We start from the raw sequence: 56347 nt of genomic DNA, 5'->3' as shown, positions 1-56347 counted from the left end.
GTCGCAACGTACATGGACATTCTTATAAACTTGGCGTCACAGTTATTGGCGAACCTATTACAGACCGCGAACATGTAAAATTGGGGATGGTGATCGATTTTGGGGATCTAAAAAAGATCGTAAAATCTGAGATCGTAGACCAGTTTGATCACGCGACCGTATTTAACAAAAACACACCACACTTAGAGCTGGCAAAAGAGTTGAAATCCCGTGGTCATCATGTGATCCTGGTCGACTACCAGCCTACCAGTGAAAATATGGTAATAGATTTTGCAGCCAAAATTTCTAAACATTTACCTGAACATATCAAGCTTCACTCTTTGAAATTGCAGGAAACTGAAACTTCGTTCGCAGAGTGGTATGCCAGTGATAATAGTTAGGGCGCAACCCTTCGGGTCGGGCTATACGCTACAAGTCCCGTGAAAAACGGGAGCTTTTCGCTGCTATCCCTTGCGCAAAGCCTGAATTATGCCTTTTTTAATTCTCCAATTTGCAAAGCTTGATCATAATTGGCACTTACAGATTTTTTTAGACCAAGGATCTTAGCGCCGTCTACCCTTTGTAGTGTTACCACGCTTTCACCTTTTTTGTTCTTCGAAATTTTCACCACCTCAACCAGGGTGTTTTTAACCGACTTGTAATTTGCCACTCCACCTTTCTTCACAACGAAGTTAAGCTTTGGCATATTCAAGGCTGTGTACGTGGTATTCTCCGGGGACTGGATTAGAAGACAATCACCAATTTCCGGATTATTGTCAATATTTGTGGCATTTACCTGGTAACTCATTAAACCACAAATCATTAAAAAAGCGATAGAAAATAGTTTCGTAAATTTCATATTAGCAATATTTATGGATTTAATCTCTAAATTAATAATTTCTGAGCTTCTGGCGATGCGTTTTTAGAATGCTTTAAGTCTTCTATTAAAAAAGAAGTTTCAGTAGAATTTCTATCTTCGCCATAAGTTGTAAACCATGAAAGTTTCCCCAGGAAAAAAAATATATTTCGCCAGTGATAATCATCTGGGCGCACCTACTCATGAAGAAAGCAGGCCTCGAGAAGCCAGGTTTGTAAAATGGCTAGAAGAGATCAAAGAAGATGCAGAGGCAATTTTCCTTCTGGGAGACCTCTTTGATTTCTGGTTTGAATATAAACACGTGGTTCCAAAAGGCTTTGTTCGAACATTAGGTAAACTGGCCGAAATTAGAGATTCAGGGATCCCCATCTATTTTTTTGTAGGAAATCATGATCTATGGATGCAGGATTATTTTCAGAAGGAATTAAATATTCCAGTCTATCATAAACCCAAGGAGTTCGAATTCTCAGGAAAGAAATTCCTCGTGGGTCATGGAGATGGATTAGGCCCCGGAGATCATGGCTACAAAAGAATGAAAAAGGTCTTTACCAATCCGCTTTCCAAATGGTTTTACCGTTGGCTGCATCCTGATCTTGGAGTTCCCTTAGCGCAGTATTTTTCAGTAAAGAATAAAGCGATCTCAGGAGAAGAAGACATGAAGTTCTTAGGTGAGGAAAAAGAATGGCTTATACAATACTGCAGGCGTAAACTGGAGCAAAAAGACTACGATTACTTTCTTTTTGGTCACAGGCATTTACCTATGGAGATCGATCTAGACGGTAAGGCTACTTATATTAATACCGGTGATTGGATCAACCATTACACATTTGCGCAGTTCGACGGTAAGGATCTTAAACTGGAAAAGTTGGTTTTCTAAATACTTTCTCGTATATCCTTCAGTCTAAGCTGAATCGTGGTATAACCATTCCAGGTATTTTCATCGAGACTAAAAACAGCGTCGAACTTTTTCCCCTGTTCTATCAAATTCAGTTTTTCGCCCAGGTTAAAGCCAATTACATCAAATTTTACGTTTGAGCCTTCCTGTTTTACCTGGCATTTCAGGTGAGTTTTATCTGCACCAACACATTTTCCGAAGCCAGTATCGGTTAAATTCCGGGTAAGGAAAACCGGCGACATATTCCCTGGACCAAAAGGAGCGAATTGTTTCAGGATCCGGTAGAATTTTGGCGTAATATCTTTCAGATCTAATTCGGTATCTATGGCAATTTCAGGAGTAAGAAGCTGCCTGTCGATCGTTTGTGAAACTACCTCTTCAAACTTTCTTTTGAAATTATCATATTCGGCTTCCAGCAGTGTCAACCCCGCTGCATACTTATGCCCACCAAATTGCTCGATATGTTCACTACAGGCTTCCAGGGCTTCGTACACATCAAAACCTTTTACAGATCTTGCAGACGCTGCAAGACGTTCCCCGCTCTTTGTAAAAACAAGCGTTGGGCGATACCAGGTTTCGGTTAACCTGGAAGCTACAATCCCAATCACACCTTTGTGCCACTGTTCATCATAGACTACGGTGGTTAGTCGATTTTCTTCTTGAAGATCCAGAATTTGCTGTTTCGCTTCTTCCGTAATACTTTTATCTGTACTTCTCCGATCTGTGTTATAGGTCTCTATTTCTTCCGCATAAGTTGCAGAGATAGCTTCATCTTCTTCCGTAAGCAGATTTACCGCATGCAAACCATGTTTCATTCTACCCGCAGCATTAATCCTTGGAGCTACGATAAAAACAACATCTGTAATACTTACATTTTTACGTTCGCCAAGCAAACTCTGAATCCCTTTTCGGGGTGCAACATTGATCACATGCAAACCATGATAAGCGAGAATCCTGTTTTCGCCAGTGATGGGAACAATATCTGCTCCAATGGCCGTAGCTACCAGATCGAGGTAGGGAAGTAAAGTCTCTTTAGGTTCATTGTTCTTAATAGTGATCGCCTGGATTAGTTTGAAACCAACACCGCAGCCGCATAGTTCGTCATAAGGATAATTACAATCACTCCTTTTTGGATCAAGTACCGCTACAGCTTCTGGAATTTCATTGCCTGGACGGTGATGATCACAGATCACAAAATCAATTCCTTTTTTTCTGGCATAAGCCACTTTATCGATCGCTTTGATTCCGCAGTCTAAGGCAATAATGAGACTCACGTCATTATCTTCAGCATAATCTATTCCCTGGTAGGATACACCATAACCTTCAGCATACCTGTCTGGAATATAAGTGGTCACATTGGGATATCTGAATTTCAGAAAAGAAGACATTAGCGCGACACTGGTAGTTCCATCTACATCATAATCTCCATAGACCATGATATTTTCTCCAGCTTCCATCGCCTGTTCTATCCTGGCTACTGCCCTGTCCATGTCCTTCATCAGGAAAGGATCGTGTAAACCATCTAACTGAGGTCTGAAAAATTTCTTTGCTTCTTCAAAGGTGGTAATTCCCCGCTGAACCAGTAATTTCGAAACTGCCAGTCCGGTTCCAAGCTTTTCGGCAAGAGCCTGTGCTGTGATAGGATCGGGTTTTGGCTTCAGGGTCCAGCGCGTCTTCATAGTCGTTCAAATTTCAGCCGAAAGTAATAAAATTCTACTTCTAATCTAAGCGACTTATTCCCCTATTATCACCCTTATCTTTTGCTGAAGTGCAGGAACTATAGCCGACTCGAATTCCGGGTTTTTCATTCTCCAGAATCGGTTTACCGGGGAAGGATGCGGTAAAGGCCAGTACTCTGGAAGGTATTGCTCGTACTCATGAACTTTAACCGTTAGATTATTTTCCTTTCCGAGGTAATAATTGGAAGCATAAGCACCAATAAGGATCTTCAACTTCACGTTTTTTAAATATTGAAGAACCTCCTCATGCCATAATGGAGCGCATTCTTTCCTTGGTGGTAGATCGCCGGTTTTTGCTTTTCCGGGATAGCAGAAACCCATGGGCAGAATAGCGAAATTGTCGTGATCGTAAAAAGTATTTTCATCAACTCCCAGCCATTCTCTTAGCTTCTTACCACTTTGATCGTTCCAGGCTACCCCAGATTCGTGCACCACTCTTCCCGGCGCCTGACTAATAAGAATGATTTTAGAATTTGATGTTGCTTCAATGATGGGTCTTGGCCCAAGTGGCAAATGTTCCTTGCAAACTTTGCAATCTCGTATGATGGATAATAATTCTTCCAAGATCAGGCTTTTCCTGCAACTATTACTACCAACTCTCCTTTTGGCGGATTTGCGGTATAATGTTCTTGAACTTCAGGTATACTTCCACGAACGGTTTCTTCATGCATTTTGGTGATCTCACGGGAGACAGAAACACGACGATCGTCGCCAAAATATTCCTGAAAGTGGCCTAATGTCTTAAGTAGTTTATGCGGTGATTCGTAAAAAATCATCGTGCGGGTTTCTTCAGCAAGAATTTTGAGTCTCGTTTGTCTACCTTTTTTCACCGGAAGAAATCCTTCAAATACAAATTTGTCATTTGGAAGCCCGCTATTGACCAGTGCCGGAACAAAGGCCGTAGCCCCGGGAAGGCAATCTACTTCAATACCAGCTTCTACGCAGGCCCGGGTTAATAAGAATCCAGGGTCTGAAATTGCAGGAGTTCCCGCATCACTAATAAGTGCGATAGTCTCGCCGGCTTTAATTCGTGAGACAATATGATCTACTGTCTTATGCTCATTATGCATGTGGTGACTCTGCATGGGAGTTTGAACTTCCAGGTGCTTCAGTAGTTTACCACTATTTCGGGTATCTTCAGCCAGAATAAGATCAACTTCCTTGAGAATACGGATCGCTCTCAATGTGATATCCTCGAGATTCCCAATTGGCGTGGGAACCAGGTATAATTTACCCATAAACGTTTATTTCCCGAACTTGTTCTGTATATGAGCTCTAAAACGCTCTTCGTATGCTTCTTTACCCTGCCAGTTATTATAATCTGGCTTTACAACCAGGTCTATAAATTTTGAAGCTTCTTCCAGGCTGGTAAAGGTATTTAGCTGAGATAGTACACGGTTATAATCTGCAGTATCTCCACCAAAAAGATGTTTTATGTAGGCAAGACGCTCGTTAAGGCCAATATTGATTCCTTTTTTCAGTCGGTCATTTAAGGACCTGGGTTTATCATTGGCTGGAACATGCTTTACCGGTTCAAAATCTGGCAAATTATCATAATCCACACCTATATTTCTGAAATCTTTCTTCTCCTCAACCTGTTGTGAATAGGGTGCCGAATTGGATACTTCTGGCGCATCGTTGATATGATTCATAAAAAGATCTACAGACTGACTTTCAGGCGGCATTTGCGCTACAATATCCTTGATCTTTTCAGTATTAGGTTCGGTAATCGCGTCTGAATCTTCATTGAATTCAGTGCCATCTGGATAAAATTCATCGTATGCAGATAATTGTGCTGGAGGCTCAGGCAGATCTTTCACCTTAGGTTTAGGAGTAGCCTCTTCTTCCTGTTTTATCGCTTCTGTTTGCTGAGGAACTTCTTCGGAAAGATGTTTTTCAGTAAAAGCAAGAACAGTCAGTTTTTCATAGAGACGTAAAGCATTTTCCTTCAGCTCCATCGTGTTGAAATTCCCTTTATTCTGAAGGATTTTTTCCGCGATCTCCGCCAGATCAGCCTCAATTTTCTTTTTCATCGGTTTAATTTTATATGTTTTCTATCGGTCAGAAGCAATTTGCAAATAATGATATTTATAGGTAGGCAAATTAGGTTACTACTCATTTCATAACTTTCAAGATTCGCCCCGTCTCCGGGTTGTATTTTTAATAAATTTGTTCCACCTTTATACGAAAGAGGTATTTCCCGTTTCGATTTGAAAAATACAAAATGTTTCTCGAAAATACAGTAAATCACGAAGAGCAATTTGGGTGGATTGAAGTTATTTGCGGGTCAATGTTTTCCGGAAAAACGGAAGAATTGATACGCCGACTCAAACGCGCAAAATTTGCAAAACAGAATGTTGAGATCTTCAAACCTGCGATTGATGTTAGGTATGACGAGGAAATGGTCGTATCTCATGATTCCAATGAAATAAGATCTACTCCTGTACCTTCCGCTTCCAATATCCGGTTACTTGCAGATGGTTGTGACGTAGTTGGGATCGATGAAGCACAATTCTTTGATGATGAGATCGTAACGGTTTGTAATGATCTTGCCAACCAGGGAATTAGAGTGATCGTGGCCGGCCTGGATATGGATTTTAAAGGAAATCCTTTTGGACCTATGCCTAATTTAATGGCCACTGCAGAGTACGTTACGAAAGTGCATGCTGTTTGTACCAGAACTGGAAATCTTGCCCAGTTCAGCTATCGTAAAGCTATTAATGATGACCTGGTTTTTCTAGGCGAAAATGAAGAATATGAACCATTAAGTCGTGCTGCTTACTACAAGGCTATGCTGCGGGAGCGAGTGAAAAAGCTTGATGTGAATGTCGAAGAATTGAATGCTAAAAAAACCGAAGAAAATGCCTGAAGCCAAAGAGACGGTTCTTGAGATTGATCTTGGAGCACTGGCACATAATTACAGATATTTAAGAGCAAAGATCGATGATGGAGTAAAGTTCTTGTCTGTAGTAAAAGCTTTTGCCTATGGGAACGATTCAGTTGTCATTGCCAGAAAACTGGAAGAACTTGGCACCGATTATTTTGCGGTTGCCTATGTGGAAGAAGGAATTCATCTTCGTAAAAACGGGATCACCAAACCTATTCTGGTATTACACCCACAATTCACACATTTCGAAGATATTATCGAGCATTGTCTCGAGCCTAATTTATACAGCGAAAAAATTCTACGTTCTTTTATAGAGACTGCTGAAGCTAAAAATCAAAAGAATTACCCTGTTCATATTAAGCTGAATACCGGTTTGAACAGGCTTGGTTTTGATCATCCAGAGATTGGAACTATCAAGGAAATCATTGGTAGTACTTCCAGCCTGAAGATCGCTTCTGTTTTTTCCCATCTCGCGGCAAGTGAGGACTGGAAAGAACGTGAATTCACGGTAGGACAGATCGACCTTTTCAGGAAAATGACCTGGGAATTGATTGCCGACCTGGACTATGAACCAATACTCCATATTTGCAATACTTCTGGCGTGATTAATTACCCGAAATCGGCTTTTAGTATGGTGCGCAGCGGGATAGGATTATATGGTTATGGAAATGATAAAAATATTGATCCTGAACTAAGACCAATTTCTACGCTTAAAACGATCATTTCCCAGATTAGAAGTCTGGACAAAGGTGATACGGTAGGCTACAACCGCGCGTTCAAAGTGGAGAAACCTACTCGCATCGCAACACTGCCTTTGGGTCATGCTGATGGGATCAACAGGATCTACGGAAAAGGAAAGGCCGGAGTCTTTATAAATGGTGAATATGCTCCTATCGCTGGTAATGTATGCATGGATATTATCATGGTAGATGTGACCAATATTTCATGTGAAGAAGGTGATGAAGTAATCGTTTTTGGAGGACCTCAGCATCCAGTGAAATTTGCTGAAGCTGGAGGCACTATTTCTTATGAATTGATCACCGGAATACAACGCAGAGTTACACGAATTGTAATACCCGAATAACAAATCTTAAAAATTTAAGAAAATTTTATACATTTGGAAATCAACTAACAACTATAATTCATGAGTTTTTTTTTAGATTTTAAAGCATTCCTACTTAAGAAGGATATCGTAGCACTGGCTACTGCAGTAATTATTGGAGCTGCTTTTAACAAAGTTATTTCTTCTGTTGTTGCAGATATTTTCATGCCCATCATTGGATTACTCACCGGTGGAGCAGATCTAACCCAGCAATTTATTTCTCTGGATGGTGTAGAATACGAAAGTCTCGAAGCTGCGATTGAAGCTGAAGCTGCAATTCTTACCTACGGTAATTTGATACAGGCAATTATTTACTTTATTATCGTTGGTCTGTTTATATTTATATTCCTGAGAGCTTACGAAAAGACAAAGAAGAAAGAAGAAGCTGCAGCTCCTGCTGGACCATCAAAGGAAGAAGTTTTACTTACTGAGATTCGTGACGAACTAAGAAAGAAGAATATTTAAGACGTACGCTTACCGCTACATTACTCATTCTCAAACTAAACCCCTGGCGAAAACCAGGGGTCTTTTTTTAACAAGAATCTGAAATTGGTTCAATTTTTTATAATTCCTGAAATTTTTGATAGTGAAGCATTCATAATAATTTCCAAGCGATAACTTTGCAATTCACTTTTTAAAGTAAGTAAATTATGAAAGTAGCTGTAGTTGGAGCAACCGGGATGGTAGGAAGCGTAATGCTTAAAGTACTGGAAGAACGTAATTTTCCACTTACCGAACTTATTCCTGTAGCTTCTGAAAGATCTGTAGGTAAGAAATTAGCCTATAATGGTAAAGATTTCGAAGTAGTAAGCCTTGAAACCGCAGTTTCCATGAAACCGGAAGTAGCCATATTCTCAGCTGGTGGAGACACTTCATTAGAATGGGCTCCAAAATTTGCTTCCGCAGGAACAACCGTGATAGATAATTCTTCAGCATGGAGAATGAATCCAAAGCACAAACTTATCATTCCCGAGATCAATGCTAACCTGCTTTCAGAAGAAGATAAGATCATTGCGAATCCTAACTGTTCTACAATACAGTTATTAATGGCCTTAAAACCATTGCATGATGCTTATACTATCAAGCGAGTGGTTGTTTCAACCTACCAGTCCATCACTGGAACTGGCGTGAAAGCTGTGCAACAGCTGGAGAACGAGTATGCAGGCAAAAAAGAAGAAATGGCTTATCCTTATCCAATTCATAAAAATGCGTTGCCACATTGCGACGTATTCCAGGAAAATGGATACACCAAAGAGGAAATGAAGTTAACGAACGAAACCAAGAAAATTCTCGGTGATGATTCAGTAAACGTGACAGCAACCGCGATTAGAATTCCGGTAGTTGGTGGACATTCAGAATCGGTGAATATCGAGTTTCATAAAGATTTTGAGGAAGCAGATGTTCGAAAGATCCTGAGTGATTTTCCAGGAATCACCGTTCAGGATAACCCGGAATTGAATACTTATCCTATGCCCATTTATGCGGAAGGAAAAGATGATGTTTTTGTAGGTAGAATTCGAAGGGATCATTCCCAGCCAAATACATTAAATATGTGGATCGTTGCTGACAACCTCCGTAAAGGTGCAGCGACAAATGCAGTGCAGATCGCAGAATATTTACTAGAGCAGAAACTACTCTAATCCACAATTTTAAAATTTTACTTAAAAGCCTGAAACTCTACAGATTCAGGCTTTTTTATTCTTATTTTAGGTGTCTAAACTAAGAATTTATGAAGAAAATCTATTCAGGCATTATTGGGCTGGGGTTAGTTGCCGGCTCACTAAGTGCCCAAAGTCAAAACCAAAGCAAATTGAACTATCCTGAAACCAAGAAAGTTGATACAGTAACCGATTATTTTGGAACCGAGGTTAAAGATCCATATCGCTGGCTGGAGGATGATCGTAGCGAGGAAACCGAGAACTGGGTAAAAAGACAGAACGAGGTAACTTTCGATTACCTTGAGAATATTCCGTACAGAAATAAACTGAAGGAACGTCTTACCAAATTATGGGATTATGAAAAACTGAGCGCTCCTTTTACTGAAGGTGGAAAGATCTATTTCTTTAAAAACGACGGACTTCAGAATCAAAGTGTTCTTTATCGCCGTGAATCAGAAGAAGCTGAAGCAAAAGTATTTTTAGATCCGAATAAATTCAGTGAAGATGGTACTACCTCACTTGCAGCAATGAGTTTTTCCGAAGATGGAAAAAAGCTAGCCTATGCTATTTCTGAAGGTGGAAGCGACTGGAGAAAAATCATTTTAATGAATGCTGATGATAAGAAGATTCTTGGCGATACGATCAAGGATGTAAAGTTCAGCGGAGTTTCATGGAAAGGCAATGAAGGTTTTTACTACTCTAGCTTTGATAAGCCTGATGGAAGTGAACTTTCAGCGAAGACAGATCAGCATAAATTATATTACCATAAACTGGGAACGCCACAAAGTGACGACCAGATCATCTTTGGAAATTCTGAAGCACAAAAACGCCGTTATGTAGGAGGAAGTGTTACTGAAGATAACCGTTACCTGATCATTTCAGCACGTAATTCAACTTCTGGAGGGGAACTCTATATAATGGACCTTCAGAAGGAATCTCCGGAACTGGTTACAATTTTAGATAATCAGGATACCGATTCTTATGTGATCGAAAATGAAGGTAGCAAATTATTTATCGTGACCAATCTTGACGCGCCAAATAAGAAGATCGTGACCGTTGACGCCAGCGATCCAAGTCCCGAGAACTGGGAAGATTTTATCCCGGAAACCGAGCATGTTCTGAGTCCTTCAACCGGTGGTGGTTATTTCTTTACAGAGTATATGGTAGATGCCATTTCAAAAGTGAAGCAATACGATTATGACGGGAAACTTGTGCGTGAAGTAGAACTTCCAGGCGTAGGTTCTGCCGGAGGTTTTGGAGCAAAGAAAGACAAAGATGTGCTTTACTATAGCTTCACGAATTACGTGACTCCGGGTACTATTTATAAATATGATATTGAAAATGGGACTTCTCAAGTTTACAATAAACCAAACATAGATTTTGATCCGGAACAGTTTACCAGCGAACAGGTATTCTATGAATCAAAGGATGGTACAAAGATCCCAATGATCATTACCTACAAGAAGGGAACTCAGCTTAACGGAAAGAATCCAACGATCCTTTATGGTTATGGAGGATTTGATGTGAGCCTGACTCCAGGTTTTAGCACTGCGATGAGCGTGTGGCTGGAGCAAGGTGGTGTTTATGCTGTTCCTAACCTTCGAGGTGGTGGTGAATATGGAAAAGCATGGCATGATGCAGGTACAAAGCTTAAAAAGCAGAATGTATTCGATGATTTCATTGCTGCTGCAGAATACCTGATCGACAATGATTATACTTCCAGCGATTATCTTGCTGTAAGAGGTGGTTCTAACGGTGGATTGCTGGTAGGTGCAACTATGACTCAGCGACCTGATCTTATGAAAGTAGCATTGCCTGCTGTTGGAGTAATGGACATGTTAAGATATCATACCTTTACTGCGGGTGCAGGTTGGGCGTATGATTATGGTACTTCGGAAGATAACAAAGAAATGTTCCAGTATCTTTATAACTATTCTCCAGTGCATAGCGTTGAAGCAGGTACTGAATATCCTGCGACGCTGGTTACAACTGGAGATCATGACGACCGTGTAGTACCTGCACATTCTTTTAAATTTGCTGCTGAACTACAGGATAAGCAAGAAGGAACTAATCCTACGCTTATTAGAATTGAGACCAATGCCGGTCATGGTGCCGGAAAACCAACCAGTAAGATTATTGAAGAATATGCAGATATCTTCGGTTTCACTTTATATAACATGGGTTTTGAAGCACTTCCAAATGAACTGAAAGAGATTACTAAAGATTAATATTGTTGATCATCTGGATCACAAAAAAAGCGCGGCTCTTTAGCCGTGCTTTTTTATTTTATGTCAGGAAGCTTTAGTTTACCTTTTTTAATTCTCCAGACTCCTCGTCTACCAGAAAACCTTTTTCAGCTTTATGTAGGATCTCTTCATCATCATCTGAGTAAGCTTCCAGCAATTCATACTCACCAAGTGCTTCGTCTAAACGTCTTATTTTCTCTTCATCGTTACAAGCCTTGCCTTCAATAGTATAATTACCATTTTTATAAGTTGTTCTTGTTCCAAGTACCTGAACAGGAAGAATTTGTTCAAGGTATTTCGTATAGACTTCGAATCCTCCGGTGACCACAAACACTTTAATGCCCTGCTCATCGAATTTCTGAATATCTTCCAGCATTTTTTCTCTGAAGAATTCCGGGTATTCCAGGTTCCAGAATTGCTTTGCATACTTGTTCACCGTTTCAGGATCCAGGTTTTTGAGATAATCGTAAAAGTTCTCTTTGAAATCAGTTTTGCTCACAAGCCGCATGTTTCCCAGCATTTTTAACCATCCAAGCTGGGCAAGTCTTATCAACTTATACCCATTTTTATAACATACGAATTTGAAAAATTCATCTTTGGAAGATTTTTGATATAAGGTCTTATTAAGATCGTAAACGACTATTTTTTGCATTCGATGATTCTATTCTAATTTATGTTCTTTAGCTTTAAAATAAGTTACGTAAATAGCCTTTTACGGAAACTTATATTATGATAATTTCAACAAGAATTTAACCTATGCTTCAGCTTAAGAACGTCTCCTTCGCCTACGATACTGAGCCTGTATTGAAGAATATCAATATGAATATTAAACCGGCTGAGAACATTTCGATCATTGGTGAAAGTGGCTGTGGTAAAAGCACCTTGCTAAAACTCATCTACGGACTCTTACATACAGAAGGAAAGATCATTTGGAAGGACAAAGAGCTTCTAGGTCCTAATTTCAACCTGGTTCCCGGGGAAGATTTTATTAAATATCTCGCCCAGGATTTCGATTTGATGTTACCGCTAAGCGCTGCTGATAATGTGGGGAAATATCTGAGTAATTTTTATCCTGTCAAGAAAACACGCCGAATCAAAGAATTGCTGGAGGTTGTAGAAATGACCGATCTTGCTGATAAAAAAGCGAAATTATTAAGTGGCGGGCAGCAGCAAAGAATCGCTTTGGCTCGTGCATTGGCGAAGGAACCAGAAATTCTGTTACTCGATGAACCTTTTAGCCATATAGATCACTTCAGAAAAAATAAGTTGAGAAGAAAGCTTTTTGCTTACCTGAAGGAGCAGAATATTACCTGTATCATTGCCACACACGATAGTACCGATGCGCTGGCTTTTGCCGATAGGACTTTTGTTCTCAAAAACTCAAGGATCTATGCTCAGGGAACTCCCCGGGAGTTATATGAACATCCGCAAAATCATTATGTCGCCCGCCTGTTTGGAGACGTAAATCATATTCCCATAAAGTTGCTGAAAATAGATCATGACAGTAATGACAAAGTAGTGGTCTATCCTCATGAATTAAAGATCACACAATCTGGTACCGAAGCTACAGTAAGGAAATCATATTTTAAAGGAGAGGTATTCCTGGTTGAAGTTTCAGCAGGAAATAGAACTATACTAATAGATCACCATGAAGAATTAATAGCTGGCGAAAAGATTTGTTTTAAAGTGAAGGATGGGGTGTTGGAAGGCCGAATTAAATAATCTTTTTAATAAGCACCTCCTGCTGATTAAAAGTATAGCTGTCATTCTCAGTTTTTCCAAGCATGGCGGTAGCAACTGGAGCTTTGCTACCTATCGCATAGAATTTTGTATCCTCAACAATTAATTCTCCCGCTGGAATAGAAATGAAATAATTTGCATTTTCAGTAAAAATGATACTACCGGCTTTTACGATGTTAGAGTCGGTCTGTACATTAATCCGCTTTATAACAGACTGCATTTGTTCATACTGCTGTAATTGATTGCTGAGTTTATTCCATTCAATGTTGATCATTTCTCGGCCCGTCTCAAACTTGTCTCCGGCACTACTCTTGGATTCATTCTCAAGATCCTGTTTTAATCCCTGCATCGCATTATGCAAAGCGGTTGTTTTTTGCTGAATAAAATCCTCACATTTATCTAGCAATTCTTGTTTAAGCATTTCCATTTAGTCTAAGCTGAGTTTACCAAGATTTTGCATCTGTCTTACGATCCAGTTCTTTCTGTTTGCGATAAAAGAAGACGCCGGACTTGCGCGATATACCCTTGGATTTGGTAAAACAGCAGCAATGGCCGCAGCTTCATACGCACCGAGGTTTACCGCATCCTTACCAAACCAATGTAATGATGCAGCTTGCGCGCCATAGACTCCTTTACCCATTTCAATACTATTCAGATAGACTTCCAGAATTCGTTCTTTGCCCCATATAATTTCGATCAAGAAAGTAAAATATGCTTCCAGACCTTTCCGAAACCAGGTTCTTCCCGGGTACAGGAAAACGTTTTTCGCGGTTTGTTGTGAAATTGTGCTTGCTCCGCGAATCTTTCTTCCATTGCGATTATCTTCCATAGCTTCCTTGATCGCTTTAAAATCGAAGCCACTATGAGAAGGGAAATTCTGGTCTTCGCTTGCGATAACTGCTTTTTGGAGATGGCCTGAAATTTCATTTATTGCTACCCAATCGTGCTGAATATCTTCCTCTGGATTTTCAAAGTAACGTATCACCATTAAAGGCGTGAAAGGAACTGGCACCCATTTGTAGATCACAACGATAGCAATACTAAACAGGAACAGTCCAAGAAGTATCTTAAAGATGAAACTAAAAAATTTTCTAATCATGAATTCAATGTTATTTCGGCCAGGTCTCTACCAACCAGGCTACCAATTGCGACCCCCATTCCGCCAAGGCGAACTCCACAGCTTACATTTCTGGAAAGTGACTTCATTATTGGTGGCCTTGAGGATCCAATCCCCATGATCCCACTCCACCTTCTGTCTATTTCGAACTTGGTCTCAGGCAAGATACAGGTTTTCAATAAGTGCTCAAGTTTGTTCTGGACAAGACTGGTTGTGCCCATTTGTTCAGTCTCTTCAGCTTCGTAATCCAGGTTACGACCACCGCCAATAAGGACACGATTTCCAATATTTCGAAAATAGTAATAGCCTCTGTCCAGATGAAAAGTGCCTTTAAGATTTAAATTCTTGATAGGTTTGGTGATCAACACCTGTGCACGGGCAGGTTTCACATCTTCAAGTCCAAGGCTGGATGCAAACCCATTGGTGGCGATCAATAATTTTTTAGCTGAAATTTGAAACTTATCTGTTTCGATCCGGACGGAATGTTCTTCATCGAAAAATGAATTTACTTTGATACCGCTGAGCACCTGTATATTTTCAGAAGATACTTTCTTCAAAAGTGTCTGCATCATCTTACCGGTGTCAATCTGGCCCTCAAACTGATTAACAATAAGTCTCGGCATGATATTACTAAAGCCAAAGGAATTGGAAGTTTCTCTGAAAACGGACTCTCCAAAGACCGGTTTCAGAATTTTATTAATTCCTGGAATAGCCCCCACACTGCGCTGGTACAATTCTTCATCTGATCTGGTAAAAAGCTCGTATCCTCCATTCTGCTGAAAATCGATCTGTGGGTCACCCAGATTCTTACGAAGTAATGAGAGTCCGTTACGACGTTTTTCTACTAGTTCAACCACTTCGTCTTCAGATAAAGTTTTGAGATCATCAAGGATTTCAGATATACTTCCGAAGCAGGCAAACCCGGCGTTTTTGGTGCTAGCTCCTTCTGGAAGTAGCCCTTTCTCGAGAATGAGAATTTTGGCCGCTGGTCTTGATCTTCTTAGCTGCAAAGCACAGTTTAAACCCGTGATACCACTGCCTATAATACAATAGTCGACATTATTGATCCAGGATTCGTGTTCCCAGAAGGAAAGATTCATGTTCGTTTTCAGTTTCAGGGCAAATTACAAAAAGTAGCGCATAAAAAACCCCGGAAGTTCCGGGGTTAGTTTTTTATTCTTCCAGAGGTTTCATTTTAAAATCCTCCATGAATTTAGTAGTATAATTACCTTCTATATAATCTGGATGATCCATCAACTGGCGGTGGAATGGAATCGTGGTTTTCACACCTTCGATCACAAACTCGTCCAGCGCACGCTTCATTTTATTGATCGCTTCCTCTCTTGTTTGAGCGGTCGTGATCAATTTCGCGATCATAGAATCATAATTTGGAGGGATCACGTAACCACTATAAACGTGGGTATCGATACGAACTCCATGACCTCCCGGTGCGTGAAGATTGGTGATCTTCCCCGGTGATGGTCTAAAGTTATGATACGGGTCTTCTGCATTGATTCTACACTCGATAGAATGCAACTGCGGAGTATAATTTTTACCTGAAATTGGCACTCCAGAAGCTACAAGGATCTGCTCACGAATAAGATCGTAATCGATCACCTGCTCTGTAATTGGGTGCTCAACCTGGATACGCGTATTCATTTCCATAAAATAGAAATTTCTATGCTTATCTACCAGGAATTCAACAGTACCCGCACCTTCATATTTGATATATTCAGCAGCTTTTACCGCAGCATCACCCATTTTCTTACGTAGCGTATCTGTCATGAATGGTGACGGAGTTTCTTCAGTAAGTTTCTGATGACGTCGTTGAACGGAACAATCTCTTTCAGAAAGATGACAGGCTTTACCGCTACTGTCTCCTACGATCTGGATCTCAATATGGCGTGGCTCCTCAATAAGCTTTTCCATATACATTCCATCATTACCAAATGATGCTGCTGCTTCTTTACGGGCAGATTCCCACGCTGGTTCCAGCTCTTCCTCTTTCCAGATAGCTCGCATCCCTTTACCTCCACCTCCGGCAGTTGCCTTCAGCATCACAGGATAGCCAATTTCCTTAGCTAATTTTTTACATTCTTTAAAATCCTCGATAATACCTTCAGATCCAGGAACACAAGGAACACCAGCCGCTCTCATTGTAGCTTTTGCTGTTGCTTTATCTCCCATTTTGCTGATCATCTCCGGTGAAGCTCCAATGAATTTGATATCATGTTCTTCACAGATCTTTGAAAATTTAGCATTTTCAGAAAGAAAACCGTAGCCCGGGTGGATCGCATCAGCATTGGTGATCTCTGCCGCAGCGATGATATTAGAAATCTTTAGATAGGAAAGGTTACTTGGTGCTGGTCCAATACAAACCGCTTCATCTGCAAATCTAACGTGTAGACTTTCAGCATCTGCAGTAGAGTAAACTGCTACCGTTTTTATTCCCATTTCCTTACAGGTACGAATCACACGAAGTGCGATTTCTCCCCTGTTTGCAATCAATATTTTTTTAAACATACCTAGTTGCTTTTAAAGTTCTGAAGCCCATAAATGGGCTTTCAGGTGTTAAAATGGGCAGTAATTTATGACGGATCTACCAGGTAAAGTGGCTGATCGAATTCTACAGGAGATGAATCATCTACCAGTACTTTTACGATCTTTCCAGATACTTCACTTTCGATCTCGTTGAAAAGTTTCATTGCTTCAATGATACAAAGCACATCACCTTCTTTAACAGAGTCTCCAACCTCTACAAAAGTTGGCTTGTCTGGAGATGGCTTTCTGTAGAATGTCCCGATTATAGGAGATTTTACAGTGATATATTTAGAATCATCATCTGCAGTTTTCTTGTCTTCAGCGGCTGGAGCAGCTTCCTGAGGAGCAGCCTGTTGAGCCGGAGCCTGCTGTTGAGCTGGCATTTGCTGAAGTTGTTGTCCTCCCATAGGAACCTGTTGTACTATGGTAGTTTCCTTATCGTCTGAACCTGTTTTAATTGTGATCTTTACATCACCTGTTTCAAGTTTAACCTCACTTGCGCCAGATTTAGCCACAAATTTAATCAGATTCTGAATTTCCTTTAAATCCATAATATTGGTGTTGGTTTTTATGAGTTATAAGCCCATTTAAGGTAAGTAGCTCCCCAAGTGAAGCCACCTCCGAAAGAGGCAAATATTAAATTATCTCCTTTTTTAAATTGTTTTTCGTAATCACTGAGTAACAAAGGTAATGTAGCAGCAGTTGTATTTCCATACCTCTCTATATTCATTAATACCTTGCTCTCATCTGTAAGGTTCATTCTCTTGGCAGTCGCATCTACTATACGCTTGTTGGCCTGATGTGCCACCAGCCAATCTACATCTTTATTTGTAAGATTGTTTTTCTCCATAATCTGCGCACTTACTTCTGCCATGTTTGAAACCGCAAACTTAAATACAGTCTTTCCATCCTGCTGGACGTAATGAAGTTTTTTAGCAACAGTTTCTTCAGAAGGTGGTAATAGAGATCCGCCCGCAGCGATCTTGAGGGAATTACGTCCTATAGAATCACATCTAAGTAATTCATCCTGTAATCCAAGACCTTCAAAATTAGGTTCCATTAGCACAGCTCCGGCTCCATCACCAAAGATAATACAGGTTGTTCTATCTGTATAATCAAGTATAGAGGACATCTTATCTGCACCAATGACCAGAACTTTCTTATATCTTCCAGATTCTATATAGGCCGCTCCCGTAGACATTCCATAAAGGAAACTAGAGCATGCCGCCTGCAGATCGTAGCCAAAAGCATTAACGGCACCAATCTCAGAAGCCACATGAACGGCTGTTGCCGCTACTGGCATATCTGGAGATACTGTCCCTAAAATGATTAAGTCTATTTCTGCCGGGTCAAGATTTGTCTTATTGATCAAATCTTTAGCTGCCTCTACGGCTAGGTAAGAAGTTCCCTTAGAGGGATCTTTGAGTATTCGTCTTTCTTTAATTCCTGTCCTGCTGAGGATCCACTCATCTGTGGTATCCACCAATTCTTCCAACATTTTGTTGGTCAAAATATCTTCAGGTACATAAGCACCTACAGCCGTAATCGCTGCTGTGATTTTGCTCATAAATTTGGATTTAATTCACCCTTCATCGGCAGGAAATATAATATCTTCATTCTTAGAAAATTACTAAATATTAATCAAACCGGCGTGCAAATTAAGGTCTTTTTGGGACTTAATCAACTAAAAACAAAAAACTCCCACAACGTGAGAGTTTCCTGTAATTCTTAAAGCTCTAAGACTTTACTAAGCCTCTACTTCTTCTGTGTTATCGATTAAGATCTGACCACGGTAGTAAAGTTTACCTTCGTGCCAGTGAGCTCTGTGATACAAGTGTGCTTCACCCGTTACAGCGTCTACAGCAACTTTTGGAGCTGAAGCTTTATAATGTGTTCTTCTCTTATCTCTTCTGGTTTTCGAGATTTTTCTCTTTGGATGTGCCATGGCTTCCTATTAATTATTCGTTTAATAAATTTTTTAATTTGTCCCAGCGAGGATCTATATCATCCTCATTTCTCTTTTTCTGACTTTTCAAACTGTGTTCTTCCAACTTATCAAGTACATCAGATTCTAATGTGCCGTCTTCAACACCCGGATGAATTCTTTTTGCAGGTACACCAAGTACCACCAGCTCATAAATATATTGCTGAATATTTACCTCATATTCTCCATGGGGAATAATAAGTAGATCTTCATCTTCATTGTTGAATTCATCGCCAAACTTGATCACCAGAAAAAGTGTGTTCTCTATTGGTTGATCGTAAGGCTCGTTGGTAAGATCACAATTAACATTCACTGTTCCCCCTGCGTTGAAAGTAAGCTCCATCATGGTGCTTTTCTTCTCAAACAGCAGGTCGATCTTTACATCTGCACTGTTGAATTCCTCGTACTCAAAATGTTCAAAGAACCTGTTATCTAACTCATACTCAAACTGGTGCTTCCCAAGCTTTAATCCCTTGAATGGGATCGTAAACTCCGCTAAATTCCTCATCTCTCCTCAGTTTTGAGTGCCTCACGTTTCCGTTAAGGCGGGTGCAAAGATATAAAAATTAATGAATTATGCTCTTTTTATAAACAAATTTTTGTTTATATCTTCCTGCCTTGTTTCTTTAACGGATTTTCTGTGAGCACCTTATATTCTTCACGAGCTTTATAGATCTCGATCCCTTTGAATACAGCCTCTTTAAAAGAATTAATATTTGCCTCGTTCTTCCCTGCGATATCAAAACCAGTTCCATGATCTGGGGAAGTTCTAACCTTTTTCAATCCTGCGGTAAAGTTCACACCTCTTCCAAAGGATAACGTTTTAAAAGGGATCAAACCCTGGTCATGATAAGAAGCCACCACGGCATCAAAATTCTTATAATTTTTTGAGCCGAAGAAACTATCTGCGGAATAAGGACCAAATACCAACTGTCCCTTATCTCTCAGTTTATGAATCGTAGGCTTCAAAGTTTCCTCGTCTTCTTTCCCGATGACACCATTATCACCGCTATGAGGATTAATTCCCAGCACAGCGATCTTAGGCTTCTGAACCCTGAAATCCTGTTTTAAGGTCTTACTGATGGTATTGATCTTTGATTCTATGAGTTCCGGAGTTATGACGGAAGCAATATCTTTCAACGCAACATGATCTGTAAGTAAACCAACCTTCAGATTATCTGTGATCATGAACATTAAGCTTTCACCTCCAAGTTCCCTGGCTAAATAATCTGTATGTCCCGGAAACTTAAAATCTTCAGACTGGATAGTCGACTTATTAATAGGCGCAGTGACCAGCACATCGATCTTATCATTTTTTAATGCTGAAGTGGCGGCAGCAAGAGATTTAAATGCAAAACTACCAATCTCATTATCTTCTTCACCAAACTTGATATTCACATTCTCCTTCCAGACATTCATCACATTGATCTTTCCATCAATTGCCTTAGAAGGATCGTCGATCCCCTGAAAGTTCAATGAGAGCTTGTAATGTTTTTTAAGAAAATTGATGATCTTAGAAGATGCGAATATGATAGGAGTACAGAATTCCAGCATTCTAGCATCATCGAAAGTCTTCAGTACGATCTCACTCCCAATTCCATTCAGATCTCCAATGCTAATCCCTAGTTTGATCATTTCCTCCTGTTTCATAAACTTTCCCGATATAATATTTTAATTTTACACACAAATGTAACCATTATTATAGAATAGCATGTTCACAGGGATCGTAGAAGAAATAGGAAAAATTGTAGCTGTAGAGAAGTCGGAAGGCAATGTGAATCTTACGATTTCTGCGGAAATGACTCCGGAATTAAAGATAGACCAGAGTGTTTCTCATAATGGTGTTTGTCTTACAGTGGTTTCTATAGAAGGAAATATGTATACTGTTACCGCGGTTCAGGAGACCTTGACCAAGACAAGTATAGGAAAGCTGAAGACTGGAGATGCTGTCAACCTGGAACGCGGCATGAAACTAGGTGCTCGACTTGATGGGCATATAGTACAGGGACATGTTGACCAGACGGCCATCTGTAAAGAAGTAAAAGAAACGGAAGGTAGCTGGCTTTACACCTTTGAGTACGACCCATCGGTTGGAAATCTTACGATCGAAAAAGGATCTATTACTGTCAACGGAGTAAGTCTTACCGTTGTGAAAAGCAAGGCGACAGAATTTTCTGTAGCGATCATTCCTTATACTTATGAGCATACGAATTTTAAAGATCTGCAAAAAGGAGATACCGTAAATCTTGAGTTTGATGTAATCGGGAAATATGTAAAGCGAATCACCGAGCTTTCCTAAGCAAGATCAAATTTTCTAAGCTGGTAACATCCAACGACCAGACCTGCACCCATCAAAATATAAACATAATCGTCTATAGGAAGGCAAAGTCCAACTGGTGGAGGAACACCATTTCCATTTCCATTACCGCCGGGACCGTTCCCGTTCCCATTACCAGGATCACACGGAGGACCTTTACGTCCATTACCATTGTCCTGAGCCATAGGTTCTGGAGGTGACATCTGAGTATAGGCCGATGTGGCTATTCCAAAGAATAAACCTAAGCTAAGCAGCAAAATTCTCAAACGGCTCATAATTAAAAGTATAACACCCAAAGCTTCAGGCTGCTAACCTGAAAACACATACTATTAAATGAACGATATGTCATTTGTTAGCGAGTGAATTTCTGAAATATTTACGTAAATACGTAAAGATCAGTTTAGAATTAAAAAATCATTCGCGCATCACTCTGAATAACAGAGATACAAAAACTCCCTGTCCCTTCAAAAATAGGCAATAAAAGCCTTTATAGCAATAGGCTCCGTCTATATTTTAATTTCGGGGTAGAACTTCTACTTAAGCAACACCGGGAATTCCTGTAAGTGAGTTCTGCCTTATGAACTATCCTGCGAAGGGATTTTGTCTTCTATTCCGCCATTCTTTTAGCAGATCTAAAACTTGAAACATTGATACTTTATCAATTTCAGGTTAGATAGAAATAAATGTTTAGTTTTAAGCATCAAATGTATAGCCCCGACATTCGTAAATTATGAAGAATATACCTATTCCTGAGAACGACAAGAGTAGAAATCTCGAAGTTGAGAAATACAAGCCGCAACAACGAATCGATGATGAAGATCTTGATTTCTTAAGTGCTATGGCTGCTGAGATTTGTGGTACTCCAAGTGCCTTGATCACTTTAATTGGCCAGAATACGCAATATATAAAGTCGGCTTATGGTATGGACCTCGAAACAAGGGAATTCCCGAGGGAGTTTACTTTTTGCGCTCATACTATTAGTTCTCCGGAAGGATTTATGGTGGTAGAAAATGCACGGGAAGATGAAAGATTCAGAAATAATCCTTTTGTAACCGGAGAAAATCCAATTCTTTCTTATGCGGGTGTACCACTTTCGAATTCGTCAGGTTATTCAATAGGTTCTTTATGTACCATAGATTTTGAGCCTAAAAGCTTTTCCGAAGAACAAATAGAAAAGCTTAAAAAGGTTGCAAACCAGGTAATGAAGTCGATCGAGCTTTCCCGAAAGACCAATGAGTTGAAACAACTTAATGAAAACCTGCTCAGGGAGCAAACAAAAAATAATTATATCATTGAAGGTACTGAGACTGCCACTTTTGACTGGGATATCGTCAATGACAAAATGAGTTTTAATGATGTCTGGTTCCAGATTTCCGGTTACTCTCGAAGCGAGTTCCCAAACCAGATGGTTGATTCCTGGAGAACCATCGTTCATCCTGATGATCTGCAGCCACTTCAGCAACAAGTACAGCTACATTTCGATGGTAAAAAGAAAAAGTTCAGCAGTGAATTTAGAATAAAGCATAAGAACGGTAAGTATCTTTGGATATCCAGCCAGGGAAAGATCTTCGAAAGAGATGCAAGTGGAAGACCAACCAGAATGTATGGCTTACACCGCGATATTAGTGATAAGAAGAAAGTTGATGTTGAGATACAGTTTAGAGAAAAGCTTCTTGAATCTTTATATAATTTATCTCCATTAGGGATCGCCTTAAATGATTACGAGACTGGTGCTTTTATAGAAGTGAATAAGAGATTGGTAGAACCTACGGGTTATAGTCAGGAGGAATTTTTAAATCTCACCTATTTTCAGTTAACTCCGGAAGAATATCTGGATATGGAGAAAGAGCAGCTCAAAGAACTGGATGCAACAGGAAGCTACGGGCCATACGAAAAAGAATACATTAGAAAAGATGGATCTAAATACCCGGTTTTATTAAGAGGGGTGTTAGCTAAAGATCCCAATGGTAAGAAAATCATCTGGAGTTTTGTCGAAGATATTTCAGAAAAAAAGAGAAATGAAGAGTTACAGGAATTGAACTTTCAGAAGATCGAAAAGCTTCTTTCCATTACCGAGAAGCAAAATGACCGATTAAAAAATTTCGCACATATCGTTTCTCATAATTTACGCTCTCACTCCAGTGGAATCTCATTATTACTTGATTTCTTAAGTGAATCCAATCCGGAGATTAAAGTTGAAGAACCTTTCAAACATCTAAAAACAGCCTCAGGAAACCTGGAATCTACCATTCATGATCTTAATGATATCGTGAAAGTAAATGTATCAGGACAGGAAGATTTTCAAATCATTCAATTAAAAACTGCAGTAAATAAAATCGTTGAAAGCGTAGAACCGCTTACAAAGACTGGAAATATTGAAATATATGTGGAAGTTGGAGAAACGATAAACGTATATGGATTGAGAGCTTATATTGAAAGCATCCTGTTGAACCTGGTCACTAATGGGATCAAATATTCTTCACCAGATAGAGATAGTATGATCAAGATCACGGCTAAAGAAGATGTTCTGAATAAACTGGTATTAATCGAGATCGAGGATAATGGTATTGGTATAGACCTGGATACTCATCGCAAGGATCTTTTTAAAATGTATAAGATCTTTCACAAACACGAGGACGCGAGAGGCGTAGGTTTATTCCTGGTCAAGAATCAAGTTGAAAATATGAACGGATCTATTGATATTGAAAGTACAGTAGATGTTGGAACAAAATTTATAATTAAACTACCTAATGAACAAAATTAATCTAGCCTGTCTTATAGAAGATGATCCTGTGCATATCTACCTTTCCAAAAGATATTTGGAATCTTCAGGATATATAGAAAATATCCAGATCTATAATGATGGAAAAGAAGCTTACGATGGGCTCAAAGAGAATTGGGAAAGCAAGAAAACACTTCCCGAGATCATCCTTTTGGATCTCACCATGCCGGTATGGGATGGTTGGAAATTTTTAGATGAATTTTCTAAATTGCCTATTGAAAAACAAATTACGATCTATATATTGACCAGTAGTATCAACGAAGCCGACAGGCAAAAGGCTTCAGCTTATAATGTGGTGAAAAATTATCTGGTGAAACCAATTACGATGCAAACATTGGTGGAGCTTATTGAAAGAATGGAAGACTGATGGCGAATACCAAATTTGACAGGATTTTTGTGATTGATGATGACACGATCATCCATACAATTCAAAAACTTTTTCTGCAGGATTTCTTTCCTGAAAATTTTCTGGAGAGATACGATGATTCTACCCGAGCATTGGATATTCTTATAAGTATGGATGAAGATGTAAAGGAAGTTCTCGTTTTTCTAGATCTCAATATGCCCATTCTCTCCGGACTGCAATTACTGGATAAACTACAGCAAGCTGGAATTCATTATAATATCACAGTTTATGTACTCACCTTTTCTAATAATCCTGCCGAAATAGAGAACGTAAGCTCACATCCATATGTTCGTAAAGTAATAAGAAAACCACTTACGAGGGAGAAACTGGCAGAGTTGGATATTATAAATCCTTAGTTATAAACTTTGAAGAGGTAATTTCTGAATGAGAAAATCGCCTTACTTATACAAATCTGAATTGAAGTATGTGATTTTTGTAAAACACTTGACTACTCAAAATTCAGCGCACAAAACTCTATTTAGGATGTTCCGATATAACATAGTCGCCCCAATCGGCAATGGCTTCAATTAACGGAATCAAAGTTTTTCCCCTTGCACTTAGCGAATATTCCACCTTTAAAGGTGGTTTCTGATGATACACTGCTCTATCTACAATACCGTCATCCTCGAGCTTTCGTAATTGAAGACTCAGTGTTCTCTCCGTAACCGTAGGCATCATTTTCCTGAGTTCATTATAACGCAAAGTGCCATTCTTCAAGTGAAATAATATCACAGCTTTCCATTTTCCTCCAATGATTCCCATAGTTAGGCTTGCGCAGCATGGATAGGATTCCCCATTATATATATGATTTGAGTCTGAAGTATTAGCTTTCATAGTTACTATCAATTTTGACCGTTATTGCAAATATAGGATCCTATACTTAATTTTGCTACTATAATTTTTATAGTAATTAAAAAATAAGAATATGAAAGCAATGGTTCTAAATGAATATGGAGAAAACTCAACATTTGAATTATCTGAAGTTGTAAAGCCTGAAGTAAAAGTTGGAGAGGTTTTAGTAAAGATCGTTGCTTCCAGTGTCAATACAGTAGATACGATGATCAAGAATATGGGAAAGGATCTGCCATTATCACCAGACGCTCCAGCAATACTGGGAATGGATTTCGCAGGAATCATCGAAAAAATTGGGGATGGCGTGGAAGGATTTTCTGTTGGTGATGAAGTCTATGGTTGTGCAGGCGGACTGGCAGACCTTCAGGGAACTCTTGCTGAATACATTGCTGCAGACCATAATCTAATAGCACATAAACCGAAGAATCTAAGCATGAAAGAAGCAGCGGCTATTCCCTTGGTTGGAATAACTGCTTATGAAGGATTGACCCGTGCCCAGGTTCAAAAGGGACAAAAGGTTCTTGTTCACGGAGGTTCAGGTGGGGTTGGTCATCTCGCTATACAATTAGCTAAATATTTTGGAGCTGAGGTATTTTCTACCGGTGGTGGTACTAAACAACTTGAAGTCATCGAAAACTTTGGGGCGAAAGGAATTAATTATAAAGAAGAATCTGTAGAAGATTATGTTGAAAAGCATACAGCTGGACATGGCTTTGATGTTGTTTTCGATTCCGTAGGAGGTGAAAACCTGAGTAAATCTTTTGAAGCCGCTGCATTGAATGGACAAATTGCAACTACGGTTTCCATGCTAGAAATGGATCTTAATCCTATGCATTTTAAAGGTCTGTCACTTCACGTTGTCTTTATGCTTATTCCAATGCTACACAACCATAAGCGCGAAGAACATGGAAAAATTCTAAAAAAGCTGACCAGAATCGCTGAAGAGGGTAAATTAATACCATTGCTTGATGAATCTAATTTTACCATAAAGCAAGTAGGACAGGCATACACGAGGTTGGAAAGCGGCAAGGCGATGGGTAAAGTTGTTGTGGAAAATGCCTAATGATGATCCAAAAACTTAACAAATAGAGCATTCTTCAGAATAAAATGATATAAATTGATAAACATATATTCTTCTGAAGGGTTTCTATCTAAAAATAATCTCTAGCCTATATTAATCAGGGTTCTCAAAATTCAGTTTAGATTATTAAAACGAACGTGATGAAAACAATACTTATAACCGGAAGCACCGATGGAATTGGAAAACTGACTGCTTTCAGTCTCGCAACCTATGGGCACCGGGTTATCATTCATGGGAGAAATAAGGCAAAATTAGAGAATGTTATTTTTGAGATTCGAAATAAAACAGGAAATCAAAAAATTCAAGGTTTTACAGCCGACCTTTCTAATATTGAAAACATAAGGTCTCTTGCCGAAGAAATTTATAATTCTGAAGATTCAATTGACGTTCTTATCAATAACGCCGGGGTCTATATGACAAACGAATCCAAAAATGCTCAAGGACTGGACATGAGGTTTATGGTAAACTATCTAGCTCCATACCTGCTTACTAATCACCTTCTTAATCTTTATCAGGGAAAGATTGAAAGAATCATCAATTTGAGTTCGGCAGCGCAATCTCCAGTTTCTTTAAAAGCATTGCAAGGCGAAGAAAATCTTCCGGAAAGTGAAGCTTATGCCCAAAGCAAGCTGGCACTTACGATGTGGAGTTTTCAACTTGCGGAAAAGGTTATTGAAACAACGGTAATCGCAGTAAATCCAGGTTCCCTGCTAAATACGAATATGGTGAAGAAGGCTTTTGGGAAGCATTGGTCACCGGCAGATAAAGGCTCACAAATATTAGTTAACCTGGCAAATTCAGATAAATATAAGAGTGGTACCAGCAAATACTTCGATAATGACAAGGAGGCTTTTGGTGCTGCCCACGCAGATGCCTACAATAAACCTAGGATTGAAGATCTATTAAAAGTAACTGAGCGGCTAGTCAAGTCTTGATCTTTTGTGTTTTCTTTCAGCAGCTAACTTCAGTATTGAACTAACACTTCCCACCAAATGAAATCGATCACAATAAAATTATATAAAATGACAAAAATTTTTATACTCATAGCTACTATCTTATTTGGGTTTTCGAGCTATGCCTATCAAACGACGCAAGAAAAGAATAGAGCTGAATCTGAAGGATTTACAAATAAAATCACACTAAGTTCAGAAATTAAATGGGAAAAGATGAACCCTGCGCGAGGTGACCAGAGCCCTTTAGCAGGAACCATCTGGGGAGACAGGAAAGCTGATGTCGCTACAGGCTATATTGGGAAATTCAAGGATGGTTTTTCTTCTCCACCACATATTCACAATGTAACGTATCGAGCTATTGTAATGAACGGACTCATTCATAACGATGATCTGGAGGCTGAAAGAATGTGGATGCCTACAGGTTCATTCTGGACGCAGCCTGCTGGCGCCTCACATATTACTGCTGCTAAAGGAAAAGCAACCATGGCTTATATTGAAATAGATCATGGCCCGTACCTTGTTAAGCCCGTGGAAGAATCTTTTCAGAATAATGAACGACCACTTAACCTCGATATTTCTAATGTCGTTTGGCTTGATCATACTGCAACACACTGGATCTCTGAAAATAGTCTTGCCCAGCTAAGTTTCCTATGGAAAAACTCACAAAACGTTCAGGGCATCTTAATCCATTTACCTGAAAACTATCATGGAGAAATTCTAAGTGATGGAGAAGTTTTTACAGGAATCGTGATTTCAGGAAATATTGGATATCAAATGCCGGGAGAGAATGCATTGACACAACTGGACAGAGGAAGTTCTTTTAGTTCTACAACTAGAAGTTCTCATAAGATAAATACTACTGCTGAAGTACTGCTCTACATTAGAACCAATGCGAAATTTGAGATTCGATAGTTCAAAGTTCTTAAGTATATCTAGATCTAGTGATTATTAAATCTGAAGTTAAACGCCTAATGGATTCAGCGTTTAACTAATTAGTTCATTTTGTATTTCTCCCTGTACGCGTAAGGGCTAATGCCTTCTTTCTTCTTAAATAATCTTGAGAAGTAAGGTGGGTACTCAAATCCCAGTTCATATGCAACTTCAGAAATTGACTTTTCTGGATTCAGCAGAATATTCTTTGCTTCATCAATAAGATATAATTGCATATGCTCTGTGGAAGTTTTTCCTGTCTCTTTCTTTAAGGTATCGCTCAAATAGCGTTTTGAAACCGAAAGTTTATCTGCGATATGCTGAATACTTGGAATCCCGTTCTCCTTTAGTTGTCCAGATTCAAAATAATTAGATAACTGCTCGTTAAATTGTTCTAACAAGTTGTGTGAAAGTTCTTTGTAATTTAAAAATTGTCTTTCATAAAATCGATTCGCATACTTAAGAAGAACGCACAATTGTGAAATAATGATCTCCTTACTGAATTCATCCTGATTCAGTGTTTCAAGGTTGGCACTCCATGACAGCACCAATTTTCATGATAGGTTCGCCCGGGGAGAGATAAGGAATACCTAGCCCCATTCCTCTAATGATGAATAGTATGGCGATAATGGCTATAAACACAGGAATTAGCTTGCGAATATATATTCGGTTTTTTACAGAAATTACGTTGCTTAACCAGATCGCACTGGTCATCAACGGGATGGTTCCAAGTCCAAAAATGACCATATATAAACTACCGTATATTGCGCTACCACCGGCAACTGCTCCAAAAACTGCCATATACACGAGTCCGCAGGGTAAAAAACCATTCAAAAAACCAACGCTAAAGTAGGTGTCTGGATTCTTCTTTCTCAATTCCTTCCCAAGGTAATTTTTCAGGTCTTTCACTACTTTGAAATTAGCATTTTCAGGATTGAATCTACCTAGTTTTTTCTTCGGAATAAGTACAAGAAACAGCATGGTGATCCCGATGATGATAGATAATTGCTGTTGGAGCCCAAAAAGAGACAGGCTTCTCCCGGCAAATCCGAACGCCAGCCCTATAATTCCGTAGGAAAAAAGACGGCCGGAGTGATATAGAAAGATCTGCAGGAATTTCCTGAATTTATTTTCCCGGTCTAGTGGAAGCAAAAATGCAATAGGCCCACACATACCAATACAATGGAAGCTTCCAAGTAATCCAAATATGAGCGCAGAAAACAGCATTTAGTAGACTATTTCAGTTTTATACATGAATTCCTTTTCATCATTCTTCCAGGTGACCTTTACATTCCATCTGCCATTCACAAGTTGATTTGCTGGGATCTTAAATTCAGAACTTTTAATTTCAGAAAAGGGAATACTAAAATCAAGTTTCTTGTTGGAAGGCCTATACAGGCTTACCGTACCCATCGTGTTTTCCAGGTCAATCCCTTCAGGGAAAATTATTATCAAACTTTCACCCCTTCTTTCAAGGCTGATCTGTTCATTGAGCGCAAAGGCATTTTCCTGCGCATCTATATCCTGTTGGTAATGCAGCTCTGCCTTATAATAGTCCTCTACCACAAGATCATGATCATAGTCTGAACTGCTCATCATGGTGACGACAAAGTACATGATGAAGCTAATGAATGCGAGCATTCCAATTACAATTCCGGTTCCCCAATTTATCTTCATAATTTCTAGTGGTTAGTGGTAACTCCTTGGTCCCAAAAACGTGGTACCGGTAGTTTCTATTAGTTGTTCTCCATTATAAACCTCGATAACGATCTTATCTTTTTCGTTTTCCAGTGCTGCCTGGTTAATTTCCACAAACAAGGTTCCTTCGGCCATACCGTTCGGAGGAATTCTCATAGATTTCCCTTTAACGGTATGTATAGTTCCGGGATGCGACTTGATTTCAAACTTTACATTATCGTAATCCACAGAAGTTTTATTTATAAGTTTAAAGGTGTACACATTGCTAATGATATTTCCATCCTTATGTTCATAAAGCTGGCCGGGTAACCTAAGAATATTGGCTTCCACATCACTTCTTAAAAACAACATGCCACTTAATACCGTAACGAGAATAAATAAAACTGCAGCATAGCCTTTGATACGCGGAGTAAACCTGAATTTCTTTTGCTTCTCTATATTCTCTTCACTTGCATATCTAATCAATCCCTGCGGAAGATCCACCGCATCCATCATATGATTACAGGCATCTATACAAGCTGTGCAGTTCACACATTCCAACTGGGTTCCATTTCGAATATCTATTCCTGTAGGGCAAACCTGCACACATTGAAAACAATCGATACAGTCACCTTTCCCGCTGGCTTCACGATCTTCGTTTTTTCTGAATTTCGCTCTACCCGCTTCCTTTTCGCCACGTTTATGATCGTAAGCAACCACAATAGATTTATTGTCCAGCAGTACACCCTGAAGCCTTCCATAAGGACAGGCTATAATACACACCTGTTCTCTGAACCAGGCGAATACAAAATAGAAGACTCCCGTAAAAAGCAGCAAGGAGATCAAGGTGCTAAGATGTGCCTGCGGACCTTCCTCAATGTAAAGAAGCAGTCTATCACTCCCTATAAGGTAAGCCAGAAATACATTGGCGATTAGAAAGGAGATCAAAAAGAAGACAAACCATTTGGTTGTCTTTTTCCTGATCTTTTCAGCGTTCCATTGCTGCTTGTCCAGTCGTATCTGTTTGCCCCTATCTCCTTCAATCCAATATTCGATTCTTCGGAAAACCATTTCCATAAAGATCGTTTGGGGGCATATCCAGCCACAAAATATTCTTCCGAAGGCTACCGTAAATAAAACAACGAAAACCACTCCTATTAACATCATCAAAACGAAAAGATAGAAATCCTGCGGCCAAAAGATTGTTCCGAAGATATTGAAGCGGCGTTCCAGTACATTGAACATGAGAAATTGATTCCCATTGATCTTTAAAAAAGGAGCTGTAAAAAGTATCGCCAGTAAAAAATAACTTACCCACTGCCGATATTTATATAATCTACCATCAGGTTTTTTGGGATACACCCAGGAACGTTTACCTTCTGGAGTAACCGTGCCTATACTATCCCTAAACCTTTCGTGCTCCTCTTTTTCCAAAATATGTAGATTTTACTCTTCCTCGTAACTCATTTCTATTTCAATAGAAGCTGAATCTATTGCCTCTACCTTAACCTCATCCACTCTCGCATCTGGATCTACCCATAGTTCACCTTCAGGTTCTTTTGGGTCTAAAGGAGTTGTGGAATGCAAACTCAACACATAACTGGCAACCTGGGCAATTTCTTCAGGTTTTAGATCGGTTTTCCAGGATACCATCCCCTTTCCAGCACGTCCTCCTTCAGAAATTGTATTAAAAACATTCTTGATACCACCACCCAGAATCCAGTAAGAGTCGGTTAGGTTAGGACCAATTCCACCTCCACCATCAATTTTGTGACAGGCAGCACAGTTTCCTGAGAAAATTGCTTTCCCGGCATTGATATCTTCAGTACCTGTAAGCAACTCCACAGTATTAGCATCAATAAGGCCTTTGGCGTTTTCTTTATAGGCTTCCACCGCTGCCTTAGCTTCTGCAACCTCAGCCAGGTATTCGTCTTTTTGAGTAGCGCCATCGAAAACATGGTATCTTGCCAGGTAAATTCCGGCGAAAATTATACTGGCGTAAAATCCATAAAGCCACCAGGGTGGAAGGTTATTATCCAGCTCTTTGATGCCGTCATAATTATGATCAAGAATGATCTCATCTTCATTTTCAATTGGCTTTTTGTCCAGTAACTTGTCGTAAGTTTCTTTGAACCAGGCAAAACGATTCTTTTCCCTTACCGCTACGGCTGCATCATAAGCTGCACGATCATCGGGCTTTAAAGACATATATAAGGTCTTGTCCAGGGCTGCAACCGAAACTTCGATGGCAATCGCTAGAAGCAGGATCACTCCAAGAACAAGCCAGAAAATTGGATATACTTCCAAAACAGATTTATCACCGGTTTCAATGGTAAGCTCTGCCAGTATGATCGCCAGGGCGATAAGTCCGCTAATTCTTAATACTGAAAATGTATTTTTCATGATTTGTTATCTTTTACGATGATGGGCATCATTAGTTCATCTTCCTGGTCTAATGGAATGTCGCTTACTTTCCTGATATAATCCTTTTTAGCAGTGAACACCCACCAGAAGAGCGCAGTGAAAAAGATGAAGAATATAAGCAGTGAGATAATGGGATAGATCGCTACCCCTTCTATACTTTCCAATGGACCTTTTACGAATTTCAACATGGTCTCAGGTTTTAGTTAGTTGATACTTGTTTTAAATCTTCGGCTTTGATATCTGTTCCCAGTCGCTGCAGGTATGCAATAAGAGCTACGATCTCACGATCTCTCATTTCTGTGAACTCCTCGCCATTCTCTACAGCAAACTTTTTATCTGCCTCATAACTCTTAACAAAATCTGGATCCTGGTAAAGGTTCTTTTCAATTTCAGTTCCCTGTTCTGTCATCCACTGCTGGGCTCTTTCGATCTCCTCATCTGTATAAGGCACTCCTAGAGTTTGCATCGCACGCATTTTATCTTCAGTATCAGATTTGTCAAGTTCATCCTGAATTAGCCAGGTATAAGAAGGCATAATAGAACCTGAAGAAGTACTTTGAGGATCGTACATATGATTAAGGTGCCAGTTATCTGAATATTTCATACCCACCCTATGAAGATCTGGTCCGGTTCTTTTACTTCCCCAAAGAAATGGGAAGTCATACCTGTATTCACCAGCTTTCGAATATTCTCCATAGCGTTCCACTTCACTTCTAAAAGGTCGTACCATCTGCGAATGACAGGAAACACAACCTTCGCGGATATAAAGATCCCGGCCTTCCAATTCCAGAGGTGTGTATGGTTTTACACTGGAAATTACCGGCACATATTCATCTACCATTAATGATGGAACTATTTGCACAATACCTCCAACGAGGATAGCGAGGGTAGCAAAAATGGTAAGTTTTACAGGTCTTCTTTCAAGCCAGCTGTGGTAAGCTTCACCGGCAGTTCTTTTACTGGTTACCGGTTGCAATGCAGCAGCTTCAGCAAGCTCATCTTCCACGGCATTACCCTGACGTATCGTTTTTACAATATTATAAAGCATTACGAAAGCACCTACGATGTATAAACTTCCACCAATAGCTCTCATCCAGTACATTGGAATGATCTGCGTAACTGTTTCCAGAAAGTTACCGTAGGTTAGGGTTCCATCTGGATTGAACTGTTTCCACATAGAAGCCTGTACGAATCCCGCAACATACATTGGCAATGCGTAAATGATAATTCCCAGCGTTCCTATCCAGAAATGTGTGTTCGCCAGTTTAAGTGAATATAGTTTTGTTTTGAACAATCTTGGTACCAGCCAGTAGATCATCCCGAAGGTCATAAAACCATTCCATGCCAGTGCTCCAACATGTACGTGTGCAATGATCCAGTCACTAAAATGTGCGATGGCATTTACATTTTTAAGGGAAAGCATGGGACCTTCAAAAGTTGCCATTCCATACCCGGTAATTGCCACCACCATAAATTTCAATACAGGGTCTACTCTAACTTTATCCCAGGCTCCACGAAGCGTTAGCAAACCATTGATCATTCCACCCCATGATGGGAATAGTAGCATTACAGAAAAGGCAACTCCAAGGTTTTGTGCCCAATCTGGCAAAGATGTATATAGTAAGTGGTGAGGTCCAGCCCAGATATAGATAAATATCAGCGACCAGAAGTGAATGATCGATAGTCGGTAAGAATATACAGGACGATTTGCAGCCTTTGGAACAAAGTAATACATCAATCCAAGGAATGGCGTGGTTAGGAAGAATGCTACAGCATTATGACCATACCACCATTGTACAAGGGCATCCTGAACACCTGAATAAAAAGAATAACTTTTTAAAGCGCTTACAGGAATTTCAATATTATTAACGATATGGAGTACAGCAACGGTTACGAACGTGGCAAGGTAAAACCAGATCGCCACATACAGGTGGCGTTGTCTCCTTTTAATCATCGTACCAATAAGATTGGCACCAAAGGCTACCCAGATCACGGCGATCGCAATATCAAAAGGCCATTCCAGTTCTGCATACTCTTTAGAGGAAGTATACCCTAATGGCAGAGTGATCGCTGCTCCAATGATAATAAGCTGCCAACCCCAAAAGTTGATATTACTAAGGGCATCGCTCCACATCCTCGCCTTTAAAAGACGCTGGGTAGAATAGTATACCCCGGCGAAGATCGCATTCCCTACAAATGCGAAGATTACCGCGTTGGTATGCAGCGGCCTTAATCTACCAAAGCTAAGCCAGGGTATACCTTCGGTTATATTTGGAAAAATGAACATAAAAGCGAGCAGTAAGCCAACGCTCATACCAATAATGCCCCAGAACATGGTGGCAATGATAAATTTCTTTACGATCTTATTATCGTAATAGAATTGCTGTAGATCCATAATTAATTAAATTTCTCTTTATTGACGGGTTGATTTTCTTTCGCTGGAGATTTAACAAGTTCATCTTCAAAAAGCATTCGTACAGAGGGTGTATACACATCATCATACTGGCCTTTCCTGACTGAAACTATAAAGGCTACGAAAAAGATGATGGCCACCACAACACTAATAGCCAGTAACATGTAGATAATGCTCATTATTCTGTTAATCTGGGTGTAAAAGTATTTCGGGGAAAGGCTCTAAAAAATGACGATTGTCAGCTTTGAGATTTTATTTTATTTTTTAAGCTTTTTTGATAGAATTTGAGTGGCCAGCGTTGTAAAAATCACGATGCTTATGGAGCTTAGCGGCATAAGGATCGCAGCGACCACGGGCATAAGATTCCCGGTGACTGCAAAGGCAAGTCCGGTAATATTATACACGAGAGATAGTATAAAGCTCGCCTGGATAATACTGACTCCCTTTTTAGCCAGATCAAAATAATCGGCTAAATTCGATAATATGGAGGCATCCATGACGCCATCACAGGCAGGAGAAAATACATTGATATCTTCTGAAACTGCAATTCCAATTTCACTTTGCGCAAGGGCTCCGGCATCATTCAGGCCATCTCCAACCATCATTACCTTGCGGCCTCCATGCTGTAGTTGTCTAATGAACTCAAGCTTATCACCGGGCTTCTGGTTAAAGTGTATTCCCGATTCCACAGGAAGTAAACTTTGCAAACGATCGCGCTCCCCCTCATTATCTCCGGAAAGTACAATGATGTATTTGTCCCTGGAAAGTTGCTGGAACAGGCCAGACATTCCTTTTCTATAAGTATTTCTAAAACTGAAGCAACCTTTATATTGCTCATTCGAACTTATATGAACTGCAGTTTTCCCATTACTAATTTCTTCGGAATCACTTTCTCCGGTAAATCTTGCTGAGCCGATTTTTATACGATTTCCTTCGAAATCGCATTCAATTCCTGCGCCCACATATTCTTTATAGCTATCGGGCGTTCGTATACCGTGATGCTGAAGGATCGAATACAATGATCTACTTAAAGGATGTGAAGAGGCTTTTAGACTACCACCCAGCATTTGAAGTTCTTTATCACTTAGTTCAAGTCCCTCATATTCAGCAGTGGTTTGTCCCGTCGTGGTGATCGTTCCAGTTTTATCAAAAACTACTGTATCAATTGCCGCCATTCTTTCTATTACTGAAGCGTCCTTTAGATAGATTCCTTTCTTTCCGAAAATTCTAAGCAGGTTACCAAGGGTAAAAGGCGCAGCAAGGGCGATCGCACAGGGACAGGCAATAATTAATACCGCGGTGAATACGTTCCATGCTTTTGATGGATCTGCGAACAGCCAGAAAGTGGTAGCCAGGACTGCAATACTTAGCACGGCAATGGTAAAATTTTTACTAATCCTGTTGGTAAGCGACTGGAAACCGAAAGATCTGTCCTTCTGAAATACCTCATTACTCCATAATTCAGTAAGATAGCTCTGCTCTACCCGCTTGAGAACCTTCAGTTTAATTATGCTGCCTTTTTGCCTTCCTCCTGCGTAGACTTTATCTCCTTCAGCTTTATTCACAAGGTCTGCTTCCCCGGTGACAAAACTGTAGTCAATGTTCGCCTGTCCTTCCAGAATTTCAGCGTCCATTGGGATAAGTTCTTCATTTCTAATGAGCACAGTATCACCTTTCCTGATCTTATAAACCTGAACCTGTTCTTCAACTTGTTCATCTTCAGAAGAGATACGGGTAACAGCAATAGGAAAATATGATTTATAATCTCTTTCAAAAGAAAGAAACGAATAGGTTTTTTGTTGAAAGAACTTTCCGAGGAGAAGGAAAAATACGAGTCCGCTAAGGCTATCGAAAAATCCCGTTCCCAGGTCGAGTACAATTTCTGCAGTACTTCTCACGAATAGCACGAAAATTCCCAGGGCAATAGGAACATCAATATTCAGCATTCCAGATCTAAGTCCTTTATAGGCAGAAATGAAATAATCCTTACCCGAATAAAATACCACCGGCAGTGAAAAACTGAACATTAACCAACGAAACAAATATTTGAACTGATCCAGCCAGAATTCATTGATCTCAAAATATTCAGGAAATGAAAGAAACATGATATTTCCAAATGCAAAACCAGCAACCCCGAGTTTATAGATCAGGCTTCGATCATGTTCAGATTCTTTTTTCTCGAAATTGTCCAGAGAAATATTCGGTTCGTATCCAATCCTACTAAGCAGGATTACCAGGTTTTTCAGGCTGATCTCTTCAGCAGTAAAACTCAGCCTGATCGTTTTCTTCGGAAAGTCGACCTGGGAGCTTTTCACTCCGTCATGAAGTTTATGAAGGTTTTCAAGGATCCAGATACAGGAACTACAATGTATAGATGGAATGCTGAATGATACTATTTGTGTTTTCTCATGATCGAATTCCAGAAGCCTGTCTACAATCTCTGCATTTTCGAGGTATTCATATTTATCATCTTTTAGCTTTGGAGAAATTCCGGGCGCTTCCTGCAGGTCATAATAATAGGAGAGATCATTACTATTTAAGATCTCGAAAACAGTTTTACAACCAGCACAGCAAAATGATTTCTTCTCAAAGGTGATCAATTCCTCCAGGCAATCCTCGCCGCAATGAAAACATGATTCCATATATCACAAATAAAATTAAGGCTACAAAACTGCCCAATTTGATCTCCTTAAAATATGACGGGCGTCATCGAATACATTCTTTACAACTATAAGGTTTTCGCTAGCTCACGAGGTTTTAAAATATTTCAAAAGCTGACATTCATCATAATTTACGTCCTATCCCTACAGCATCTTTGTACAGATTTAAAAATGTAAATGATATGAGACCTTACAGCACTTTAATGATGTTCGCAACAATACTCCTTCTAAGTATTGGAGTAAATGCTCAATCCTACCAACTGAATAATGAAGCTTCCAGTCTTCACATAGATGGAACCTCTAATATTCACGACTGGACCATAAAAGCCGAAAACACCGGCGGTAATCTAAGCCTGGAATTTGAAGATTCCAGCCTGGAAGATATCGAACTACTGGAATTTACGGTAATGGCTAAAAGCCTGATGAGTGGAAAAAGCGGGATGGACAAAAATACCTATAAAGCTTTAAATACAAATAAACATAAGCAGATCACCTTCAAACTAAAGGATGTACAGAGCATCGAGAAAGTTTCCACGGGTATCTATAATGTAAAGACCACAGGTAGTTTGGAGATTGCAGGAACAAAAAGAGATATCAAACTTAATTTCAAACTAAAATCTTCCTCCAACGCGATCACTCTAACAGGTGAGCATAAGCTGAACATGACCAATTTTGGTGTGGAAGCACCAACAGCAATGTTTGGAACCATCACTACAGGAGAAGATGTCGTAGTAAAATTCGAATCCCAGTTCAATAAATAATAATTCAACCTTAAAATCAATAACTATGAAAACTTTCACTACATACCTAAGTATCGTATTAATGGCCCTTATGGCTATGCCAGCAATGGCTCAGACGCAACGTGATCTGGATAACTTCCGTTTCCGTGATCAAAGAGGTATTAATCAATTTGAAGCTCCAAAAGATACCGTAACCACATTTGATGGTGTACATGTAAGAGTTGGTGGTGCTTCCACTATCCAGTTCCAGACACTTAGCCAGGAAAACGATGGACCGATAGAACTGGTAGATCTTGGAAACAATTTTAACCTGGCAACAGCCAACCTGGATCTTGATGTGGCACTATACGACGGAGTAAGAATGCACTTGAGAACTTACCTTTCTTCTCAACACCACAACGAAGCCTATGTGAAAGGTGGTTATATACAGGTGGATAAACTTAATTTTATTAGCGAAGGATTTGCTGAAGATCTAATGGATCATTTAAGAATTAAGATTGGTCACATGGAAAATAACTATGGTGATGCCCACTTTAGAAGAACAGATAATGCCATGTCTACTTACAACCCTTTTGTTGGTAACTACATCATGGATGCATTTACTACTGAAGTTGGAGCAGAACTATATTACTTTGATGGTCCATGGTTAGGAATGGTTGGTATCACCAATGGTAAGCTTAATCAAAATGTATCTGATAAAGACCAAACCAGCCCTTCATTCCTTGCTAAATTAGGATTTGATAACCAGTTTTCTGAAAATGGAAGATTCAGACTTACAGGATCTGTATACCACAGTGCTCACAATGATGCCAGAGGAGTTTATCTTTACAGAGGTGACCGTGCCGGATCCAGATATTACGAAGTATTGAGTGATGTAGAAGGTGGTGGTGATGGTTTTAGAGGTGGTATGGTTGTACCGGATTTCAGAAATAAAATGACCTCTATCATGATTAACCCATTCGTGAAAGTTGGCGGACTTGAATTCTTCGGAATTTTTGAAACAACTTCAGGTAGAGATGGTGGCCAGTCTGATAACAGGACTTACAACCAGTATAGTGGAGAGCTTCTTTACAGATTTGGAAATAACAACGATTTTCATATAGGTGGACGTTACGGTATGGTAGACGGGGAACTTAGCAGCGGTGAGGACATCGATGTGAATAGATTTCAACTTGCAGCAGGATGGTTCATGACCAAGAATATTCTAATGAAACTGGAATATGTAACCCAGGACTACGACGGGTATCCAGTTACCGACATTCACCACGGAGGAAAGTTTGATGGCCTTATGGTAGAGGCGGCAATAAGCTTCTAATCCAGAATCAATGCTTGTAAGGGTAGCATAATTAGGCCATAAGGGACTAAATATGCTACCCTATTTTTAATAACCTCAAAATTTTCTGATCATGAAACGACTTTTAATATGCATTGGATTTGTGCTGTTTGGATGGTCTAACCAGGCTCAGAACGATTTCGAAAAAGAAACGATCCGGCTACTTCCAGAAAGTGAACTGATCATCTCGGGAAGTACGAACGTGAATAAGTTTCATTGTGAATTCGATATAGAACTGATATCAGATAGTAAACAGGTAAAATACCTTCATGAGCACGATCTTATAAAGTTTACTGACCTACAGCTAAATTTGCTTACCAAAGGGTTTGATTGCGGTAATAGAAAGATGAACTCAGATTTTCAGGATCTTTTAAAGAGCGATTCGTATCCACAGATCGTGATCGATATTGTGCAGGTTAGAGACTTAACTTCAGAAGAACCCGAAGCAGAAATTCGAGTAGAACTGGCTGGTCAAACCAATCATTACAAGTTGCAAGTTAGCATACATGAACAACGTTTTAAAGGAAAATTCAGAATGAATATTAGAGACTTTGGACTTGAGCCTCCTAAGAAAGCGATGGGTCTTATCATAGTCGACGAACATATTGAGGTAGCTTTCGATTTAAAGTTAGCACGTTAGAATAGCTCTGAGATTTTCGTTAAATTATAATGCTGACAAAATTTACCAAAACATAAAAAAATGAATGATCTAAAAATTGTATCAGCCCAGGACGCTGTAAAGGAAGTAAGATCTAACCAGAGAGTGTTCCTGCAGGGAGCTGCTATGACACCAAATATATTAATAGACGCACTTTGTGAGAGATACCAGGACCTTAAGAATGTAGAAGTCATACAGATCCATACGGAGGGAACAGCTCTTTATACTCAAGCTCCCTACCAGGATTCGTTTAAGACCAATAGTTGTTTTGTGGGTGGAAACGTTAGAAAGGCAGTAAATTCAGATTATGGAGCTTATATTCCTATTTTTCTAAGTGAGATCCATGTGCTCTTCCGAAGAAATATTCTTCCCATTGATTTTGCTTTTATCCAGGTTTCCCCGCCAGATAAGCATGGATATTGTTCTCTGGGAGTTTCCGTTGATATTACGCTACCTGCCATACAAAATGCAAAGAAAGTGATCGCCCAGGTGAATCCTCATGTTCCTAGAACACATGGCGACGGGATTATCCATATAAGTCAGATTGATGCTGCTATCGAGGTAAACCAGCCAATTCATGCTGCACATCCAGCTGAACCTACTGAAATTGAGAAACAAATAGGAAGACATGTGGCAGGTCTGGTAGAGGATGGCGCAACGCTACAAATGGGAATTGGAGGAATCCCGAATGTGGTGCTGAACAATCTAACCAATCATAAAAGACTGGGAATTCATACGGAGATGTTCTCAGATGGAATTCTACCACTTATCGAAAAGGGAGTCATCACTGGTGAAGAAAAAGAGATCAAAACCGGCAAACTGGTTACCTGTTTTGCGGTTGGTTCCCCGAAGTTATATGATTTCGTAGATGATAATCCACTGGTGCATTTTAAGGAAGCTGCTTACACCAATGATACGGCCATCATTAGAAGGAATCCAAAGGTGACCGCGATCAACTCGGCGATAGAAATTGACCTTACCGGCCAGGTTTGTGCAGATACCATCGGGAAAATACAATATTCTGGAGTGGGTGGACAAATGGACTTTATAAGAGGCGCTTCATTATCTCATGGAGGAAAAGCGATTTTTGCGATGCCTTCTGTAACCAGAAATGGAGTTTCCAAGATCGTTCCGTATCTAAAAGAAGGTGCCGGAGTGACTACCACCCGTGCTCATGTACATTACATTGCTACTGAATATGGAGTGGTTGATCTTTTCGGAAAGAATCTAAAACAACGAGCCGAGGCATTGATCTCGATAGCACATCCAGATCACCAGGATGAATTAGCAAAACAGGCTTTTGAGCGGTTGAACGCCTAAAACTTAATTAATTTTTTATACTACCGTAAGCGGAACGAATTCATACTGAAAGCGTTCCGTTTCTTATTTTATATCTGTTTATAACTGAAGATCAATTACTTCAGAAATAATATTTCAGGGATAGAAGAGCTGTTTAATGACTGTGGTCATATTTTAGAAGAATGCCTGAGGCTATTTTTACACCATCATTAAAACTAGAAATCATGACTTTTTATCAAAAACAACTTTCAGAATTTACAAGAGATTTTTACGCAGGAGCATCTACAGGGATTATCGTTTCAAGTTGTCTTGGATCCATTGCAGCCATGCTTATACTAATGAACGGTCACGCACTGGCAGATATGATCCAGCTTGGAATGATCGTAGTGGCCTGTATGTGGTACAATGCTTCAGTCCTGGCACAGTTAAAAGCAAAATTCGTTTTTAATTCTTTAATTATTAGCATATTAATGAGTACTACCTTCATTCTTATCAATATCTTTCAGTAGATGCAGAAAGATGTAAAGGATCGTGAGGATATTCATAAACTGGTACTGGAATTTTACAGAAAAGTTCGAGAGAATGAGGAAATAGGTTACTTTTTCAATACGACCATCCAGAATTGGGATTCACACCTGGAAAAGATCACAGATTTTTGGGAAAGCAACCTCTTTTTTACCGGTAGTTTTCAAGGAAATCCTGCCATCGCCCATGTAAAAGTTGACAGGGCACATCAAAATACGATTACCGAATATCATTTTGGTATCTGGCTCAACCTCTGGTTCCAGACCATAGATGAGCTTTATAATGGAAAAATGGCCTCCCGCCTTAAAAATAATGCTCGCAAGATGTCTACACACCTATTCCTTAGGATCTACCAGGGCAGACATTTAAAAAATTAAATATCTAATTTTTATAGCTCAAAGGCTGGATTATTCAGTTCCTGCTGAGTCTATCGGCTTCATTCTTTCAAACACTTTATAAAATACTAAGCAATTTGAAGCAGATTCATCAAGAGATGACTTTAGAAGTTTTAACCGTGGTACACGAAAATAGGGATCTCCACATTCATCTCTGCGGAAAAGCCGTGCCTTGAATGAAGCAATCTATCACAGATGCTCAAATTTTTCCCTACCACGAATATAATATGAAACTGTCTCTGAATTTCTCTGAATAGATCACGGGTAAATGGAACAGGAGTTTCAAACGGAATATCCCTGTTATCCTCTTTTGGATATTTAATATCCCCATCTTTAATCTCAAGCAGTGTAAATTGAGAAGATTGTAAGAATTGAAGTTTGTCCAGAATATTGTTCTGTTCCTGCACTGCTAAGACTGCGGGATCTACTGGAAAAACCGTCTTTTCAGGTTTCTCATACGTACATCCTCCAGGTACGGCAATAATGTTGCACTTAATCTTTCTAACTACCTCATAGGCATGATCCCCAAGAATTGGATGGGCATGCTCATTCTGGCTTACTGCGCCAATAAAGATCAAGTCAATCTTCTTATCTATGAGTGCTTTTCTAATAGCACCTATAAGATTTTCTGAAGACAGAATAAGATCGAATTTATGCAATTTTGGTTTAGAATACTCGCCAAGAGAATCTACGGTTCTCTGTAGCGCATCGAGCGTGGAAACCAATTCCTTTTCCAGGCCTTTACTAGCAGATCTCTCAAAATTGAAATTATGAATATTCAGAATATGAAAATTCACTTCCTTATCATGAAGGAAATCTACCGCATATTTACCTGCATTGGTCGAGGTTTCTGAAAAATCGGTTAGTATTAGAACATTCATCTATCTTCACTTAATACAGCGAAATTAGGCGAAGTCCTTCTGCAAAAAAATGATGAAAATCAGTTCTTATAAATTTAATGAGCTAGTATTCATTTTACCATTTTCAATGCCTGTGAATCCAGTAATTTTATATTCCTACCCTCGATCTCAATAAGTCCTTCTTTTTTAAATTCTGAAAGAGTTCTTATTAAACTTTCCGGAGCCATTCCAGCGACTCCAGCCAGGTCTGCTCTTGAAATCCTGATACTTTTTAAGGGATGTTTTTCGATCCTTTCAGCAAATAGAAGAATAGTATTGGCTGTTTTCTTTCGAACTGAGCCATAGGCCATATCCATTAACTGGTTTTTTAGCTCAGATAGATTATTGTTCAAAACCTCAACAAGTTGCATCGTGATCTTTGGGTTTCCAGCCAGGATCTTTTGAAATTCCTCTCTCGAAACCGTATACAACTGCGTCTCTTCCATAGCGGTGGCATAATCCTCATAAGATGACTGAGGATCATTTGCGTGATTTCCGAAAAAATCATCTTCCTTATACAGCTCGGTGATCAACTCCTTTCCCTGGTTATCCAGGCGATGAGCCTTTACAATCCCGCGTTTAACGAGATAGAAATAATTCGCGTGTTTATCTTTCTCATAAATGGTTTCTCCCTTTTTAAAATACTGGAGTTCCTGTTTTGAGAATAGTTCCCTGAGATCGTTCAGGTCTTTCAGCTTCTCCTCATCCTCAGGCGTTTCCTCTTTGATATAAGATTTTAGAATTGCCACTTTTGCGAGCCTGCTTTCAATAGCACTTAACAACTCTTCTTCTTCAAAAGGTTTGGTCAAATAATCATCGGCGCCCAGGTCCATTCCTTTGCGAATATCCTTATGTTCGGTTTTTGCTGAAAGAAATATGAATGGAATGTTTAAAGTTGAAGGATTTTTGCTGAGAGCTTCTAAAACTCCATAACCGTCAATCTCTGGCATCATGATATCGCAAATGATGATATCGGGAACTTCCTTCTTAGCGGTCTCGATTCCAAGTTTTCCATTAGATGCGGTGATCACATCGTAATTGGAAAGTTCTAGCAATTCTGCCGTATTTTCCCGCACTGTGACATCATCCTCTATTAGCAACAATTTTTTCATAAGTCGGCTTAAAATTTTATGAGGTTAGGACTTATCCATAGGAACTTCTATGGTAAAAGTGGTTCCTTTATTTTCTTCGCTTTCAAACTGGATTGTTCCTCCCAGGTTTTCAAGATGAGTTTTCGCAATGTTCAATCCAATTCCTGTTCCCTGGTCCAGCAAAGCATTTTCTGCTCTAAAATATCGCTCAAAAATATGTTTTTGATCTTTCTTCGGAATCCCTCTCCCCTGATCTTTAATTTTGAAAACGATTAAATCATCATGGAAATCGACCATGAATTGAATGGAAGTATTTTCAGGAGAATATTTGATCGCGTTGCCTAATAGATTGGAAAGAATCAATTCAAGGATCTTTTCATCCATAAAAAGCTCTACATCTTCGATATCTTTTGGGTAAGAGATCTCCTGACCATCCTTGAGGGTAATATTTGCATTGTAAATGACTTCGTTAATAAGTCGCTTTAGCCTGAATTTTGAAAATTTGTACTGTCCTCTTCCGCTGTCCAGACGTTCAATGGAAAGGAAATCATTCAGAATATTATTGAGGTAATGAACCTTATTCCTAATGGTCACGAGATGCTTCTCGCGCTTAGGCTGTTGTTCTTCTTTGGTATATTTTTCAGCAAGAGTAGCAGAAGTGAGGATTCCGCTCAAGGGAGTTTTAAATTCGTGAGATACCAGTGAAAGGAACTTGGTTTTTAGTTCATTAAGCTCTTTTTCTTTCTGAAGAGCATCTTTGATCTTTTCTTCAGCTTCTTTTCTGCGATTGATCTCTTCTCCAAGTTCGACGTTCAGGTTTTTAAGATCTTCTACACTTTCACTTAGTTCCCGGGTTCTAAGTTCAATTTTCTCTTCCAGCTCAGTATTTAGCTCTCTAATTTGCCTTTGGGTCTCCTTACGGATCGTGATATCGATGATTAGCGACATCACATACTTTTCACCCTCGATCTCAAATGGATTAAGACCTGCTTCCACAGGAAATAGTGAACCATCCTTTCTTACACCATAAAGATCACGGCCGTGACCCATCTGGCGTTTTTCACTATTATCAATAAACTGATCTACGTGTTTATGATGCACATGATGGTAGTCTTTGGGTACCAGACGATCAAGATGTTGACTCAATAATTCCCCTTGCTTATAACCGAACATTTCTTCAGCAGCAAGATTAGCTGCAACTACGATCTGCCTAGAGTCGACTACAATGATACCTTCAGAAGCTGCCTGGAACAGTAAATTAAGAATGTTCTTATTATCGAAAAAGTTTTCCTGCAAAGTGGGTTTCGTTTGAGATCACTAAGTTAAAATCTTTTTTATGATCCCCCATAAACTTGAGGCCTTATTCGTCTAGACCTGGAGTATGATCCTGATATCCATCCTTGAATGTTTTGCTGGTTTTATAATCATCGGTAAGGACTTTATAAACTGTAATGAGAAACAGCGCCTGGCCTGCGATCATGAGGTAAAAAACCGGTGCGAAACTAGTTCCTGTAGAAGCCAGTATGGTGAGAAGCAATAGCATCACACTGGTAATGATCAAAAAAGTTATTCCTGTAATTTTCATTGTTTTCTATTTAATTTACAGAAAATTAGAAGGAACGATTCATAATATTTATCTAAAATAGTTGAAGATAGATCAATATTTTCATGATTTCTGTCATATTTTTTCACGTATGCATCTTTTAGCTTTACGTATCGACCAAAAATTGTGATATTATGCTCAACCAGATACACTATGTGAAAATTCCTGAAAGTCCCGCACTGAGCAACTTTACGAACCGGAAACTAGATCTTCTTCGTCGAAGATATGATACCATACAGAATTTGCATGTTCATTTTAAGCTAGAAAATACCAGGCATGGAAATGCTAAATTTTGCGCGATAGAATGCACAACTCAGGGCTTCAGGATTCATGCCAGCGCTACCAGGGAATATTTTGAACACGCATTAAAGACGGCTATGAGCGAGTTGATAAAACAGCTTGAAAAGAGAAATGCCGTATTACAGATTGTCTAATTAAAAGCTAAGTATCATGAAAACTATATTCGTACCCGTAGACTTTTCAAAATATTCTGAAAACGCACTCGAAGTGGCCGCCGACTTGGCGAAAAAACATGGTTCCCGGATCATTCTCGCACATATGCTTGAAATAGCTAACTCCTACCTCACCAAGGATCAACAGCAGGAAGTATTTAACGTGATGTATTATATAAAGATCGCAGACCAGCATTTCAAAGAACTTCGGAAGAAGGAATACCTTAAAGGGATTGAAGTAGTGGAAGTGATGAAGCCCTATCGAATTTTCTCTGAAATTAATACCATCGCTGCGGAACATGATAGCGATTTAATCGTGATGGGATCTCATGGAGCGACGGGTATAAAAGAGGTTTTTATCGGTTCCAATACCGAAAAAGTGGTGCGTACAGCAGATATTCCCGTACTCGTTATCAAGGAGAGAAGTCCAGACTTCCATATTGATAAAGCGGTGTTCGTAACCGATTTTGATGATAGCAACCAGGATACTTTTAAAAGGGCCAGGAAATTCTTTAGTTATTTTGACGTTGAGCCTAAGTTGCTATATATTAATATTCCTGAAAAATTTATGAGCACAGCCGAAATAAAACGTAACGCACATAATTTTATGAGTACTGCAGGTATTGATCCTTCAGACTTCGACAAGCACGTAGTATTTTATGCTGATTATACCGCTGAAAGAGGTGTCTTCAATTATTGTGAAGAAGCGAAAATTGATGCTATCGCTATTTCAACGCATGGTAGAAAAGGTCTGGGGCATTTCTTCTATGGCAGTGTAGGAGAAGATGTTGCAAATCATGCTGATGTTCCAGTCATCACCTTTAAGATCTGAAAAATGAAGAAGGGAGCTACAAGTTATTAGCTCCCTTTTTTATTCTGAAACTAGAATATACTAGAAAGAATTCAGTGCTATTTTCACCATATCGCTGAGTTTTTGCTCTCTCATTTCTGCGGAAATTTCTTCAGTAGTTACCAGTGAATCAGAAATGGTTAAAATGGATAATGCTTTTACTCCAAATTTGGCAGACAGCGTGTATATTGCCGCAGTTTCCATTTCAGCACAAAGCACTCCATAATTAGCCCATTGTTTAAAATAATCAGGGTTCTCATCATAAAAGAAGTCAGATGAGAGAACGTTACCGGCATGAAATGGAATAGTGCTTTTTTCCGCGAAATTTATAGCTTTTAGTAGAAGGTCGATACTGGCGGTTGGAGCAAAGTCGGCACTACCAAACACAGCTCTGTTCAAGGAAGAATTTGTAGAAGCCGACATGGCGATCACAATATCCATCAATTTTAGCTCTGGCTGGAAAGCACCGGCGCTCCCAACCCTTATAAGGTTTTGAACTTTATAGGTCTCCAGCAATTCGTGACAATAGATGAGCGTTGATGGAATGCCCATTCCCGTTCCCTGAACCGAAACTCTTTTTCCTCTGTAATTTCCGGTAAAGCCGAGCATCCCCCGAATATTATTATAGCAAAAACTATCTTCGAGAAAGGTTTCAGCGATCCACTTTGCCCGTAAAGGATCCCCGGGAAGTAAGACCGTTTCGGCTATATCTCCTTTTTTCGCTTCTAAATGTATACTCATTTTGTTTGTATTGCTTTAGTTTCTGATGTGATTCAGAGGTCGATCAATTCCTCTTTTTAGTAATCTATGTTGTAAGAACTGTCGAATAGTTGAATAAAAGTATCGCTTAATATCTATACTGTCATTGAAAATAATTTCGCATCAGGTTTTTTCCTGATTAACCTGAGATCAAAAGCCATACACACATTTCTAACAAATGGCCTTCCTTTCTCGGTAACAATGATATAATTTGAATCTCTTTCTATGAGTCCGTCATCTGCCATCTCCTGTAAACTAATAAGGACATCAGGTAATTCCTGGAAAGTTTGATCTGCCGTATACCAGGAAGTTTTCAGCTTACACATTATATTGAGAACATGTTTTCTAATAATCAGATCTTCTTCGTTTAAAATATGTCCTCTTAATAAAGGGAGCATCCCATTATTCACCAGATTTTGATATTCTTCCACACCCTTCACATTCTGGGCGAAACCATACCAGCTATCACTAATCGCAGAAACACCAAGCCCTAACATAGCCTGAGTTTTCGAAGCCGTGTAGCCCATAAAATTTCTATGCAGCGTTTTATTATCTAGTGCCATACTGAGAGTATCAGATTTGAGGGCGAAGTGATCCATCCCAATTTCTACATAACCGGCATTTAATAACATTTGTTTACCAGTTTCATACTGCACGCGTTTTTCAGCCGCAGTGGGAAGATCCTTCTCGTTAAAACCTCTCTGCCCGCTACCTTTGATCCATGGAACATGGGCATAACTATAAAAAGCGATCCTGTCTGGCATTAGCTCCAGGGTACGTTGCATGGTATAAATGATATCGTTTCTGGTCTGAAATGGCAATCCAAAGATAATATCATGACCTACTGAAGTAAAACCAGCTTCCCTTGCATTTTGCGTTGCAAGTAGGACATTTTCATACGACTGAACTCTATGAATAGCTTTCTGTACTTCTGGGTTATAATCCTGAACTCCATAGCTTACCCGGGTAAATCCAAACTTTGCAAACAGCTCGAGATGTTCCCTACTGGTATTATTGGGATGCCCTTCAAAACTAAATTCGGAAGCTTTAGATCTTTTGGCGCGTTTGAATATTCCTTCCAGTAGGTAGCCCAGGTTTTCAGCAGAAAAGAAAGTGGGAGTTCCTCCTCCCAGGTGCAGTTCCCTGATGACCGGTTTTTCCGGAAATAAAGTACAGTACATCTCCCATTCTTTTAGAACCGAATTGATATAGGGAACTTCCATTCCATGGTTTTTTGTAATTCTCTTGTTACAACCGCAAAACGTGCAAAGACTTTCACAGAATGGTAGATGTATGTAGAGGCTTATACCTTCAGAAGAATTTGATTCTCTAAAACTTTGAAGTAGCGATGATTTCCAGGCAATTTCTGAAAAGCTGTCCTGATCCCAGTAAGGAACGGTTGGATAGCTGGTGTACCTTGGACCCTGTATATTATACTTCTGAACTAAGGCTGAATGAGTCATAGTAAAATTTTGAATTCAAAACTATGAACAGGTTCAAAAAGGAAATATGACAACCGTCAGCTAAGAGGAAATCTTCTCTTCTGAAGTAACTTCAGAATCAATGTAAAATCGAGTCGTCATAGTAAAAAGGTTTAGCAACTAAAGTGTTGAATTATAATAGGATAAGAAAAGTTCTATAGCACTAAAATGCTTGTAGTTCTAAAATAGAATAGCACCTAATACTAAAAATCCTGCACGATCATATGCAGGATTTAAAACTTTAATATATCTGAACTTGACTATTTGGCCTGAATCAACTGATAAGCTTCTCTAACCTGGCCTTTGATCATTTCTGGCATCTGGCTTTGATCCAGTTTTTCGAATTGCTCAAGATCAAGGTCGGGACCTACCAGATACTGATACTTTCGATCTTCGCTTACTATTATAGACACAATAGCAAAATGATCTCTTTGAGAGGTATTTATGGCTACCTGATCTGGAATTACTTCAAATTCTATATTGAAATTTTGAAGGTTTTCATCGATCTCTGTTTTATCCATATTAAGATAAAGATCGTCCAGGATCTTCTGGCCACTATTATATTCAACTATTTCGCCATTATCATTTTTTAATTTCATATTCTCCATTTCTTCTAAGTTTATGAAAGCTAAGATATCATCACTTTCAGATTTTTTTCAAAAATAAAAACCAAAACCCTGGTAAAATAATCTAAAAGTTGGTTCTGGAATTGCTCTAAACGTATATCAGAGCTTTTCACCGACTTTTCTACTACTCAGGAGTATGTAAACAACCTCAAGCGTTGAATTGCAGTGCTGAAAGAGTTTGAGATAATAGATTTTATAGAAAACCTTGTCCAAATAATATGATTATAGACTAATTAGAGAGAAAAAGTCTATTTATATTAAAAGACAGGTATGATCTATCCTTGCCAGAGTAAGTCATTAATCTCCTCATGGGAAACAATGGAATTCGCTCCAGCTTTAGAAGCTACCAATCCCGCTAGAGCACAAGCAAAATCTAAGGCCAAATTGGGTCTTTTTCCTTGAATTAATTGGGATATGTAACCCGCTAGAAAAGAGTCTCCCGCACCAACGGTATCTTTTACTTTTACCAAAAAACCCGTGTTGTGGTAGAATTTTCCATCGTAAAATAAAGTTACACCACAAGCTCCCAGGGTAACGCAAATATGATCTGTTTGAGTATGTTCAGAAACCAATTTGAGCATATCTGTCACTGAGGTGGCACTATCACCTTTCAAATAATTGCAAACCTCTTCAAGCTCATCTCGGTTAAGCTTGATGAAGTCGGCATAGGACATTAAATCAACTAAAGTGGCCATATCATAATGTGGCTTTCGCAGGTTTACATCCAGCACCTTATAATTGGCTGCTTCGAGAAGTTCAAATAAGGTTTTTCGAGAAACTTCATTTCTATTTACCAGACTTCCGTAAATGAAATAATTTGCTTCCATAACCTTTTTCTTTAACACCTGGGTAGGTTCAATGAAATCCCAGGATGCTGGAAACCTGATGTCATAGGACGCATTCCCATTCGTATCTACATCAACGTTTACAATACCCGTTTCGTAATTCTTATCTTCCTGGATAATATGACTTTGTCCGTTCTCACTCAAAAATTCTACGAGTTTTTCTCCATATTGATCATTACCAACTTTACTGATTATCGTTGAATCTACTTTCAGGGAATTCAGCCTTAAAGCCACATTTAAGGGTGCTCCTCCAATTTTTTCTCCTGTGGGCAGTAAGTCCCAAAGGACTTCTCCAAAACAAACTACATTTTTAGACATAATCTACCTTAAAAGTTATTCAACGTATTTCCAGTCAATTGCATTCATTTGCCAGATAGATAAACTCTTTATCTTTTTATTGTCTGGACTTATTATCTTCAAACCTTCTGCATCTTCCTTTTGAAAATAAATTCTATCAGTGATAGAAACTTTATCGTTAATATAAATTTCAACCATAGAGCGATCCAGGAATACACGAATATTTAGTTCCGAAATATCATCACCAACGGGTGCTTTCAAAGCTTTAAAAGCGCGCTCGGGATTTTCCTGCTTTTTATTAAAAACAACAGACTTTGTATCGGGATCGTAATAGATCATAGCTTTGGTATAACCATCACTGGTACGGCGTACTTCTATGCCCTGCTTAGAATCTGAAGCTTCAAGATTCATTTCAATTTCAAACTGATCTCCTTTTACCTCAATAAGCTCAGCGTTAAGGGTTTCTATGCTACAATCATCGCAGGATACCAGTTCCTCTCCTCTTAAACTTTTAATTTCTTCAATAGGAGCAAATCTTAGTTCGTTGGAGTCATTTAACCATAACTCTATGGGCAGTCCGGCATTATGTGCCCATCCCATATTATATGTATCTAAGTTTCCATATTTCCCCTGTGCGATGGAGAATACAATAGTTCTTCCAGTTTTTGGATCAACAAATCCGCTGGGACCTGTAAAACCAAAATCTCCATAATCCATTAATTTCGGTTCAGGATCATCCGGTACAAATTGCTTTTTATCCTGATCGAATTCTCCTATCCAATAGAAGACCTCTACATCAGCTTCATTTCTAAGTGGTAGGACGAGGAGTGCGTACTTTTCTGTCTTAGAACCGTCTTCTCGGCTCAAAGGAAGAAATATTGGTAACTCCCATACACCTCCCAGATAAGGATACTTTTCAATATCTGAAATATAAAATGGCTTCACATAACTCCAATTTATAGCATCTTCAGACTCAAATAAAGGAGCGCTTCCTCCTTTTCCCTCGATCCCGGAACCAACAATCATATAATATTTATCTTCGATCTGGAAAACAAAAGGATCACGAAATTCATTTTTTTTGTATTCGTCAGGTTTGTCGACTATAATATTCGTTTTCTCCCATGCCTGAAGGTTTTTATCTGTAGTATCCATTGGGATCGCAATGGATGTATATTGATTCTGATCCTTAGATAGATTGCCTGCGGTATAAAATAACATAGGTGTGTTATTGGGTCCTACATAGGCAGAACCAGACCAGATACCATCAGGTGCCATGAGACCCTTTTCGGGAGCTAAAGCAATTTTAGTATGTTTCCAGTTAATCATATCATCACTAACCCAATGTCCCCAATGAATTTGCCCCCAATAAGGTCCAAATGGATTATGCTGGTAGAACAAATGATACTTGCCATTGTAATACATGGGCGCATGTGGTTCATTCATCCAGTGAGCCGGAGCTGTAGCATGATAGGCTGGTTTAAAGCGCTCGCCAGAATACTTTGAATAATCCAGTCGCAAAGCTTTCTCCAGAACCGTGTTTCTTAATCTGGTTAATTTGCTTCGATTAATATTATCAGGTTCTGCCAAGCTAGATATTTCCACCTCGTCGAGCAATCCACTGATCATATTAAATTTAAATTTTTCACTAAATCCACCTGCATCTGAATTTCGACCTATCCTCAAATTCAGCTTTTTTTTATAAAAATCCTGAAAGTTTATTTTAAAGGACTCTTCCAGAATAGCTTTATCATTTATTCTAAGCTTTACCTCATGTCCGTTTTTAATTAACGAAACATAATTCCAACTATTTTTGTCTAAAAATGAATTCTCATTTGTTATTCTTTCAGAAGTTGCACCTTGCTGAATCTCTACAGCTAACTGGCCATGCTTAAGCATTCCTATTCTAAAAGCGGTAGTATCCCCCTGGCTATAGAAATCAAGAATTGATGAAAGTTTATTTCCGATAGCACTGTCAAATGCTCTTGGTGCAATCCAAAAACTAATTGCAAAGTCATTTTTTAATTCAACTTCTTTTATCTCAAGATAAGTGGAATAACCGTCAAAGAGCAGACTACCATTTTTAACCCCTTGCTCTTTCCATAGGTATTGAGGTTTTACCTCATGCATAGAATAAGAGGAATTGAAAAGTTGGACCTGATGATCCTCCTGAAATTCTTCCCACCATTCACTCCCGTCAAAACTCAAGGCAAGTTGAGTCTCTTGCGATCTTCCATACACCGTGAAAAGAGAAATTATAAAAAATAAGAAAGCTGATCTAAACATAAGAATAATTAAAAACTGGCTAAAGGAATTAAAGACCTTCAGCCAGTAAGTGGCTAATTTCTATAAAGTAGATAGGTAGTCAATCGAGTTCTTATACATTCCTTCTATATTATCTCGATATTCGTTTGTACGGCCATCATTCATATTCCACTCAATACCTCCAATACCTATAGCGATAATAGTACCACTATAAGGTGATTTTGGTTGAAATTCTATAATCCCTGGACAACATTCATCTGCAACACCACCCCAAACAGCAAGCACAACTCCATTATATAATCTTTCAAACTCTCCGAATTGTCCTAATTGATGTCCTGCGGCTAAAAGAGGAGAAGCATCCCATAGATTATTATGGTCTTCTCTATATCCAGCATCGATAACTGGGATGAATCCATTTTCATCAAATTCAATAAGCCCAGGATTAAAGGAATAAATGGGGTGATTAAGCTTCGAGTTTGCGAAATTCACTCCGCCATCAATTGTCCAGGTATCAGGAGAGTCAAACCCTTCCCCATTACCTTGAATGGTTTGCATGCCGCTTTTATCCCTACCGATCGTTTCAGCAAAGCTAGTGGCCATACCGCCTAAAAGCATCTTACCACCTTCAACTACATATTGTATGAAAGCAGATTTACTATTGCCTTCTGTAAATACTGCAGGAAGTTCTGAGGAGCCAACCTGGTCGTAATAAAAAACTACTACATTAAACTCCTCCAGATCTTCATAGGTGACTTCTGCAGCATTTATATATTCAAAGTCTTCGGGATAAGTCTCATTTACCCATTGAGCCGCAGCGACAATATCATCATCAGCATTAGCAATTAACTCGTCGTAACTTTCGGCCGCTCCAAGAAATCCTATTTTACTAGGTAGTACTCTTGTAATTAACTGATAATTACGCGTCGAATTTCCATAGATCGCAGAAATTTCCTGTCGCTGTGAAAGATCTAAAACTGTACCGCTTGGGGGATCAATCTGGACGCCATCTGGAGCTTCTATTTCCAATTCTACACTTGTAACATCGGTACGAGGTGGAAGCACCAGGTTTATTGTACTCTGTAGATTATTTACAGTTGCTTTGGTTCCGTTTCCTGATAGTTCAGTGACTATATTTAGCACGGGATCTAAGTCCTCATCAAAATTTTCTCTTTCGTCACATGATACAAACATGGTTATGGAAAGGAAACAAAGAATATAATATTCAAACTTCTTTATCATAGTGCGTGATTTTTAATCTTCTAAATTATATAGGTAGTCTAAAATATTACCGGTAAATCTTTCAATATTGGACTGGTAATCGTTTACAGTTCCATTAGAATCCCACTCATATCCAACAATAGTATTCTGGATACTAAAAATAGAACCTTTAAAATCTGTGGAAATTTGATCATCGAACATTTCATGGTTATTAATATCAGTTCTGTTCCATAAAACTGCTCCATATCCGAAGGCATCTCCAATATGTCTCAGCGTTCCAAATTTTGTTGCAGCCAGAGTTTGTTCAAATGTTGTTGCCGCATCTTGTCCACAACAACTTGGATCTAGAATCCCGTCAAAATGTTGCCACCAGATCAAACGTACTTCTCGTGTTGCTGAATTTTGAAGCGCCAGGTACTCTCCATTTTCAAAACTTAATCCTTCAAATACCGGATGTCCCTGTCTATCCAGCGAATTATTGGTAGGACGCATCCCAAGCCCCCAAATGTCGTCTGCTGGTTTTCCTGTATCAACACAACCTCCAGATTCAGCACATCCAAATTCCGAGTAAACATAATTTCCTGGCTCTCTAGGAGCTGAAAAGTCCGCTGGAACACGATCTAAAGAGAAAATCAAAGGATTTGCATCTCCGGCAATTAACATATCTCCTCCGTTCTGAACCCAGTTCTTCAATACCTGGGCTTTAGCTCCTTCAGGTCTTAAACTTGGAGGTAATAAAGTTGAAGCATTATCAGGAGTAGCGCTATAACCTAAATCTTCAGCGGGGGATAGATAATAAATCATGGCTACCTTGATTTCAGCCATGGTTTGTGGAGAAATCTCACTGAACTGGATATATTCAAAATCATCTCCATATGTATTTTGCATCCATGTAGCTGCAGCTTTAGCGTCATCATCAACAAGAGATTCTATATCCGCATGCTCGCCTAAAAATGCATACTTAGTAGGATTTGCCTGTTGAGTCTCCACTGTCACGGTGTAAGTTTTAGTTACATTCTCTGTATTGGTAACTGTATATTCAACCGGTTCTGTAAAATCAGTTTCAACTTCTGATGCAGGATCTATAGATTGTCCTTCTGGCAGATCAATTATCGGACTAAGGTTAGTAAGATCTGTTCCTGCAGGCATGGAAACATAAATAGTGCTTTCCTCATTATCGATTACTCCCGAAGATTCTTCTATCGTAAATGAATTGATTTTTGGTCCTTCAATTTGATTTACTACTACAGTATATTCGCTAGCACTAAATCCGTCATTAGAAAGTACAGTATAAGTAACCGGGCTTGTAAAATTCCTGGAAACTCCAGAAGCCACATCAACACTAGTACCATCTGCAATCACAAAGTTAGGTGCGAGATTAGCAATATCACCATCCTGGCTTCCTATTTCTACATTGATAGTATTGTTATCTTCATCAATTACACCTGTATTTTCGCCTATAGTAAAGCTTAGAATTTTTGGATCTCCAAATGCACCAACCATGGCTGTATATTCTCTATTCGCACCATTTTCAGCCATTGTTTGAAAAACTACCGGTCCACTCGAAAAATCGATAGTTGAACCAGATTCGGGCGTTACTGTTGTTCCTTCAGGAACGCTTAACATTACATTAATTGAGGAGAGATCTGTTCCTGCGGGTAAAGTCATCGTAATTGTTGCAGATGAATGTTCTATTTGAGCGAACTCTCCATTCACCTCGAAAGACCTAATTATCGCCTGAGCGAAATCTGGCA

The 56347-nt window shown here is 39.2% G+C and carries 60 protein-coding genes (1 of these 60 only partly in view); 23 read left to right on the top strand and 37 right to left on the bottom strand.

The features are described 5' to 3' along the window. Window positions 1–380 carry the 3' portion of a 6-pyruvoyl trahydropterin synthase family protein gene (locus ACNI3T_RS07170; protein WP_418227237.1) on the top strand. Its footprint begins 73 nt before the window's first position, so the window shows 380 of its 453 coding nt (coding positions 74–453); its start codon lies off the left edge, out of view; the stop codon is at window positions 378–380. An 86-nt stretch (window positions 381–466) separates the two neighbouring features. Here ACNI3T_RS07170 and ACNI3T_RS07165 read toward each other — a convergent pair whose 3' ends face one another. After that, window positions 467–838 carry a hypothetical protein gene (locus tag ACNI3T_RS07165; protein ID WP_418227236.1) on the bottom strand — a complete coding sequence of 124 codons (372 nt, stop codon included), beginning with the start codon at window positions 836–838 and terminating at the stop codon, window positions 467–469. A gap of 136 nt (window positions 839–974) precedes the next feature. On the opposite strand from ACNI3T_RS07165, the gene ACNI3T_RS07160 reads away from it, so the two are divergent. Then, window positions 975–1733, top strand: a complete 759-nt coding sequence (locus tag ACNI3T_RS07160) for a UDP-2,3-diacylglucosamine diphosphatase (protein WP_418227235.1) — start codon at window positions 975–977, stop codon at window positions 1731–1733. Here the strand turns inward: ACNI3T_RS07160 and recJ are convergent. From recJ to ACNI3T_RS07140, 4 genes are read right to left on the bottom strand one after another with little or no spacing between them, the layout of a single operon-like run. Continuing rightward, a complete protein-coding gene (gene recJ / locus ACNI3T_RS07155) occupies window positions 1730–3430 on the bottom strand; it encodes a single-stranded-DNA-specific exonuclease RecJ (protein ID WP_418227234.1) in 1701 nt (566 codons plus the stop codon). The two genes, ACNI3T_RS07160 and recJ, sit on opposite strands and share 4 nt — an antisense overlap. A 54-nt stretch (window positions 3431–3484) precedes the next feature. Further along, window positions 3485–4054 (bottom strand): uracil-DNA glycosylase family protein, encoded by a 570-nt coding sequence (locus ACNI3T_RS07150; RefSeq protein ID WP_418227233.1) that lies wholly within the window; start codon window positions 4052–4054, stop codon window positions 3485–3487. 2 nt (window positions 4055–4056) lie between these two features. Beyond that, on the bottom strand, window positions 4057–4728 hold the full coding sequence (rsmI, locus tag ACNI3T_RS07145) for a 16S rRNA (cytidine(1402)-2'-O)-methyltransferase (RefSeq protein ID WP_418227232.1): 672 nt from the start codon (window positions 4726–4728) through the stop codon (window positions 4057–4059). A 6-nt stretch (window positions 4729–4734) separates the two neighbouring features. Then, window positions 4735–5523: a hypothetical protein gene (locus ACNI3T_RS07140; protein WP_418227231.1), complete on the bottom strand. Its 789-nt coding sequence runs from the start codon at window positions 5521–5523 to the stop codon at window positions 4735–4737. Between the two features lie 191 nt (window positions 5524–5714). Between ACNI3T_RS07140 and ACNI3T_RS07135 the strand changes: the two genes are divergently transcribed. The 5 genes from ACNI3T_RS07135 (at window position 5715) to ACNI3T_RS07115 (ending at window position 11365) form a co-directional block, all read left to right on the top strand. After that, window positions 5715–6359 (top strand): thymidine kinase, encoded by a 645-nt coding sequence (locus ACNI3T_RS07135; RefSeq protein ID WP_322301516.1) that lies wholly within the window; start codon window positions 5715–5717, stop codon window positions 6357–6359. Next, window positions 6352–7461: an alanine racemase gene (gene alr / locus ACNI3T_RS07130; RefSeq protein WP_418227230.1), complete on the top strand. Its 1110-nt coding sequence runs from the start codon at window positions 6352–6354 to the stop codon at window positions 7459–7461. The genes ACNI3T_RS07135 and alr overlap by 8 nt, the downstream gene beginning before the upstream one ends. Window positions 7462–7521: 60 nt before the next feature. After that, on the top strand, window positions 7522–7944 hold the full coding sequence (gene mscL / locus ACNI3T_RS07125) for a large conductance mechanosensitive channel protein MscL (protein ID WP_418227229.1): 423 nt from the start codon (window positions 7522–7524) through the stop codon (window positions 7942–7944). Between the two features lie 185 nt (window positions 7945–8129). Further along, complete coding sequence (locus ACNI3T_RS07120) at window positions 8130–9119, top strand: aspartate-semialdehyde dehydrogenase (protein ID WP_418227228.1); 990 nt, start codon at window positions 8130–8132, stop codon at window positions 9117–9119. Between the two features lie 89 nt (window positions 9120–9208). Further along, the gene (locus tag ACNI3T_RS07115) at window positions 9209–11365 is read left to right on the top strand and encodes a prolyl oligopeptidase family serine peptidase (protein WP_418227227.1); all 2157 of its coding nucleotides are present in this window, start codon (window positions 9209–9211) and stop codon (window positions 11363–11365) included. Window positions 11366–11438: 73 nt separating this feature from the next. Here ACNI3T_RS07115 and ACNI3T_RS07110 read toward each other — a convergent pair whose 3' ends face one another. Continuing rightward, entirely contained in the window at window positions 11439–12035 is a 597-nt protein-coding gene (locus ACNI3T_RS07110; protein WP_418227226.1) for an HAD family hydrolase, read from the bottom strand. A gap of 104 nt (window positions 12036–12139) precedes the next feature. On the opposite strand from ACNI3T_RS07110, the gene ACNI3T_RS07105 reads away from it, so the two are divergent. Next, window positions 12140–13105 (top strand): ABC transporter ATP-binding protein, encoded by a 966-nt coding sequence (locus ACNI3T_RS07105; RefSeq protein ID WP_418227225.1) that lies wholly within the window; start codon window positions 12140–12142, stop codon window positions 13103–13105. Here the strand turns inward: ACNI3T_RS07105 and ACNI3T_RS07100 are convergent. The 9 genes from ACNI3T_RS07100 to pdxA all read right to left on the bottom strand — a co-directional run bounded on the left by ACNI3T_RS07100 (window position 13098) and on the right by pdxA (window position 20415). Further along, window positions 13098–13544: a transcription elongation factor gene (locus ACNI3T_RS07100; RefSeq protein ID WP_418227224.1), complete on the bottom strand. Its 447-nt coding sequence runs from the start codon at window positions 13542–13544 to the stop codon at window positions 13098–13100. The genes ACNI3T_RS07105 and ACNI3T_RS07100 overlap by 8 nt on opposite strands. A gap of 6 nt (window positions 13545–13550) precedes the next feature. Further along, a complete protein-coding gene (gene mtgA, locus ACNI3T_RS07095) occupies window positions 13551–14222 on the bottom strand; it encodes a monofunctional biosynthetic peptidoglycan transglycosylase (RefSeq protein ID WP_322301524.1) in 672 nt (223 codons plus the stop codon). Next, window positions 14219–15340, bottom strand: a complete 1122-nt coding sequence (locus tag ACNI3T_RS07090; RefSeq protein WP_418227223.1) for an NAD(P)/FAD-dependent oxidoreductase — start codon at window positions 15338–15340, stop codon at window positions 14219–14221. Before ACNI3T_RS07090 ends, mtgA begins: the two co-directional genes overlap by 4 nt. A gap of 73 nt (window positions 15341–15413) precedes the next feature. Next, complete coding sequence (gene accC, locus ACNI3T_RS07085; protein ID WP_418227222.1) at window positions 15414–16763, bottom strand: acetyl-CoA carboxylase biotin carboxylase subunit; 1350 nt, start codon at window positions 16761–16763, stop codon at window positions 15414–15416. Window positions 16764–16828: 65 nt separating this feature from the next. Next, a complete protein-coding gene (gene accB, locus ACNI3T_RS07080; protein ID WP_322301527.1) occupies window positions 16829–17332 on the bottom strand; it encodes an acetyl-CoA carboxylase biotin carboxyl carrier protein in 504 nt (167 codons plus the stop codon). Window positions 17333–17349: 17 nt separating this feature from the next. Beyond that, window positions 17350–18348, bottom strand: a complete 999-nt coding sequence (locus ACNI3T_RS07075; RefSeq protein WP_418227221.1) for a beta-ketoacyl-ACP synthase III — start codon at window positions 18346–18348, stop codon at window positions 17350–17352. Window positions 18349–18528: 180 nt separating this feature from the next. After that, a complete protein-coding gene (rpmF, locus tag ACNI3T_RS07070; protein ID WP_298529348.1) occupies window positions 18529–18726 on the bottom strand; it encodes a 50S ribosomal protein L32 in 198 nt (65 codons plus the stop codon). Window positions 18727–18739: 13 nt separating this feature from the next. Further along, window positions 18740–19273 (bottom strand): YceD family protein, encoded by a 534-nt coding sequence (locus ACNI3T_RS07065; RefSeq protein ID WP_141876328.1) that lies wholly within the window; start codon window positions 19271–19273, stop codon window positions 18740–18742. A gap of 95 nt (window positions 19274–19368) precedes the next feature. Further along, the gene (gene pdxA, locus ACNI3T_RS07060) at window positions 19369–20415 is read right to left on the bottom strand and encodes a 4-hydroxythreonine-4-phosphate dehydrogenase PdxA (protein ID WP_418227220.1); all 1047 of its coding nucleotides are present in this window, start codon (window positions 20413–20415) and stop codon (window positions 19369–19371) included. Between the two features lie 61 nt (window positions 20416–20476). On the opposite strand from pdxA, the gene ACNI3T_RS07055 reads away from it, so the two are divergent. Further along, window positions 20477–21064, top strand: a complete 588-nt coding sequence (locus ACNI3T_RS07055) for a riboflavin synthase (protein WP_418227219.1) — start codon at window positions 20477–20479, stop codon at window positions 21062–21064. Here ACNI3T_RS07055 and ACNI3T_RS07050 read toward each other — a convergent pair. After that, complete coding sequence (locus tag ACNI3T_RS07050) at window positions 21061–21357, bottom strand: hypothetical protein (protein WP_322301531.1); 297 nt, start codon at window positions 21355–21357, stop codon at window positions 21061–21063. The two genes, ACNI3T_RS07055 and ACNI3T_RS07050, sit on opposite strands and share 4 nt — an antisense overlap. A gap of 455 nt (window positions 21358–21812) precedes the next feature. Here ACNI3T_RS07050 and ACNI3T_RS07045 point away from each other — a divergent pair, with 455 nt between their 5' ends. Genes ACNI3T_RS07045 through ACNI3T_RS07035 form a run of 3 tightly spaced genes read left to right on the top strand, consistent with a single transcriptional unit; the run spans window position 21813 to window position 24626 of the window. Beyond that, the gene (locus tag ACNI3T_RS07045; protein ID WP_418227218.1) at window positions 21813–23846 is read left to right on the top strand and encodes a PAS domain-containing protein; all 2034 of its coding nucleotides are present in this window, start codon (window positions 21813–21815) and stop codon (window positions 23844–23846) included. Then, on the top strand, window positions 23833–24231 hold the full coding sequence (locus ACNI3T_RS07040) for a response regulator (protein WP_418227217.1): 399 nt from the start codon (window positions 23833–23835) through the stop codon (window positions 24229–24231). Before ACNI3T_RS07045 ends, ACNI3T_RS07040 begins: the two co-directional genes overlap by 14 nt. After that, a complete protein-coding gene (locus ACNI3T_RS07035; protein WP_418227216.1) occupies window positions 24231–24626 on the top strand; it encodes a response regulator in 396 nt (131 codons plus the stop codon). The genes ACNI3T_RS07040 and ACNI3T_RS07035 overlap by 1 nt, the downstream gene beginning before the upstream one ends. A gap of 118 nt (window positions 24627–24744) precedes the next feature. Here the strand turns inward: ACNI3T_RS07035 and ACNI3T_RS07030 are convergent, their stop codons facing one another. After that, window positions 24745–25104, bottom strand: coding sequence for a winged helix-turn-helix transcriptional regulator (locus tag ACNI3T_RS07030; RefSeq protein ID WP_418227215.1), 360 nt, complete (start codon window positions 25102–25104; stop codon window positions 24745–24747). 91 nt (window positions 25105–25195) lie between these two features. Here ACNI3T_RS07030 and ACNI3T_RS07025 point away from each other — a divergent pair, with 91 nt between their 5' ends. The 3 genes from ACNI3T_RS07025 to ACNI3T_RS07015 all read left to right on the top strand — a co-directional run bounded on the left by ACNI3T_RS07025 (window position 25196) and on the right by ACNI3T_RS07015 (window position 28068). Further along, complete coding sequence (locus ACNI3T_RS07025) at window positions 25196–26185, top strand: zinc-dependent alcohol dehydrogenase family protein (RefSeq protein WP_418227214.1); 990 nt, start codon at window positions 25196–25198, stop codon at window positions 26183–26185. Window positions 26186–26343: 158 nt separating this feature from the next. Further along, window positions 26344–27138 carry an SDR family NAD(P)-dependent oxidoreductase gene (locus ACNI3T_RS07020; RefSeq protein ID WP_418227213.1) on the top strand — a complete coding sequence of 265 codons (795 nt, stop codon included), beginning with the start codon at window positions 26344–26346 and terminating at the stop codon, window positions 27136–27138. Between the two features lie 87 nt (window positions 27139–27225). Beyond that, entirely contained in the window at window positions 27226–28068 is an 843-nt protein-coding gene (locus ACNI3T_RS07015; RefSeq protein WP_418227212.1) for a DUF4437 domain-containing protein, read from the top strand. An 80-nt stretch (window positions 28069–28148) separates the two neighbouring features. On the opposite strand, the gene ACNI3T_RS07010 is transcribed toward ACNI3T_RS07015, so the two are convergent. From ACNI3T_RS07010 to ACNI3T_RS06970, 9 genes are all read right to left on the bottom strand, one after another. Continuing rightward, entirely contained in the window at window positions 28149–28634 is a 486-nt protein-coding gene (locus ACNI3T_RS07010) for a helix-turn-helix domain-containing protein (RefSeq protein WP_418227211.1), read from the bottom strand. Beyond that, window positions 28609–29313 (bottom strand): sulfite exporter TauE/SafE family protein, encoded by a 705-nt coding sequence (locus ACNI3T_RS07005; protein WP_418227210.1) that lies wholly within the window; start codon window positions 29311–29313, stop codon window positions 28609–28611. The genes ACNI3T_RS07010 and ACNI3T_RS07005 overlap by 26 nt, the downstream gene beginning before the upstream one ends. Further along, complete coding sequence (locus ACNI3T_RS07000; protein WP_418227209.1) at window positions 29314–29763, bottom strand: FixH family protein; 450 nt, start codon at window positions 29761–29763, stop codon at window positions 29314–29316. A 12-nt stretch (window positions 29764–29775) separates the two neighbouring features. Beyond that, on the bottom strand, window positions 29776–31197 hold the full coding sequence (gene ccoG / locus ACNI3T_RS06995) for a cytochrome c oxidase accessory protein CcoG (RefSeq protein WP_418227208.1): 1422 nt from the start codon (window positions 31195–31197) through the stop codon (window positions 29776–29778). Between the two features lie 12 nt (window positions 31198–31209). Then, complete coding sequence (locus ACNI3T_RS06990) at window positions 31210–32166, bottom strand: cbb3-type cytochrome c oxidase N-terminal domain-containing protein (RefSeq protein WP_026913727.1); 957 nt, start codon at window positions 32164–32166, stop codon at window positions 31210–31212. Beyond that, a complete protein-coding gene (locus ACNI3T_RS06985) occupies window positions 32163–32375 on the bottom strand; it encodes a cytochrome c oxidase subunit IV (RefSeq protein ID WP_026913726.1) in 213 nt (70 codons plus the stop codon). The genes ACNI3T_RS06990 and ACNI3T_RS06985 overlap by 4 nt, the downstream gene beginning before the upstream one ends. A gap of 11 nt (window positions 32376–32386) precedes the next feature. Further along, window positions 32387–34582, bottom strand: a complete 2196-nt coding sequence (gene ccoN, locus ACNI3T_RS06980) for a cytochrome-c oxidase, cbb3-type subunit I (protein ID WP_418227207.1) — start codon at window positions 34580–34582, stop codon at window positions 32387–32389. A gap of 2 nt (window positions 34583–34584) precedes the next feature. Next, on the bottom strand, window positions 34585–34779 hold the full coding sequence (gene ccoS, locus ACNI3T_RS06975; RefSeq protein ID WP_026913724.1) for a cbb3-type cytochrome oxidase assembly protein CcoS: 195 nt from the start codon (window positions 34777–34779) through the stop codon (window positions 34585–34587). Between the two features lie 78 nt (window positions 34780–34857). Then, window positions 34858–37242, bottom strand: coding sequence for a heavy metal translocating P-type ATPase (locus ACNI3T_RS06970; protein WP_418227206.1), 2385 nt, complete (start codon window positions 37240–37242; stop codon window positions 34858–34860). 200 nt (window positions 37243–37442) lie between these two features. Here ACNI3T_RS06970 and ACNI3T_RS06965 point away from each other — a divergent pair, with 200 nt between their 5' ends. The 6 genes from ACNI3T_RS06965 (at window position 37443) to ACNI3T_RS06940 (ending at window position 42192) form a co-directional block, all read left to right on the top strand. Continuing rightward, window positions 37443–38021 (top strand): YceI family protein, encoded by a 579-nt coding sequence (locus ACNI3T_RS06965; RefSeq protein WP_418227205.1) that lies wholly within the window; start codon window positions 37443–37445, stop codon window positions 38019–38021. Between the two features lie 25 nt (window positions 38022–38046). Then, window positions 38047–39315 carry a hypothetical protein gene (locus tag ACNI3T_RS06960; RefSeq protein ID WP_418227204.1) on the top strand — a complete coding sequence of 423 codons (1269 nt, stop codon included), beginning with the start codon at window positions 38047–38049 and terminating at the stop codon, window positions 39313–39315. 91 nt (window positions 39316–39406) lie between these two features. Next, entirely contained in the window at window positions 39407–39973 is a 567-nt protein-coding gene (locus tag ACNI3T_RS06955; protein WP_418227203.1) for a YceI family protein, read from the top strand. A gap of 60 nt (window positions 39974–40033) precedes the next feature. Further along, window positions 40034–41311, top strand: coding sequence for an acetyl-CoA hydrolase/transferase family protein (locus tag ACNI3T_RS06950; RefSeq protein WP_418227202.1), 1278 nt, complete (start codon window positions 40034–40036; stop codon window positions 41309–41311). Between the two features lie 203 nt (window positions 41312–41514). Next, complete coding sequence (locus ACNI3T_RS06945) at window positions 41515–41799, top strand: hypothetical protein (RefSeq protein WP_322301549.1); 285 nt, start codon at window positions 41515–41517, stop codon at window positions 41797–41799. Beyond that, the gene (locus tag ACNI3T_RS06940) at window positions 41800–42192 is read left to right on the top strand and encodes a group III truncated hemoglobin (RefSeq protein WP_418227201.1); all 393 of its coding nucleotides are present in this window, start codon (window positions 41800–41802) and stop codon (window positions 42190–42192) included. Between the two features lie 131 nt (window positions 42193–42323). On the opposite strand, the gene ACNI3T_RS06935 is transcribed toward ACNI3T_RS06940, so the two are convergent. The 4 genes from ACNI3T_RS06935 to ACNI3T_RS06920 all read right to left on the bottom strand — a co-directional run bounded on the left by ACNI3T_RS06935 (window position 42324) and on the right by ACNI3T_RS06920 (window position 45785). Beyond that, window positions 42324–43091, bottom strand: a complete 768-nt coding sequence (locus ACNI3T_RS06935; RefSeq protein WP_418227200.1) for a universal stress protein — start codon at window positions 43089–43091, stop codon at window positions 42324–42326. Window positions 43092–43180: 89 nt separating this feature from the next. Continuing rightward, on the bottom strand, window positions 43181–44221 hold the full coding sequence (locus tag ACNI3T_RS06930) for a response regulator (RefSeq protein WP_418227199.1): 1041 nt from the start codon (window positions 44219–44221) through the stop codon (window positions 43181–43183). Between the two features lie 24 nt (window positions 44222–44245). Beyond that, window positions 44246–45496 (bottom strand): PAS domain-containing sensor histidine kinase, encoded by a 1251-nt coding sequence (locus ACNI3T_RS06925; RefSeq protein ID WP_418227198.1) that lies wholly within the window; start codon window positions 45494–45496, stop codon window positions 44246–44248. Window positions 45497–45560: 64 nt separating this feature from the next. Next, a complete protein-coding gene (locus ACNI3T_RS06920; RefSeq protein ID WP_418227197.1) occupies window positions 45561–45785 on the bottom strand; it encodes a hypothetical protein in 225 nt (74 codons plus the stop codon). 152 nt (window positions 45786–45937) lie between these two features. Here ACNI3T_RS06920 and ACNI3T_RS06915 point away from each other — a divergent pair, with 152 nt between their 5' ends. Together ACNI3T_RS06915 and ACNI3T_RS06910 are read left to right on the top strand one after the other, a co-directional pair. Beyond that, the gene (locus tag ACNI3T_RS06915; RefSeq protein ID WP_418227196.1) at window positions 45938–46237 is read left to right on the top strand and encodes an HPF/RaiA family ribosome-associated protein; all 300 of its coding nucleotides are present in this window, start codon (window positions 45938–45940) and stop codon (window positions 46235–46237) included. Window positions 46238–46253: 16 nt separating this feature from the next. Next, on the top strand, window positions 46254–47087 hold the full coding sequence (locus ACNI3T_RS06910; protein ID WP_418227195.1) for a universal stress protein: 834 nt from the start codon (window positions 46254–46256) through the stop codon (window positions 47085–47087). A 60-nt stretch (window positions 47088–47147) separates the two neighbouring features. On the opposite strand, the gene deoD is transcribed toward ACNI3T_RS06910, so the two are convergent. The 7 genes from deoD to ACNI3T_RS06875 all read right to left on the bottom strand — a co-directional run. Next, window positions 47148–47846 carry a purine-nucleoside phosphorylase gene (deoD, locus tag ACNI3T_RS06905; RefSeq protein ID WP_418227194.1) on the bottom strand — a complete coding sequence of 233 codons (699 nt, stop codon included), beginning with the start codon at window positions 47844–47846 and terminating at the stop codon, window positions 47148–47150. Window positions 47847–47959: 113 nt separating this feature from the next. Continuing rightward, window positions 47960–49327 carry an oxygen-independent coproporphyrinogen III oxidase gene (gene hemN / locus ACNI3T_RS06900; RefSeq protein ID WP_418227193.1) on the bottom strand — a complete coding sequence of 456 codons (1368 nt, stop codon included), beginning with the start codon at window positions 49325–49327 and terminating at the stop codon, window positions 47960–47962. 278 nt (window positions 49328–49605) lie between these two features. Then, window positions 49606–49953, bottom strand: coding sequence for a hypothetical protein (locus ACNI3T_RS06895; RefSeq protein ID WP_418227192.1), 348 nt, complete (start codon window positions 49951–49953; stop codon window positions 49606–49608). 293 nt (window positions 49954–50246) lie between these two features. After that, window positions 50247–51134, bottom strand: a complete 888-nt coding sequence (locus tag ACNI3T_RS06890; RefSeq protein WP_418227191.1) for a carbohydrate kinase family protein — start codon at window positions 51132–51134, stop codon at window positions 50247–50249. Between the two features lie 15 nt (window positions 51135–51149). Continuing rightward, window positions 51150–53396, bottom strand: a complete 2247-nt coding sequence (locus tag ACNI3T_RS06885; protein WP_418227190.1) for a glycoside hydrolase family 32 protein — start codon at window positions 53394–53396, stop codon at window positions 51150–51152. A 60-nt stretch (window positions 53397–53456) separates the two neighbouring features. Further along, the gene (locus ACNI3T_RS06880; RefSeq protein ID WP_418227189.1) at window positions 53457–54614 is read right to left on the bottom strand and encodes a DUF4960 domain-containing protein; all 1158 of its coding nucleotides are present in this window, start codon (window positions 54612–54614) and stop codon (window positions 53457–53459) included. Between the two features lie 12 nt (window positions 54615–54626). Beyond that, window positions 54627–56347: DUF4960 domain-containing protein (locus ACNI3T_RS06875; RefSeq protein WP_472272387.1), on the bottom strand; the 1721-nt coding region annotated here is incomplete at its 5' end.

It is taken from the genome of Christiangramia qingdaonensis (genome assembly GCF_048381525.1).
In the GTDB taxonomy this organism is placed as follows: Bacteria; Bacteroidota; Bacteroidia; order Flavobacteriales; family Flavobacteriaceae; genus Christiangramia.
Note: the sequence above shows the minus strand (reverse complement) of the source record. Positions and strands in the feature narration are given on the sequence as shown.

Excerpts from the sequence above, each read along its gene's own strand:
- ACNI3T_RS07005 (WP_418227210.1), bottom strand. The coding sequence starts at position 29,313 with ATGCTGTTTTCTGCGCTCATATTTGGATTACTTGGAAGCTTCCATTGT.
- ACNI3T_RS06880 (WP_418227189.1), bottom strand. The coding sequence starts at position 54,614 with ATGATAAAGAAGTTTGAATATTATATTCTTTGTTTCCTTTCCATAACC.
- deoD (WP_418227194.1), bottom strand. The coding sequence starts at position 47,846 with ATGAGTATACATTTAGAAGCGAAAAAAGGAGATATAGCCGAAACGGTC.
- ACNI3T_RS07075 (WP_418227221.1), bottom strand. The coding sequence starts at position 18,348 with ATGAGCAAAATCACAGCAGCGATTACGGCTGTAGGTGCTTATGTACCT.
- ACNI3T_RS06920 (WP_418227197.1), bottom strand. The coding sequence starts at position 45,785 with ATGAAAATTACAGGAATAACTTTTTTGATCATTACCAGTGTGATGCTA.
- ACNI3T_RS06940 (WP_418227201.1), top strand. The coding sequence starts at position 41,800 with ATGCAGAAAGATGTAAAGGATCGTGAGGATATTCATAAACTGGTACTG.
- ACNI3T_RS07045 (WP_418227218.1), top strand. The coding sequence starts at position 21,813 with ATGAAGAATATACCTATTCCTGAGAACGACAAGAGTAGAAATCTCGAA.
- ACNI3T_RS07120 (WP_418227228.1), top strand. The coding sequence starts at position 8,130 with ATGAAAGTAGCTGTAGTTGGAGCAACCGGGATGGTAGGAAGCGTAATG.
- ACNI3T_RS06960 (WP_418227204.1), top strand. The coding sequence starts at position 38,047 with ATGAAAACTTTCACTACATACCTAAGTATCGTATTAATGGCCCTTATG.
- ACNI3T_RS06965 (WP_418227205.1), top strand. The coding sequence starts at position 37,443 with ATGAGACCTTACAGCACTTTAATGATGTTCGCAACAATACTCCTTCTA.
- recJ (WP_418227234.1), bottom strand. The coding sequence starts at position 3,430 with ATGAAGACGCGCTGGACCCTGAAGCCAAAACCCGATCCTATCACAGCA.
- ACNI3T_RS06890 (WP_418227191.1), bottom strand. The coding sequence starts at position 51,134 with ATGTCTAAAAATGTAGTTTGTTTTGGAGAAGTCCTTTGGGACTTACTG.
- ACNI3T_RS06955 (WP_418227203.1), top strand. The coding sequence starts at position 39,407 with ATGAAACGACTTTTAATATGCATTGGATTTGTGCTGTTTGGATGGTCT.
- ACNI3T_RS07100 (WP_418227224.1), bottom strand. The coding sequence starts at position 13,544 with ATGCTTAAACAAGAATTGCTAGATAAATGTGAGGATTTTATTCAGCAA.
- ACNI3T_RS06930 (WP_418227199.1), bottom strand. The coding sequence starts at position 44,221 with ATGAAAAAATTGTTGCTAATAGAGGATGATGTCACAGTGCGGGAAAAT.
- ACNI3T_RS06985 (WP_026913726.1), bottom strand. The coding sequence starts at position 32,375 with ATGTTGAAATTCGTAAAAGGTCCATTGGAAAGTATAGAAGGGGTAGCG.
- ACNI3T_RS07050 (WP_322301531.1), bottom strand. The coding sequence starts at position 21,357 with ATGAGCCGTTTGAGAATTTTGCTGCTTAGCTTAGGTTTATTCTTTGGA.
- ACNI3T_RS07030 (WP_418227215.1), bottom strand. The coding sequence starts at position 25,104 with ATGAAAGCTAATACTTCAGACTCAAATCATATATATAATGGGGAATCC.
- pdxA (WP_418227220.1), bottom strand. The coding sequence starts at position 20,415 with ATGAAACAGGAGGAAATGATCAAACTAGGGATTAGCATTGGAGATCTG.
- ACNI3T_RS07020 (WP_418227213.1), top strand. The coding sequence starts at position 26,344 with ATGAAAACAATACTTATAACCGGAAGCACCGATGGAATTGGAAAACTG.
- ccoN (WP_418227207.1), bottom strand. The coding sequence starts at position 34,582 with ATGGATCTACAGCAATTCTATTACGATAATAAGATCGTAAAGAAATTT.
- ACNI3T_RS07015 (WP_418227212.1), top strand. The coding sequence starts at position 27,226 with ATGACAAAAATTTTTATACTCATAGCTACTATCTTATTTGGGTTTTCG.
- ACNI3T_RS07090 (WP_418227223.1), bottom strand. The coding sequence starts at position 15,340 with ATGAATCTTTCCTTCTGGGAACACGAATCCTGGATCAATAATGTCGAC.
- ACNI3T_RS07040 (WP_418227217.1), top strand. The coding sequence starts at position 23,833 with ATGAACAAAATTAATCTAGCCTGTCTTATAGAAGATGATCCTGTGCAT.
- ACNI3T_RS07000 (WP_418227209.1), bottom strand. The coding sequence starts at position 29,763 with ATGAAGATAAATTGGGGAACCGGAATTGTAATTGGAATGCTCGCATTC.
- hemN (WP_418227193.1), bottom strand. The coding sequence starts at position 49,327 with ATGACTCATTCAGCCTTAGTTCAGAAGTATAATATACAGGGTCCAAGG.
- ACNI3T_RS07165 (WP_418227236.1), bottom strand. The coding sequence starts at position 838 with ATGAAATTTACGAAACTATTTTCTATCGCTTTTTTAATGATTTGTGGT.
- mtgA (WP_322301524.1), bottom strand. The coding sequence starts at position 14,222 with ATGATTAGAAAATTTTTTAGTTTCATCTTTAAGATACTTCTTGGACTG.
- ACNI3T_RS07105 (WP_418227225.1), top strand. The coding sequence starts at position 12,140 with ATGCTTCAGCTTAAGAACGTCTCCTTCGCCTACGATACTGAGCCTGTA.
- mscL (WP_418227229.1), top strand. The coding sequence starts at position 7,522 with ATGAGTTTTTTTTTAGATTTTAAAGCATTCCTACTTAAGAAGGATATC.
- ACNI3T_RS07065 (WP_141876328.1), bottom strand. The coding sequence starts at position 19,273 with ATGAGGAATTTAGCGGAGTTTACGATCCCATTCAAGGGATTAAAGCTT.
- alr (WP_418227230.1), top strand. The coding sequence starts at position 6,352 with ATGCCTGAAGCCAAAGAGACGGTTCTTGAGATTGATCTTGGAGCACTG.
- ACNI3T_RS07035 (WP_418227216.1), top strand. The coding sequence starts at position 24,231 with ATGGCGAATACCAAATTTGACAGGATTTTTGTGATTGATGATGACACG.
- ACNI3T_RS07110 (WP_418227226.1), bottom strand. The coding sequence starts at position 12,035 with ATGCAAAAAATAGTCGTTTACGATCTTAATAAGACCTTATATCAAAAA.
- ACNI3T_RS06910 (WP_418227195.1), top strand. The coding sequence starts at position 46,254 with ATGAAAACTATATTCGTACCCGTAGACTTTTCAAAATATTCTGAAAAC.
- rpmF (WP_298529348.1), bottom strand. The coding sequence starts at position 18,726 with ATGGCACATCCAAAGAGAAAAATCTCGAAAACCAGAAGAGATAAGAGA.
- ACNI3T_RS07115 (WP_418227227.1), top strand. The coding sequence starts at position 9,209 with ATGAAGAAAATCTATTCAGGCATTATTGGGCTGGGGTTAGTTGCCGGC.
- ACNI3T_RS06950 (WP_418227202.1), top strand. The coding sequence starts at position 40,034 with ATGAATGATCTAAAAATTGTATCAGCCCAGGACGCTGTAAAGGAAGTA.
- ccoS (WP_026913724.1), bottom strand. The coding sequence starts at position 34,779 with ATGAGCATTATCTACATGTTACTGGCTATTAGTGTTGTGGTGGCCATC.
- ACNI3T_RS07055 (WP_418227219.1), top strand. The coding sequence starts at position 20,477 with ATGTTCACAGGGATCGTAGAAGAAATAGGAAAAATTGTAGCTGTAGAG.
- ACNI3T_RS06885 (WP_418227190.1), bottom strand. The coding sequence starts at position 53,396 with ATGTTTAGATCAGCTTTCTTATTTTTTATAATTTCTCTTTTCACGGTG.
- ACNI3T_RS06990 (WP_026913727.1), bottom strand. The coding sequence starts at position 32,166 with ATGAAAAATACATTTTCAGTATTAAGAATTAGCGGACTTATCGCCCTG.
- ACNI3T_RS07160 (WP_418227235.1), top strand. The coding sequence starts at position 975 with ATGAAAGTTTCCCCAGGAAAAAAAATATATTTCGCCAGTGATAATCAT.
- accC (WP_418227222.1), bottom strand. The coding sequence starts at position 16,763 with ATGTTTAAAAAAATATTGATTGCAAACAGGGGAGAAATCGCACTTCGT.
- ACNI3T_RS06895 (WP_418227192.1), bottom strand. The coding sequence starts at position 49,953 with ATGGAGAATATGAAATTAAAAAATGATAATGGCGAAATAGTTGAATAT.
- ACNI3T_RS06915 (WP_418227196.1), top strand. The coding sequence starts at position 45,938 with ATGCTCAACCAGATACACTATGTGAAAATTCCTGAAAGTCCCGCACTG.
- ACNI3T_RS06970 (WP_418227206.1), bottom strand. The coding sequence starts at position 37,242 with ATGGAATCATGTTTTCATTGCGGCGAGGATTGCCTGGAGGAATTGATC.
- ACNI3T_RS07140 (WP_418227231.1), bottom strand. The coding sequence starts at position 5,523 with ATGAAAAAGAAAATTGAGGCTGATCTGGCGGAGATCGCGGAAAAAATC.
- accB (WP_322301527.1), bottom strand. The coding sequence starts at position 17,332 with ATGGATTTAAAGGAAATTCAGAATCTGATTAAATTTGTGGCTAAATCT.
- rsmI (WP_418227232.1), bottom strand. The coding sequence starts at position 4,728 with ATGGGTAAATTATACCTGGTTCCCACGCCAATTGGGAATCTCGAGGAT.
- ACNI3T_RS07135 (WP_322301516.1), top strand. The coding sequence starts at position 5,715 with ATGTTTCTCGAAAATACAGTAAATCACGAAGAGCAATTTGGGTGGATT.
- ACNI3T_RS06945 (WP_322301549.1), top strand. The coding sequence starts at position 41,515 with ATGACTTTTTATCAAAAACAACTTTCAGAATTTACAAGAGATTTTTAC.
- ACNI3T_RS06935 (WP_418227200.1), bottom strand. The coding sequence starts at position 43,091 with ATGAATGTTCTAATACTAACCGATTTTTCAGAAACCTCGACCAATGCA.
- ACNI3T_RS07025 (WP_418227214.1), top strand. The coding sequence starts at position 25,196 with ATGAAAGCAATGGTTCTAAATGAATATGGAGAAAACTCAACATTTGAA.